This is a genomic window from Draconibacterium sp. IB214405, assembly GCF_033963885.1.
Lineage (GTDB): Bacteria > Bacteroidota > Bacteroidia > Bacteroidales > Prolixibacteraceae > Draconibacterium.
The window spans coordinates 1-46426 of the sequence record NZ_JAXBMA010000008.1; the positions used below are offsets into that span (position 1 = coordinate 1).

Genomic DNA, 46426 nt, shown 5'->3' on the forward strand with positions numbered 1-46426 from the left:
AAATGTAAAAAGTATCTCTTAAGTTTATAGAAAAATTTGTCCAATAGGTTCTGACGTTAAACACTTATTTGTAAATACCCGATTGTATTAATCGATGAAAGTCAGGATACTAAAAAAGAACTTATTGATGCATTTTTTCAGTTGCAATCAAAAAATCGCGATTCATTTTCATTAGGACTTTTTGGAGATACAATGCAAAGAATATATACCGATGGAAAAGAGAATCTTGGGCTTAATCTACCTGCTGATATGATTCAGCCTGCAAAAAGGATGAACCACCGTTCAAACAAACGCATTATAACCTTAATAAATAACATAAGAAAAAATGTAGATGGACAGGAACAAATACCACGAGTCGAAAAGGATGAGGGTTTTGTCAGGTTTTTTATTTGTGAAAGAGGACTGGATAAAACGGAAGTTGAGAAATTAGTTGCCAATAAAATGTCTGATATAACTAAAGATATAAAGTGGTCTACACAATCAGATGATTATGAAATAAAAACCCTTATTCTTGAACACCATATGGCTGCAAGGCGGATGGGATTTTTAAACTTCTTTGAGCCATTGTATAAAGTCGGACGATTAAAAACCGGATTACTTGATGGGTCATTAGGAAGTGTTAATTTTTTCACTCAAATAATTTTGCCTTTAATAGAAGCTCATAATAGCAGTGAAAAATTCGAGATTGCGAGGATTGTAAAGAAACATAGTCGATTTCTAAAAAAAGAAGAATTATTAAAGAATCCAGATCAAGTAAAGAATATCAAAGAAACCAATGAGGCTTTATCGTCCCTTTTTTCATTGTTTGCCAAAAATGAACCAACTCTTTTGGATGTTTTAAAAAACGTCTATCAAACAGGGTTATTCCCGATTCCTGAGAGCCTATTACCGATTGCTTCAAGTTCGGCCGAGAAAGATGACTCAATTGATCATGAAGATGAAAATCCGGATGACCTGTTAATGGCATGGGGTGAAGCTTTATTGACTCCATTTTCTCAGGTGAAAAATTACTATGAGTATTTATCTGAAAGCTCCAAGTTTGGTACTCATCAGGGAGTTAAAGGACTAGAATATGAGAGAGTATTGGTCATTATTGATGATGAAGAAGCAGGTGGTTTTTTATTTAGCTATGACAAGCTATTTGGGGCTAAAGGATTAAGTTCTACAGATAGAAAAAACATCGATGACGGAAAGGAAACAGGAATTGATAGGACAAATCGCCTCTTTTATGTTGCTTGTAGCAGGGCAAAGGATAGCTTGGCTATAGTTGCATACACTGATGATATAAAGGCTGTGAAGGATACGGTTCTGGAGAACGGGTGGTTTACTGAAGACGAAATCGAAATTGTAAATTAGAATGCGTTGAAGAATCAATGACATAAATGGAAGGATTTGACTTATATAGAGAAGCAAAAGATTATTACGATCGCTTGATACCTCAAAAGAACGAGGGGCTGATCTTGCTATCTTTATACGACAAATACGAAGAGGGTGATTTTAGGGAAGACGATATAATTCGTGTCATAAATAAAACATTAAAGGATCTGGGACAAGGTTCATTACGAGTAGAGATTGAGCGTAACAACAACATTATTTTAAGATTGCAGGATTATTTTCTGTGGCGTGACGGAATTAAGAAAGTTTACCGGTTTAAACCTTATGGAGTTGAGTTTTGCAAAAGAATCAACAAACGCCTTGAAGCCAGTTACAGTCCGGCCAAAATCAAACGGTGGTTTGATGAGATGTACATTAGATTGCAGGAAGCTGTAACAACTGATGGAGGTTTCAGACAATGGATTGAAGATCATTTTGATCTCCGTCATACAAAACTTGGAGAACAAGTTGAAATTCTTGATCAGCAAGTAAATGAATCTGTAAAGGAATTTAAAAGAGAAATAAAGCATAACCGCAACAGCAAAGGTATTGTCCAAACTATCATTGAAATAGACATTAGTCTTGAAACGATTAAACAACAGGCTATTGAATTAAAAAGAGCCTTCCAGACGACTTACGACATCGATGATTTGTTAACGGAAATTCTGGAAAGACAACAAGACGGAGATAATTTGACTGATATTCAGAGAGTCATGACTTTCAATGATCAGGTTCGCTCTCACCTAGAACAAGTAAGTAATCGTATCGAGAAGATTAAGCCACGGATAAGAGAATTCATTTATGATTTTAATCAACGTGACTTTGATAGGAAAACAGAGCAATTTTTAGACCTGTTGCTTACCTACTCTAAATATTCAAAAAATGATAACAAAAAACTGCTGCAATTGCCCAAAGGAGTGCCTAAAAAGCAAATATCAAATAATCAATTTGTGCCTCATTTCACTATTGTTCCTTTAAGAGAAATTGGGACTAAACCACCAGTTGAAGTATCTCCAAGAAAAATTGATGTAGAAAGACGTCAAAAGCTCATTGAAAAAACAAAGGCATGGAAACATGAAAAGGACCGGGTGGCTTATTGGACAAAAGTTGCCTTTAGTGAAATTAAAGATAAGGGTGTTTTAGAGTTCTCCCCTTTCTTTTTCCACATATTAAAAGAAGAGAACAGGAACCTTGCTATTGCAGTTAAAACTGCGCATCGGTTAGTGAGACAAAGTTTGAAAGAACCAACATTGGAAGTCGATATATTATCAGAAGAGTCCATAGATGAAAGTATACCAAACGTTAGCATATGGAAAATGAAAATAAAAAGGAAGTAACCCGGCTTGATTTTTTAACAGATAAGAAAGCCGATCAGGTTTTTGCAAAAATAGATTATATGCTTCGAAGCGGCGTACACATTCAGAGTGACTATCCACTTCCCGGTGAGTTATTTCGTTTTATTGGACGAAACTATGACAGCCTCAAACTTTACTATGACGAAATTTACAAGGTTGTTCTTAATAAATCGGGAAGTGAATTTAATACATACTATTTTATAGATTTTGAAGAAGGAAGCCGTGGAAATATCCTTGGTGATCACAGAGAATATCTCAAAACAGAGCACATTATTATAGGTATGTTGTTTTTTAAGCTATTTAAACTTGACGGCAATATTGAACTTGACAGAGTGTCTGATTTTACAAATCTGCTTTTTTCAGAATATGAAGAAGAGAGAGAGGCTTTGCAAAAACTGATAGCAGATGCAATGAATGATAAAAGCTCTGATTTAAATGAAGATAAAATAGGTGGAGTTATAAAAAAAGCATTTGAGAAGTTTAATGAACTGGGGTGGATTGCTTGGGATGACGAACAGGATAAGGATCGATTTCGTTATATGCCATCATTTGAGCGGCTGAGACTGTTGTACCAACCTCAAATTTTGGGTATTGATGAATTACTAAAGAACTTGAAAAATGACAGATAATTTCCCATTAATATACAGCCTTTCTACAATCGGAATTAAGCAACATTATAACTGCGATTACTTATTTCACCCATATCGTACCGATTTTAGCGGAGAAAGCGGCAGTGGCAAAAGTATGGTGGCAGATATCATACAGTTGATTCTGGTTGGTTCACGTGTTTACAAATCTTCAACGGACAGCAATAAGTCTCGCGAGCCCAAAGGTATGGTACTTGAACCCAAAGGTCGGCAACATGGGATTGGATATATATTTCTGAATGTAAAAGTGCACCACGATAAATACCTTGTTCTGGGCTCTTATATCGAAAGTTCTCATAATAAGGTGCAGGCATTTATAATACAGGACGGATTTAGTTGGGATGACAAACTTATTCCTCTTTCCCAACCAGTTTCTTATCGTGACTTATTGATTGATGATAAAATATTGCCAATTGAAATACTTGAAGACAAGCTGACAGATTTTAAATTGAAGCAATTGTCATGGAAAAAATACCATCAGCTATTATTTGATAACGAGCTATTATCACTAGATCTGAATAAAGATAAAACCTTGGAAAGTTATGCAAGTATCCTTCGCTCTTTTTCAAGAGGCAAAGGATTTAAAACCGATTCAGCTTCATTAAAAAGGTTTTTGTTTGGAGATGACGATCAAAACAAGTTGATGCAAAAATATCAGGAAGAAGTTAGTGCCATCAATAACGATTATCACGAGCATCAGCGCTATATGGCTGAGATTGAACTAATCAATAAGAAGCAGTCGGACATAGATGATATTCTGGAACTGGATACTACATATAAAACTCTTGAGCAAGACTATTTTACGCAAAAGGGTTGGTATTGGAAAAATCAATGTGATAATCTAGAGAAGAAACTTACCGGTGCACAAGCTCAATATAATGTAAGCACATGTAAAAACTTATTGATTGATCAAAAAGAAGCGCGTCTTAAAATAGATGCTTTTCATAATATTAATGACCTGAACAAGCAGCTTCAAGACATTGAAAAAGAAAATGCAGAGTATAAGGATAACGGAGATGTTCTGGAACAAAAATTTGAAAAAGCTAAAGAAGAGAAACAGGTTATCGGTGAGGTGGAAAAATGGCTGGTCATTAATGATAATGATTCTAGTAAGATAAAAAGTTGGTATAAAAGTGAACGAGAAAAAGTTAATCAAAAGGAGATACTTGCTCGTTTTATTGAACATCTGGAACAACAGGGGCAAGTAGATACTTTTGAAGCTTCAAAATGGTATTCTGACTTTGAAAATCAACAGATGCGATTTACGGCAGAAATGAAAGAACTGGAGGATAAAATTTATTCATTAAAATCGCTTTCAGTTTTTTCTGACTTAAGGAATGTAAATTCACTTGCTGTCTGGGCTAAAGATAATCTTACGTTTCCTTTATCTCATGAAGTTGAAAGTGTGTTGGTTCATTTTCAGCAATTTCCTCGTGAAGAGCCTGATGCCAATCAACAAAACAGGTTTCTCCCTTTCCCTAAAGAGTTGTTTGATAATCTGGATATTAAACATCAAACAAAGAACGGATTTTGGATTGATTTGGATGGTGTGTATGAATACGTTGAATATACACCCGAAAGATTACTTGACACCCCGGATATTGATGAATTATTTTCCCAATTAACAAGTATTAATACAGGCATTAAAGAGCATCTTGATTCACTTATCGAACAAAAAAACACCTTTAGTCAACTCAAAGAAGTCTTGCATAGTTTCGGAGGCCTAAAGCAGGCTGTTAACTTATATAAGAAAAGGGATGAGGTGTTAGGCTTTACTCCATCACATGTAGCTTCTCTGTCGCAAGAAGAGTTTGACCAGCATATTACGTTGTTCAGTGTAAAAGAAAAAATATATGAGACGTATGAAAATGTTAAGCAAGAATACAAGAACCATTTATCAGAGCAAGAGCTAAAACAGAACAGAGTTAATGCTATAGAAAAAGAGATAGAACAGTTGTTGAATCAACTCAAAATCAAGAATCTAAACGGCCTTAATATTGTGCAGGAAATAGTAAGCAAAGAAAAATCCATTAGAGATTTTAGGTCAGAATTAGAGGGTATTGCCTTAAAAGAAATTAATGTTGAACTAATCAGGAATGATCTTTTCACTGAAAATGTTGACTTTATTGAAATATATAGCTTAAAAGCCAGTCGAGCAAAAGAGCATATAGAAATAGGGAACCTGAGAAATGAATTAACAAAGAAGTTAACTCATGCCAAAGACATGTTAAAAGATGTCAAGCAGGAGTATTTGTCAATTTTCAAAAAAGACTTTGATTTCTCTGAAAACCAATCTGAAAACCAAAATCCTGACAAAGGAGATGAAAGTCTCAAAAGCAGATATGACCATGCTAAGTTAACATTCCAAACTAGTTATGATCACATTAAGAAATCAACCAATGAACCAGATCAATTATGTGATTATTCAGTGGGAATGTTAGCTCATAAGCTACTCCCTACTGTATTTGATAGTCCAAAAATTGATCCTTCACTTATCAAAGAGCGTATAGCCGAACGTTTGACGAAACTAACCCGTGACATTCAGGAAATTGGTTCTAGAAAGGTCGAAATTTTAAAACGGGTTTTCTCTGAAGTCTACAAAACCTATAATCAGTACCTGGCAAAGATAAATGGTATTGATACCTATTTAAGAAATAAAAATCATGCTATCACGGGAGGCAATAAAGCTTCAATAAAACATAGAAAGTCGACGGATTACCCGGACAAATGGATGTCTCCTTTCCGAAAGCAGTTGGATGAAGCATTGATTAATGTAGGGCTTTTTGAAGGATTAAAGCAAGAAGTAGATATTTCAAAAATGATGATAAAAGCATTTCAAGCTGCAGGAGGAAGTAGTAAGGTTACTCCTGAAGACCTGCTGAATCCAAAATCTTATTTTGACCTTGATTTTGATTTGAAACTGGATAGCGGGGAGTCTAATGCAGGAAGTAATGGACAAACTTATACCGCAAATGCACTACTTGGACTGGCAAGATTATCTCTTATCGAAACAGAAGAGAGAAAGGGACTACGTATTATGCCAATTGATGAAGCTGAAGGGTTAGGTGGAAATTATGACATGTTGCACAAATTAGCCAGAAAAGAACAATACCAGATTATCTCTATGTCGATAGAAACAGCCGGTGATATTCTTGAAGGTGAACAGTACATCTACATCATGAATGAAAATAATCTGGCTGATGAATCAAGCTATGTTCCTCCATTGGGTATTTTCTCAGATGGTGCTCCTGTTGAGGACATTGAATCATTCATCAATCAAAATATAGCAGAAAAATGAACGAGAACCTATCTTGGAGGGAACTAAAAGCCCTAAATGACATTTACACTAAGCGCCAAAGTTCAGCCAAAGTTCAATTGCATCCTTACATCAAACATCTGTTTGACGGCAAAGGCTTCCTGGATCATAAATATGCAAATACAAAGGTGTTAATTCCGGCTCCTGGATTCGATCAATACTACAAGAACCGTCACAAAAAAGACTTTTCGGAGTATCAAGATTTTTTTGCCCAACATTCGTTTCTAAAACCACAATCTAATTATAAAGAACGAGATATTAGAGTACTTATGCTTATTGCTGAACAAAAAGAGCAGATACTCACAAATCAATACAGTAGGAAAAAGTTTTCTACTGATTTCTTTGATGATTCAAAATACCTTGTTCCCGATTCTTCTTTAGAAAAAGCGATACTTAATATTCTGGGACTTGAAAATTTTCAAGGTTCAGATCCTAAAGATCAACAATACAGAATAGTGCTTGATTGCAAATTGCCAAAACTCATTGTGTTATGCGAAAATATTGATTTCTTGTTATACCCGGACATTGCCAGAGAAAACAATATTTGGCTTTGGTATGTAGGAGGAAACAATATTAAAAAGCTCGATCATTTACCAGCAATAAATTTGCCAATCTATTATTCTTGTGATTGGGATTATCATGGCTTATATATTTATCAAGGCATTAAGGAGAAGATACCTCAGATTAAGCTTTTGTTCCCGTCAGCAGTTAATGCTGCCAAAACAGTCTATTCTAAAAATCATAAAAGCGATTGGTTATATCACTTGCCATTTTCCGGTTTGATGGAAAATTCGGATTATTACAGTGATGAGGCTAAAATATTGATTAGAGAATTAATTGCAAAAAAACATTGGATCGAGGAAGAATCAAATGATCTCGTATCAATGGTTAATGGATTTGAAAGATCTTTATAGGTTATGATCCAAAAATGTTTTTTAAAAATGATTCACCTAGAAATAGATAAATAACAACATCAATTAACAGTCAATAAGATAACCTAATAGAACTCTAAATTTATTCTTCAAAAATACTCATAAAGATTTAGAATATTTGCACCACAGGGAATTACCAATGATTTCAGATTAACGAATAAGCAACTGGGAATGGTAAAAATGAATAATTGATGATGCAATAATGAATCCTGCTATCTTGGTAAACAATCCTGAAATTGTTACATTTAAAATATGTTTATAGGCGACCCGCCTGTTAGGGTAAAACTAACCGCTATGATTACAGCAATAAAGCCTGGGCCAAAACCCAAAAAGAAAGATGGTACGTTAGATAGAAGAAGAAGAGATAATAAGGATACACCTTCAAATCATCCATCTTTGAAGCCAAGTAAAAAGAAATAGTTAGCCTGGCGAATTTAAGGATCATCTCAAATAGTGCGGAGTAGAAGAATATCGAGTGCTCATAGATTCGGTATTTTTATTTAAGTCATAGTTTAATGATATTATGATTCTATGTTTGTATTGAAAAGAATTGAACATTAATTGGCAATATAAGTGTTGATTAGAATTTGAGTACTAATTTTTAATCAAATGCCCCAATCCCGGATCGTTTTTAATCCTTGTCAATTCATCCACTACAATCTGCGCCGTTTCGCTTTTGATGCGTAAATAATTGAAATTAATTTCCTGTTGAAGCTGGTTATTGCCGTCTTTATCTGTAAAGTTTGTAATAACCGGTATAGGCTTATAATTTTTTGTTTCTCTGGCCACTTTCTCGTTGTCAACGACAATTTCTGCATGGAAAATCTTTTGCTCAATTCGCTCGTCAAAGTTATCCGAAACGGCACCCACAAAAGTTCCCTGTGTAAGGTTACTGATTTTTGACGCAGGAATTAAGGTATCCATTTGCGTATTTATGGAAGTGGATTTGTCCTGCCGGTTAATGGTCATCGACTGGCGTTTTTGCAAGACTTTCCCAAATCGTTCCGACAAGGTTTTGGCAGTCTCACCAACCACCTGCCCACTAAAAATATTTCCTACCGTATTCATAACAACCTTTGCTTCCTTATCTCCATAATCCCGGTTTAGCTGCGAGAAATCCTGAAATCCCAAACAGACAGCAACTTTATTACTTCGTGCGGTTGCAATCAAATTATCCAAGCCACGAAAGTAGATGGTGGGTAACTCATCAATGATAACTGAGCTTTTTAACTGTCCCTTTTTGTTGATGAGTTTTACGATGCGAGAATTATATAATCCCAGTGCTGCAGAGTAAATGTTCTGACGGTCGGGATTATTTCCAACACAAAGAATCTTCGGTTCATTTGGATTATTAATATCTAAAGTAAAATCGTTACCGGACATCACCCAGTAAAGTTGGGGCGATATCATCCTCGATAAAGGGATTTTGGCACTGGCAATCTGCCCCTGCAATTGGTCTTGCGCACCACCTTCCCAGGCATCCATAAAAGGCGATAGGTAGTTTTCCAATTCAGGATAAGAAGTTAGAATAGTAAAAATGTCGGCATACTTTTTATTCAGGAATTCCACTGCATGCGGAAAAGTGCAATACTTCCCGTTTTTATAAATCTTCAGGTACCAGATAATAGCAGCCAAGAGAATAATTGGCGATTCAACAAAGAAGTCACCCTGTTTCTGAATCCAGGTTTTGTTCAGGTTCAGCATTATGGTATAAGCCGATTCATATGCATCCGCAATATCAGTCATAAATTCCGGGGCAATGGGATTACAGCGGTGACTGCGTTCCGGATCATCAAAATTTATTACATAAAATTTCGGAGGAATGTCGTATCTGTTGATGTTTTTCAATAGCGTATTGTAAGCAATTACGCTCAGGTCGTCAAACTTAAAATCGTAGATGTACATGCTAAATCCCTTCTGAATTTGCTGTCTGATGTAGTTGTTTACAATGGCATAAGATTTTCCGCTTCCCGGAGTTCCCAGAACAATACTTGCCCGGAATGGATTCACCACATTTATCCAGCCATCGTAATCCTTTCCTTTATGGCTGAATCGTGTAGGCAGGTTTACTGAGTATTCATTCTCCATTAATTGCATTTCCTGCATAAACGACTCGTTTTCGTCGTTAAAAACATCTTCCATCAGGTTGTTTTTCAGTAACCGGCTCATCCACAAGCCTGCTTTTAAAAGAAAAATATAACCGGTTGCGAGGGTAAGAACATAAACCACGCTCTTTACTAGTAGCGTATTTTCAAGTTTTAACAGAAAACCATTCAGAAAAAACAAAGCCACGCCCGGAATCAGAAATACAAAGATTTTGGTCCAGGTCACCTTCTCAGTTTTTACACCTCGTATTCCCAGGCAGGAAATAGCCAGCAAAACAAAACTTGCCAGCTTCGACCAGAATGGCATTGAAAAGATTCCGGTGTATTTTTGAAAATTCAGCAAAATTTTATCGATGATGCCAACTGTTGCATGAAACTCAACAAGGATCTCGTAACAAAACCAGTAAATATGAAATATTAAAATTAGGATACTCACTGCCCTGATTAACTCAATTATTTTGGCAAGGGCTCTCACGTCGTCTTCGTTTTGCATAGCTTAGCTTTTTCGTTTTTTTCTTTTCTTTCGTTTCATTCTTCTAATGAAAGCTTCCTCCTGGTAGTCTTCGCCGAGAGCCTCAATGCCGAGCAATCCGGCCAGATTTTCAATGCCTGAGGCTCTTTTGTCAGGATATTCTGAATGGTCATGATCAGGTGAATTGATTTGTTCATCCGTTTTGTTTTCTATGCCAAATCGTTCATTAAAAACATTGGCAGAAAATTCTTTACCCAGACGAGAACCGTTGAACACAAACTTTTGCTTGTGATCGATAAAGGTTGCACCGTAAATCCTCCCGGAATCATTCTCCCGAAACAGCACCGAAATACCGAGCTTGAGTAATTGCTCCTCGAAGTCTTTTCTATTCTCACTCTTATGAAATACTTTGGAAATAGAGTCCTTAGGCCACTCTTTTAGCTTTTTATTTCTGATCTGTTCTTTTGACCTTTCAAATTGAGCAAGTAAAGCTTCATGACCCGTTGATTTTCCAACCTTTGATGACTTGATTGGATTGCCAACTCCCTCTCCCTTATTGTCTAATGCCGCATAAACAATCCCATGAAAAGGTTTCCCGTTCTTTTCTCCTCTTACTTCAGTAGCTTGAACCTTATAGAATGAAAGCAGGGCCTTGTATTCATTAAACGATTGAAAGTTCCACGTTCTCGATACAGGACGAACTACATTGGCAATTTGCTGTTTTAGATTTCCCTTTTCGAATTCAACTGGCTTTAAGTTGTAAACTCCTTTCTTTTCTTTTTCATCGGCAGGTGTTAATCCAAAATTCTGCTCCATTTCCCGACAAATACGCATGGATAGTCGGTGTTGAAAATTGTCCCGAATCATTTTCCCTGTCTCATCAATTTTTACTGAAACAATATGCAAATGATGGCGGTCAATGTCTTCATGCTTGTAAACAATGTAGGGTTGATTTTCATAGCCCAGTTTTTCCATGTATTGTTCAGCCAACTGTGAGAATTGTTCATCGTTTAGCTTATCCTTTGGATCAGGATTTAACGAAATATGAATAACCGGATTTTCAGTTCGTTTATTGGCACTCAAATACGGTTCAAAAGAACTTGTGCATAATCCAATGGAATACTTTCCATCGTGAGGTTCAATCATTTTGTTGACCATTAAAACAGAAGCAGCATCCTTTTTTAGCTTATCGTGATTGTACGACAATGCACTATAAATTGAACTTCCTGAGCTTATTTTTGCAACCATCTTTTTTCAAATTCTTTGGTTAATTCCAGTATCTTCTGGTTTATCGCTACTAATTGAAAAGTAGCTTTCTGTAGTTGGGAAAGAAAAGCCAGTGCTTTTTTCTCCGAAAAGTTGTTTTTTATTGCTTTGGTAACCTGGTTGTAATTCACGCCGATCGCCCTGAATTGAGAATAGAAGGAGGTCAAGCGCATATAATAATCCATCGATCCTTTATCGATTTTTACCACTTTAACAGGCTTATCAAAAATGCAGGCAGTAATAAAATGCGCTTTAACTTCCATTCCCGATGCATCGAAAAGAGCAAGAAATCGTGCATTGTCAACATCATTTAAGCTAATGGCATAACGATGTATACACGGATCTTTTTTCGGTTTACGCCCCCCTTTGTGTCTATTTCTTCGTTTTTCTGTTCCCATCTTATTGTATTAAAGCATTAATCATTACCGGAATTCTTATCAAAAATCACACGACTTCGGAGTGATGATTTTCCCCAACGGGGCAAGTGGTTTCGGGTAACCCGAAACGTTTTGAGTTACTCAAAACACAACTTGCCGTGTGCCGGTGCACACCTTGTAGCGTTACCATAAAAGTTATTGGGCTTAGCCGTTTTACCGATCATGTTTGTACTCTTGAAAATTGTTGAAAACAAAGGTAGAATGGGTGTTATGAATTCTAATTATACCGAAATAAGCCAAATACTGACAGAGAATGCCAAGTACTTCCAGCCCTTTAAAACACACGGTTTTAACAGCTTTTTATTTGTTCATTTGATCGGGAAAATAATGGATTATTTAATAGTTGGTATAAGCAGAGATATGTTAGTCGGAATAAATAAAATGGGAATAAAACAAGTTGCAAACGAAATATTTAAAAACTGATTCTGGCAAAGAATTGAACAGTTAAATAATGCAACAACGAAGAGCTTAAGTGTTTCAATATTTCAATGTTGAAACGCTGCAACACTTCATTAATTATACATTGCAATACAAAATGATTTACACAACTTATTAATCAATTAATGATTCAGACATTATCCTATTCGATTGAATAACTATAGAAATAATTTACTCATCAAAAAAACAAAGGTCATGGAAAAAGAAACATTATTTATTGCGTTCAGCACACAAAAGGGAGGTGTTGGGAAAACAGCTTTTACCGTTTTAATGTCGAGTTACCTGCACTATGTAAAAGGCCTTGAAATTGCAGTGGTGGATTGTGATTATCCGCAGCACAGTATTGCTGAAATGCGGCAGCGCGATATGGAACAGGTGATGAAGGATAACTATTACAAACAATTGGCCTACAAACAATTTACCGCGCTGAAACGAAAGGCTTACCAGGTTGAAAAAAGTATGCCTGAAGATGCTATTGATGTCGCTGAAAATCTGATCGACGGTGCTACGGTTCAGCCCGATATAATATTTTTCGATCTCCCGGGAACTTTAAACAGCAGAGGTGTGGTAAAAACACTAGGCGGAATGGATTATATCTTTTCGCCGGTAAGTGCCGATCGTGTGGTGATGGAAAGCACATTGAAATTTGCCACTATGCTGAACGAAAATCTGATTAGCGTTGGGAAGAGTGATATCAAAGGTTTGTACCTGATTTGGAATATGGTTGATGGGAGGGAGAAAAACGAACTGTATGATGTCTATGAAAATGTAATCGGCGAGTTGGGCTTAAATATTCTGAAAACTTTTGTTCCCGATTCAAAACGTTTTCGCAGGGAACTGACTTCCGGCCACAAGCCTGTATTCCGCTCAACTCTTTTTCCGGCTCATAACAGCCTGTTAAAAGGAAGTAACCTGATTGCGCTCGCGGACGAAATTCTAAAAACCATTAAACAATAAAAATCATGGCACGAAAAAAATATAATCCGGACGAAATAGATGAAGAATTTATCATCTCAACGATTCAGAATGATAAACCGGAGGCCGGAAAGAGACAGGAGAAAAAGCCGGCAACCATTGCAAAAAAGAAACAGCCAAATCAAGCTTATGATGAACTTTTCCTATCAGATTCCAAAACGAAGGCACGTTTCGGAAAGAATGTTCCTATCCGCCAGGAATACCACAAACGGATTCAGCAAATTATCCGTGTAATTGGTAAGGATGAGATTTCGATTTATAATTATATCGATAATGTGCTCACACATCATTTTGACGAATTTCAGGAAGAAATTGTCAAACGGTACAACGAAAACAATGAAGGCATTTTTTAACTCAAACCAGAAATTATGATTGAATTTGTTGTAATAGTTGGGATAATCATCCTGCTCCGTATTTTCTTTAAGGATTGGAGGCGTTCTTCGGCAACTGTTGCCAATGAAAAAAGAAAAGTCAATTTATCAGATGAAAGGGGAATTATCGGAAAAAGCACCTTTGTTTTGAATCAGGAAAGAGAGCGTCAATCCGCTTCAAATTCCACAGGTAAGCTGGATATTGAAGTCGCTCTGGATTATGATGATGTTGAGCTCGATGAAGAATTGAAAGAGCTTGGTATTGCCAACGCAACTACGGTGGATATAACTTTTGAAGAAATGATGGAGGTAGTTACCGAGGTTGAAAATGAGCAGGTGGAAAAGCCATCCCAAACCGGGAAGTTACTTTACGAAAATGAAAATACCGATTGGGTAGAGCAACTGACTTCAACTTCCGAAAGCTATCAAAAACGTATTTCAGGATTAATTGATTTGCATTTGGGTCGGTTGGGGCATAGTGATGATCCTGTTTCTGGTAATGAGGTTGGTGGGTTTGATATTGGGGAGTATTTGGTCTAGACTAAAACTCAAAGCCAAATAGTGTGCCAGTAGAATCTTTATCATGCAGCTTCAGAACAATATCCTCTTCTGCAAATTTTATTGGCATATCATTATTTCCTACAGGTAAATCTGATTTTATTGCTGATAATATATATTGAAGATTCAGTTGCTTTGTCAGTTCGTCAACTAATAACAATAAACGAGTTTTAATACCATTATCCTGTTGTGAAAGTACATCGTCATGGTACACAAAACGATAATAAGATTCTGGATTGTAGGTTGATAGGATTGATAAATCAAAAGCAACACACAATAGTTTCATATACGTATTGCCCTCGTCTTTAGCCGTATCCAGCTTATCATTAATTTTCGATTTTACTTTAGGAGAAAGGAATTCTACATTGTCATTAGTATTTATCTTCCACGACAGAACAGCATTTTCATCCATTATTGCTTTATAGTATTTTGTAAAACTACTCCTAATGGAATTATACTTTTCATTTTTGTCTGTGGTTTGATTAATTCTCTTAAGCTCTTCAATAGTCGATTTTATCTCTTTTCGTAAAACTTCAATATCTTTTTCTTTATCAAAAATTTTATCAATAATTTTAAGTTTTTCCTCAAACTTTAAAAGATTTCCTTCAACTTTCACCAGTTCTTTTTGACAACGCTTAAACTTCGAAAAGGTATCACTATCTACAAGATGCTGCATCAACTTTTCCCTTTCCTGATTAGAAAGTATCAGTTGTTCGTTTGTTTCTTTTAGCTGCTTATCTTTATTTTTTAAAGTTTCCTTTAAAAGTTTGTTCCTTTCCAAAGTCAGTTTCTTGTTAAACGAAATAAGTCCTTTGTAATCAGACTCCAGATGTTCAGGGAAATAAATTGCAGTTTCTTCAAATATCTTTTTAACTTTCTCAATATCAAACGAGAAGTTATTTCTTATTGAAGTCTTAAGTTTGTCAATTTCATAATTTAATCGATATGATTTGCTATTTAGCAACCCAATTTTATTCTCAATGTCATTAATCCCTTTCTCAATTAAAGTTTTATCCTGTTGATAGAAATTGAATCTATCAATTTGGTCTTCTATTTCCTTAAATTCTGTCTCTACAATTGATTTTTCTGCAACTATTTCATCCCTGTCCTCAACCCGAACAGAAAAATCGCGTTTCCAACTGTCAATAACCGAATTAATATTTTCAATTTTTGTGTCGTTGGCGTATTTAAGCGTTAATAGTTCACCATTAAAGCCTAATAAATCAAACATAAATGGTTTCCAGTCAATGTCCTTACCTGCTGCAAACTTGTTTAGTTTATAAACATCTTTAAAATCATCCTGCTTCCGTAATGAATAGCTAATTGATTTTCTATAATCATAAATCTTGTTTTGGAAAAAATCCATAGCAAGGTATTCCGATAAAACACTGCGTGCTTTTTTTAGGGCGTAGTTTTCAACATCCCAATTCTTAGGAGGTGTAAACTCATCAGATGTTTGACTGTTTATTGCAAAAGAAATTTTAGTATTGGCTTCGATATTTCTTCTTATGGTGAGATATTCTCCTGAATTCAAATACAGTTCCAGATAAAATACATATTCATGAAAAATTGAATAATCATCTTTCTTAATTTTTAAAAGAAAGTGGTTTTTATCAATTTGTTTAAGCAGCATGAAATCTATCATCTCCGCAAATTTAGTTTTACCTAAATCATGAGAGTTGTTTTTTTCATCCGCTGAAGATTTTACCTCAGCATAAATTACATTAAGTCCATTAAGGTTGAACTTAATATTTTTAAAATTTGCCTTATTACAGTATAATTTACTTAGCTGCATTGTATTTAAAAGAGTCTGTTTCTTCTATATATTCGAGTTTTCCCAATAGGTATAAAAAATTAAGAGCGTACGGGTAATTTTCTTTAGCGTTAACTCCTAAGTCATCGGTAACTTTTTTTAATAATTTATCATAGCTAATATCGTAAAATGAATTTAATTGCTTTAAAATATAGGCACTAATATTTATGACAGAATTGTCAGGGTTTGTATGTCTATCAGGTTTAATCATTTTTTACCAATTAAGCATTCAATGTACATATAATGAAGAAAAGTTGTTACATGTCTTTTTGAGCCTTTTAAAACAGCCGAACCATCACAAACTAACTTGTATATGTGGATGAATAATTCTTCAAACGCATTAAAATTATCTCTTTTAATTGATATAATTTGATTTAACTCATGAGCAGTATCAAAATAACTATCCTTTAAAGCCTCATTTACTGGATTATTTAGAAACTGTTCAATTTTATCAAACTCTACCAAAGACCTACCCAGTATTTCATTCTGATAATATTCTTTACTTAATTCATTTTTCTCGTTTTTCTTGTCTTTGTCGATATGCGTATAATCATATTTCAAACTGTCCACTTCCCTTTTAATATCTTTAGAAATTATAGGTAGCTGAGTTTTAAACGCAACAATAACTTCTTTTATTTCTTCATCAGAGAATTCAAATGGAATATGCTGATTGTTTAAATTAAAACGTACAACCAAGTCTTTATTGCTGTCTAAACTCAATAACTGGTTAATCGTTTCAATGCCAATTATTTCAATACTATCAATGTCAACCTTTGCTTTGGAGCTTATATCTTTTCTTATGGCCGAATCGGCATTGCCAGTATATTTCCTATTTGTAAACAGAATGTAATATTCTAACTCATCTTTAGCCTTTAGTTGCTTTATCTTTTCAATCTCTCCAGAAATAATACTTGTTCTATTTCCATGAAATTTGTTATCTGAACAAGATGCGATTGGATTCTCCGTATGTTTTGCTTGTATGATGAACTTACTTCCTGCTGTTTTCCACTTTTTAATATCCTTGGAAAAGCCAATTCTTCGACCGTCTTTCCCTCCATCAGTACCTTTGGCAAAAGATATAATTTCATTCCCGTTTAATCGCGAAGCTAGAAGATTGGATAAATCTTCAAATTCATCGTCGGAAATATTATAAGCTATGTTTGTGGTAAAGTCCATTATTCAAAAGTAATTATTTTTAGTTTGTAAAAATTGGTAAAAGTACATAAAGTATTGAAGCTAATTAATTCTCCTTAATTCAAGGAATGCATCTGCTAAGTCGAACTCTCCATTATCCTTCAAGCTTTTAATGAACTTTTTATTATGAGTAGCATCAACAATGTTATTATATTTTTCTTTCATCCATTGATACTTAACTTTTATATCTGCCTTAAATGTATTGTTGTACTTTTCTAGTCCTTCTCTTACTGTTTTCCCAATAATATACAGGTATTCAGGGAAATCATAATGACTATCTAGTTCTGACTCTGCTGAAGCAAAATAATCAATGAAATACATTCCATCAGAATCTTTCTCAAGTATCTTTTTTATAAATTCTTTTTCTAACTCAGAATCTTTATGAAATCGATTTGTGTTGCCTGCAAACTCAATTAAATCTTCGTGTAATATTATTCTAGGATATAATGCTGCTTTAGATTCTAAAATATATGCTTCTGCAAGAGCTGGTCCAAATAAGAACTCATCTGTATGTATTAATTTTCCATAAGTAATGGCACCACGGCACAAAATCCCCCTGGTAATTAATCTCATTAACATCCATTGAATTTCTACCAACGTATGAAATATCTCGCTTTCTTCATCAGTTTTGAAAGATATGACCAGACAATCGGAAAAGGTGGTTATTTTTTTACTTTTACTTGGTATTTTATTTCGTAAACTGGTATCATCTAAATCCCAAACATCTCTAATGGCGGTATATGCTGAAATAATCTTATCAATGTTCTCAGAAATATCTTTACCATCTTTGTCTACAGTAGTTGACAGAATATCCTTAAATCCTAATATGTCAATGTATACTGTTACTCTGTTTTCGTAATTCATTCAGATATTTTATAAGATTGAAAAATTAAAGCAATTTTCTTAGTTAAAGGTTTCTTTACGCTAATAAAACTCTTGTTTAGTCTGTTTTAGTGGTGCTTCAAAAAGGAATTTAGTTTACATATTTTTGAATTAAATGAAAATCATCTTCTAAATCAAAGCTTAATTTCAAATGTTTTAGGTATACCGGAGGCTTCTTGCCAATATCTGTTTTTCTGTTAAAGTTCGCCAACCAACAATCAAATCCATCAGCATATTTTATATCTGTGACAAAATGAGTAAAAACCAAGTATTTATTTGCTTCTATATTTTTATGGTACAGAGGAGCATGCTTACAAATATTACTCCCCGCATCTTTGATTTTAATAAACCCCCATTCAATCAGTTGATTTTTAAGGATTTCTATTTTATTGTTATGCTTGTAATATGCATCAGTAATTAAACGTAATTTATGTGCCTCTTGGGAATTTATATCAGTCATCAGATATTTAAACAATCTGGTTTCTTTAATTGGGTTTTTCCCATAATACCATTCCATTATGTCAAAATGATGAATGTCGTCAGGTAAGTGCAGATATTCCTGATTTTTGAGGAAGTCATGAAACCTATCCTTTATTTTCAAAAATGAAACTGAGACTAGTTCGTTCTCTTTTTTTAAGAAATAACAGCGACGATTATCCAGAGTACACGACCTATAACCGAATTCTTTCAGTAGCGCGTAAATATTATTCTCATTGTTGGAATTATGCCTAATACGATTCCTACCATTTTTATACCGGACTACTTCGACGAAACGGGCAATATTTTTGTTCATAACCATCAGTTAAATAGATATTTTGTCAATTCTAATGTATTCTGATTTGCTCCAATAGGAGCGCAGTTCGCGATTACTTCAACGGCCTCTTGCTTTCTCACATATTCACCATATAATTCAGGAAATGTAGTTAACCACTTTTTTGTCCCTTTTGTAAAGTTTTCATTTAGTAGGTTCACTTCTGAGCTCATTTCCCATTGTATTGTTTCATTACCAATCCTAAAGCCAATTTTATATACATCTCTTGCGTCAGTACGTGAGAGGCCTACCCATTCAGCTTTTTTTATTTTCTCAATTTTTTCAAAGATATCCGAATATCTGTTCTTAGATTTTCTGTAGCCAGTTTTAGGCAAAATGGTATGGCATTGATCAATAAGGTTAACCTCTTGCAGCTGTAGCTGACTCAATCGTGTAAATCCAATTGTAGAAAGCTCATTGTTGAATACGATTTTATCATCGAATAGGTGGAGGTATTCATTTATGCAACTTGTGATTTGATTTTTATGTTTTTTTGAATAATAATTATCCCAATTCAAATTAATTTTATTAATCGTTTCTTTTATTGTTTTAACAAAAGTTATCGGAGTGTTTTCTTCTTCTAAATATTGGGATTGTCGGGCGAATAAAAGTTTTAAAATAAATTCCTTTTCAACAGAACTAAAGGTGATTGTCTTCATGCAATAAAGTCTTAAATTAAATTGTATTAAATTCGTCTAAATTTCGCAAAATATTATCTAACGACTTTGGCTCCGTAACTGAAATTATTAACAAAATACCTCACTGCTTTATTTTTTTTCATCCCAACCTGCGCCAAACACCGCCACAAACAACCACTTACATCCAGCTTTATTTTCCCCAGCTTTTAAGCCCATACATTTGGTTCAAAAGCAGCAAAACCGCTGTCTGAAAACGAACTAAATGGTATGCTCATGAAAGAAAAAGACTACGGGTAAAATTTGGTCTTTCCCAAAGTGGTATTCACCACACATCAATCAAAAAATCAAAGTAAAACAGTCTCTGGTCTGGGGGACCGGGGAGCAAAATCAAAATGCTATGAAACAAATCAATTCATATAAAATATCCATCACCTTATTCTTCACCTTTCTGGCAACTGCCATTTATGCCCAGGGCGATGGCTCAGCCGGAATCACCGAAGCCACCAATATGGTCACCTCGTATTTCGATCCGGCAACAAAGCTGATTTATGCCATCGGTGCCATCGTGGGATTGATCGGTGGTGTAAAAGTGTACAGTAAATTTTCAAGTGGCGATCCCGACACCGGAAAAACTGCAGCCGCCTGGTTTGGTGCCTGTATTTTCCTGATTGTTGCTGCCACCATTTTACGTTCTTTCTTCCTGTAAGCTATGGCAGTGTATTCCATCAACAAAGGGGTAAATAAGCCCGCCGAGTTTAAAGGTCTGCAAAGCCAGTACCTGTTTATTTTTGCAGGTGGCCTGTTGGGCACATTTGTGGTTTTCATCGTAATGTACCTGGCCGGTATCAACCAATGGTCCTGTATTTTTACCGGGCTTATTTTGGCATTTGTGGTTGTCTGGCTCACCTTCTCATTAAACAGAAAATTCGGGCGTTATGGGCTAATGAAATTACAGGCGACGCATAATTTTCCGCGCCGAATTATCAACCGTAGGAGTATTCACCGTTTGTTCAAAACCAACAGAAAGGAGGCAGTATGCGAAACACATTAAAAGCTGCCACTTTGGAAAGCCGGTTTCCTTTGCTTGCAGTGGAGCAGGGGTGTATTATCAGCAAAGATGCCGATATAACCATTGCTTTTGAGGTAAAGCTCCCGGAGCTATTTACGGTTACAACGGAAGAATACGAAGCCATGCACTCGGTATGGAATAAGGCAATAAAGGTGTTGCCCGACTATTCCATCGTGCATAAACAGGACTGGTACATCAAAGAGAACTACAAAACCGAAGAGCCACAACAGGATTTAAGTTTTTTAAGTTCTTCGTTCGAACGGCACTTTAACGAGCGTCCGTATTTAAACCATACCTGTTATTTGTTCCTAACCAAAACAACCAAGGAGCGCAGCAAACAACAAAGCACTTTCAGTAAACTGGGCAGGGGATTTATCGTGCCCAAAGAGATAAAAAATAAGGAAACAGTCCTTCGTTTTGTGGAAGCTGTAACCCAGTTTGAGCAAATCGTTAACGACAGCGATTTCATAAAGCTCAGGCGTTTAACAGCCGACCAGATTACCGGGACTGATGCCCATGAGGGAATAGTGGAAAAGTATTTTTCACTTTCCCACGGGCATGACAATGTTTTGAAAGATCTTACATTAAATCCGGGAGAACTGAAAATCGGCGACAACTTACTGATTCTTCATACGCTCTCTGATTTAGATGATCTGCCTGCTAAAGTATCTACAGAAAGTCGCTACGAAAAACTTTCAACTGACAGGAGTTCCTGTTTACTTTCGTATGCAGCTCCTATAGGGTTGCTGTTACCATGTAACCATATCTATAACCAATACATTTTTATCGATGACCATACTGCCAATCTCGCCCGTTTCGAGAAAATGGCGCGTAATATGCTTTCACTCTCCAGGTACAGCCGGGCCAACCAGATTAACAAACAATGGCTGGACGAATACCTGAATGAAGCACACAGCAAAGGATTGGTTTCGGTTCGCATGCATTGCAATGTACTGGCATGGAGTGACAGATCCGAAGAGCTACGCCAAATTAAAAACGATGTGGGCTCGCAAGTTGCCCTGATGGAATGCAAACCACGTTATAACACTGTTGATGTTCCTACCCTGTATTGGGCAGGCATCCCCGGTAATGCAGCTGATTTTCCTGCTGAAGAATCGTTTTACACGTTTACAGAACAGGCTTTGTGCTTTTTTACCGGCGAAACCAATTATCGAAGTTCACTATCACCGGTGGGCATAAAAATGGTGGATCGTTTAACCGGTAAACCTTTGCATCTGGATATTTCCGATCTGCCGATGAAAAAAGGAATAATCACCAACCGGAACAAGTTTATTCTTGGCCCCTCGGGCAGTGGAAAATCCTTTTTTACCAACCATATGGTACGGCAATATTACGAGCAGGGAACACATGTTCTTCTTGTCGATACCGGAAACAGCTACAAAGGTTTATGCGATTTAATACATTATAAAGCCAGGGGCGAAGACGGGGTTTACTTTACGTATACCGAGGATAACCCGATTGCATTTAATCCGTTTTACACCGACGATGGTGTGTTTGACATTGAAAAAAGGGAAAGCATAAAAACGCTGATCCTTACCCTCTGGAAAAGCGAGGATGAGGCACCCACACGTTCCGAAGAGGTGGCATTGTCAAATGCGGTTAGCCTGTATATCGAGAAGTTAAAATCGGACGGTAAGGTGGCTCCGTCTTTTAATACCTTTTTTGAGTTTGTGCGCGATGAGTACACGGAATTGCTCCGATCGAAAAAGGTGCGCGAAAAAGACTTCGATGTAGCCAATTTCCTGAATGTACTTGAACCTTATTACCGGGGCGGAGAATACGATTACCTGCTGAATTCAGACAAACAAATGGACTTGCTGAACAAACGTTTTATCGTTTTCGAGCTGGATAATATAAAGGATCATAAAGTGCTTTTCCCCATCGTAACGATCATTATCATGGAAGCTTTTATCAACAAAATGAGGCGATTAAAAGGCATCCGCAAGATGATATTGGTGGAGGAGGCATGGAAGGCCATTGCCAAAGAAGGAATGGCCGAGTACATCAAATATTTATTTAAAACCGTACGCAAATTCTTTGGCGAGGCAATAGTTGTGACACAGGAAGTAGATGATATTATTGCTTCGGAAATTGTAAAGGAAAGTATCATCAATAATTCCGATTGTAAGATCCTGCTCGACCAACGCAAGTACATGAATAAGTTTGCCTCCATTCAGGAGCTGCTTGGTCTTAGTGAAAAAGAAAAATCACAGATTCTATCCATCAATCTGGCCAATCACCCGCAACGTCACTATAAGGAAGTCTGGATTGGCTTGGGAGGTGTACAATCTGCGGTTTATGCCACCGAAGTCTCTTTGGAGGAATACTACACTTACACCACCGAAGAAACCGAGAAACTGGAACTTACCCGTTTAACCGAACAATTGGACGGGAATATTGAGCTTGCCATTAAACAACTGGCGGCAAGCAAACGCAATTCTTAAATCTTCAAAACAACAAGAACATGAAAACAAAATTAATTATAGCCGGGCTGCTGATCATGCTTGGTTCGTTAAACCTGAAAGCGCAGTGGGTGGTAAACGATCCGATTAATACAGCAACAAGTATCGCCAATACGGCCAAGGAGATTATCCAAACTTCCAATACCGTTTCCAATGTGATCAAAAACTTCAAAGAAGTGAAAAAGGTGTATGAACAGGGCAAAGCCTATTACGATGCGCTAAAGGCCGTAAACAACCTGGTTAAAGATGCCCGAAAAGTACAGCAAACCATTTTAATGGTTGGCGAGATTACTGACATCTATATAAACGCTTACCAGCGGATGTTGCAGGATGAAAACTATTCGCTGGAAGAGCTGGGGGCAATTGCCTTTGGCTATACCAAACTACTGGAAGAAAGCGCCTACCTGCTGAATGATCTGAAAGGCATTGTAAATGCCAGTACACTATCGCTGACCGATAAAGAGCGAATGGATGTGATAGACAGTGTTTATGATTCGGTGAAACACTACCGGAATTTAGTAAGCTATTACACCAATAAAAACATTGCCGTTTCGTACCTACGGGCGCAAAAGAAAGGTGATACCGAAAGGATGCTGGCACTGTATGGTGATTCAAGCGAAAGGTACTGGTAATGGATTTTGACAACCTACATCAGATATTACGCAGCCTCTACCTTGAGATGACACCCCTGTGCAGCAGCATGGCAGGTGTGGCAAAAGGTATTGCCGGTTTGGGGGCATTGTTTTATGTGGCTTCGCGTGTGTGGCAGTCGCTGTCACGCACCGAGCCCATTGATGTTTACCCGCTCTTACGTCCCTTTGCCATCGGTCTCTGTATCATGTTTTTCCCCGGTTTTGTGTTGGGGACGATCAACGTGGTGCTTAGCCCCATTGTCGTTGGCACCAACCAGATGCTGGAAGCACAGACTTTTGATATGGAAAAGTACCGCGATTTAAAAGAGGAACTGGAGGTAGAAGCCATGAAACGAAATCCGGAAACCGCTTACCTGGTCAGTAACGAGGAATTTGACAAGCAGCTGGAAGAACTGGGGTGGAGTCCGTCGGATCTGGCAACCATGTCAGGAATGTACATCGAGCGCAGTTTGTACAACATGAAAAAGAATATCCGCGATTTCTTCCGGGAAATTCTGGAATTGCTGTTTCAGGCAGCGGCTTTGGTAATTGATACCATCCGCACCTTTTTTCTGATTGTACTTTCGATACTTGGTCCGATAGCCTTTGCCATCAGTATTTACGATGGCTTTCAGTCCACTATGACACAATGGTTCTCGCGGTACATTTCGGTGTACCTCTGGTTACCGGTTTCCGATTTGTTTAGTTCCATCCTTGCCCGTATCCAGGTGCTGATGCTACAGGCCGATATTGATAAACTACAGGCCGATGCTACGTATTCAGTCGAAGCTTCCAACGGCGTTTACATTGTATTTATGATTATCGGTATCATCGGGTATTTTACTATTCCAACCGTTGCCGGATGGATAATCATGGCCGGTGGTATGGGGAATTATGGTAAGAATGTAACATCGTCGGCAGGAAAAACTGCGTCAATGGCTGCAGGTGTTGCCGGTGCATCGGCCGGAAATATGACAGGAAAACTAATGAAAAATTAATCACAAAAAATTATGGAATTTAAATCATTAAAAAATATCGAAACAAGCTTCAGGCAAATCCGTTTTTTCGGGCTGGTGTTTATTCTGCTCTGTGCAGGCATTACCGGATATTCGGTATTTAGCGCCTATAGCTTTGCAGAACAACAACGGCAAAAGATCTATGTTCTTGACAAGGGAAAATCCCTTATTCTTGCCCTTTCACAGGATCTGGCACAAAACAGACCGGTAGAGGCACGGGAGCATATCCGGCGTTTTCACGAGTTGTTTTTTACGCTTTCACCCGATAAGAATGCCATTGAGTCAAACATCAACCGGGCCATGTTTCTGGCAGATAAAAGCGTGTATACCTATTACAAAGATCTGCTTGAAAAAGGCTATTTCAACCGGATTATTTCAGGGAATATCAACCAAACGCTACAAGTAGATAGTGTGGTTGTTGATTTTATGAACTATCCGTACACGGCATCAACCTATGCCCGGCAAGTAATTATTCGTGAAAGTAATATCACAGAGCGAAACCTGGTAACACGATGCAGTCTTATCAATTCGGTTCGCAGCGATAATAACCCACATGGTTTTACAGTGGAGAACTTCGAGGTAATACAGAACAACGATATTCAAACGATAACAAGGTAGTACCATGAAGAACAGATTTTCGGAGTTGAAACGGCTTAGCCGTGAAAAACTCAAAGGGAGTTGTGACAGAATTCCTGAGAAAAAACGACGAAGGGTGGTATTGGGGATGTGTGTTTTATTTACGCTTCTGTTCGCTTTTGCTCTTTGGGATTCGTTCCGGGATGCGAAAGTAAAAGACCTGTTTCAGATTGAACACATCACCCCACTTGACTTACCACAAGACAGTATCATTAATCACTTAAAAGATTTAACAGATGGACAAAAAGAATAAAACACTCCTGAAGCCGGGACAAAAGCAAATGCTAAAGAAGTACGCGGTATTTGCTTTGATGTTCCTTGTTTTTGGGGCAAGTCTGTGGCTGATATTTAAGCCATCGGACAAAGAGGAAAACAAAACAGTAGTTGGTTTGAATACAGAGATCCCACTACCGCAGGAAGAGGATCTGCTGAAGAATAAAATCAACGCCTTCGAGCAGGCAGCACTCATTCAGCAAAAGCCGGTGCGCTCGCTGGATGATTTCTCGTCGATGATTAAAAAGGATGAACCTGCCAAATTTGACTTGCTTTCCTCTGCAAAAGCTGAAAATAGCTTGTCCGAAAAATATTCGGGAAGTGAGCACCCAAAACGGGCAATTCAGCATTCAGCTTCTGCTTACAACAATATAAACAAAACCTTGGGCAACTTTTACGAAAAACCAAAGGCGAATCCTGAAAATGAAAAGCTAAAGGCAGAGCTTGAAGCTTTGAAGCAACAACTGGCAGAAAAGCAGGAAGACAACAGTATCGATGAACAACTGCTGTTGATGGAAAAATCGTACCAGATGGCGGCTAAATATATGCCTAACAATGCGCCAATACAACCAAATGTAGCGGTTTCCGAAACTGGTCTCCTAGTGAGACAGCAAGAAGAAGAGAAGATCGTCAAGACAGTTCTGGTTTCAACAAAAAGTACAGCAACGGCATTACAACAAACGGTTTCTGATTCGGTATTTCTAAAGCAGGTCTCACAGCCCCGAAACTATTCATTTATATCGGCAGGAGACAAGCAGGAAACTACAGAACGTAATACCATTAATGCCTGTGTAAACAGCACACAAAAACTGGTTAACGGGCAAAATGTTCAGCTACGATTACTGGAAGCGATTGAAACCGGTGGACTCCATTTTCAAAAGAATGCCTTGATTACAGGTATCGCCCGAATACAGGGAGAACGTTTGCATATTTTTATCAATTCGCTGGAACAAAACGGAAATATCATCCCGGTGCAACTCACAGCTTACGACACCGACGGACAGCCTGGACTGTTTATTCCCGGTTCGGTTGAGGTCAGTGCTTTAAAGGAAATTACTGCCACCATGGGACGCGATGCAGGGACAAGCATTAGCATCAATCAGGGTACAACTGCAGGCGAACAACTGGCAGCCGATGTGGGGCGAAGTTTTATACAAGGGACATCACAGTATGTTTCCAAAAAACTCCGAACCACAAAAGTCACTCTAAAAGCCGGGCACCGAATATTGCTGATGCCTGCCAAATAAAATACAATTCATTCATTTTAAATCATTCGTCATGAAACAAATATTATTCGCGATAATACTACTTAGCAATTTTTCACTTTTTGCTCAGAACCAATTTAGCAAAGTCATCTCTGAAGACAGGGTCATTTCATCCTACAACATTGAAGTAACCTATAATAAAACTGTCCATATTCTATTCCCGGCAGCCATAACCTATATCGATCTTGGTTCTTCAAATATCATAGCGGGGAAAGCCGATGGTGCAGAAAATGTGGTCCGGGTAAAAGCTTCGGTAAAGGATTTTAAAGAAGAAACCAACTTTTCGGTAATAACCGACGAGGGCAGTTTTTATTCGTTTATTGTCAACTACGCTGAAAATCCTGCAAAGTTGAATATCGAAATGAAGGACTTCCTGCATGAATACAAACTGGGAAACAAGCCGGACAATTCAGTGGAGATACAACTTGCTGAGCTTGGAAACAAAACACCACAGAACATACAATTGGCTATGGAGAAAATTTACGGGACCAGGAAGAAACAATTCAAAAATATCTCTAGCAAACAATTTGGAATTGAGTTTGCGTTAACCGGCCTGTACAGCCAGGACGGTTTGATCTATTTTCGCACCGAACTGGAAAATACTTCCGATATTCCATTTAAAATTGATTTTTTAACCTTTAAAATAGTAGACAAGAAAGTGGCCAAAAGAACAGCCATTCAGGAGACGGTTATAAAACCAGTTCGTGCTTTTAATAACCTGACTTCTATTGAAGGCAATTCTGCAGAAGCAACGGTTTTTGTTTTCGAATCATTTACGATCCCGGACAAAAAGGAATTGGTAGTTGAGCTGTTTGAAAAGAATGGGGGAAGGCACCAGCGTTTTATTATAAAAAACAAGGATTTGATAACAGCGAGGCCGGTCAATCGGTTTTGATGTATTTATAGGGTTTGTAAATTGGAAGGTAACTTCGGTTGCCTTCCTATATTTTCTCATAAGCCATCAATAATCTTTGCGTATCAATTCCATCAATAATGCAATACCTCCTAATATTATCAAATCTTGATGCAAACGCATCCATGGTCTTATAAATCTCCGCTTTAATATAGTGGCAGTGTTGTAGAACTAATATTTCCGCTGGTTCATCAAACAGTCGAACAATTTGATTTCCATTAACACCTAAATCTTTAACTGTCATTTGATGGAACTTTGATGGTCCTTTTAGCAAGAACGCAGCATTGTATCTTTTTCCATCAATATGAATATGATTGGTAAATAAATCCGAAGATTCTCCTCCCCAGTCTTTAGGAATATTATTTTCATATAATATTTCTGCAATTGAGTGTTTAATTCTTTCTTCTGAAATATCCTTGTTCTTTTGAATATCAAGTTCTTCGTAATCATGAGGAACACATTCTACTTGATTAAATTCGTCAATTTCACTAATATCAAGTTTTAATGAAGGTGAATCATATTCATATAAAATTTCATCTTTCAAGAATCGATCACTAATAAACATTGGCCTTAATACAATTTCATTTTTTTGTATTCCATCAATATATGCCACTATGAATTTACTTTTATGTCCAGATAACCTATCTGTTGCACTACACCAATGCACGTGTTCATAGTTGTATTTCCCCTTTATGGTTTTATTATATCTTTTGAGATGGATGTGAAATTCCGCGTAAGCTGGTAATTTCCCTTTTTCAAAATCTTTACTTGCCTTTACAATCCCTTTGAAATAAAAATTATTATAAAACCAGATTACTTGCCCCTTTTTTAGTTTAGAGTTGGTTATCAATAATTCTTCCAGAGATTTAATTTTCTTTGCTGCAAAATATTTCGTTATAACTTCAGTAAATGAATCGTTAATAAAGGTTTGTTTCAGGTGATCATCATAATGTTTAGTATTTTGAAGCAATGTCGATAGAATCGTTTTATGATAGGAGTCCAGGAGCTGAAGAATTAATCTTTGATGAATAAAGAATTCATTAAAACGGAATACGTCTTTCATTATAAGTGTATTAAAGTATATGTATATGGCCCTTAAAAGATAGAAAATATTTTTAATCCAAATTTTCATTTTTTATGATTCGTGTACTATCCTCGTTCATTAATCATTTGATACAAGAATTGTTTTTGAAAATCACAGGGTAGAATCCTGACTGTATTGTAAAGAACAATGAGCTGGGAAACAAAGGTTGTCGAGAAACTTAAAGCACAAAAAACAAGGGCTACTCAATGCGAGTAGCCCTTGTTTTCTATGAAGTGGATTTATAACAATCCATCATCAGCAAAACTCAGATAGCTTTCATCTGTAACAATCAGATGGTCCAGAAGACTTAAATCAATCAACTTACATGCGTTTTTAAGTTTTTCGGTAATTTTTACATCAGCCGCACTTGCGGTAAGGTTACCACTCGGATGATTATGAGAAACAATCAATGAAGATGCATTTGCTTTTAATGCCAGTTGCAAAATTATTTTTACATCGACAACGGTCCCGGAAATTCCACCTTTTGAAATACAGGATACACCAAGAACTTTGTTGCCACGATTTAACAGCATTACATAAAACTCTTCATGGTGCTGAATACAATCTTTAAAAATGTGTTTGAAAATATGAGCTGCATCTTTTGATGCGCCAATTTGAGGTCTTTCTGATGCTTTTACTTTGTCAGTATAAGACACTTTAATTTCGGAAACTTTGAAATAATCAATTTTCATAACAGTAAGCTTTAAATTGTTAAACAATAATTTTATTGCTCACCATTCACAGGATAGCAGGGACTTCAGGCAAGGTTTTGATTCGGAATACGCTTTTCGTTTTTAGGAACTAAAAGGAAGATTATGAATCAAATCCAGCGGATTTAACCTTGTTGTTTGTCCATGTTACTCCTGTATTTTTGCGATTAAAATTAAGGGATCAATCATTACCAACAGGATCCTTTAAGAAGGTTTTTTGCTTCTTTTTACCGCACAGGCTCATGAAAAAAGAAGCAGGGCGATAAGGCCCTGCATTATAAGGTGTAAAAACTATTCTTCTGAACAATTAAAGCGCTATCAATCCAAAAAACATGGCAAGAGTTACCGCAACAACTATGGCAATACCAAGGATAACAACTATCATATTTTTGGCAAATTCAATCAGGAATAAAATTGCGATATAAGCCAGTAAACAATACCAGAAACTTAATCCGGTAATATAAGAAGCCAGTACGATAACAATGATTCTGAAAATCCATCGAAATGGTAATTTGTTAACTTTTTCTCTCATTTGGGCAGTTTTAAAAGGTTGATAATTGTGATGTTATAAGCAATACAAAAACAATTCCAAACTCACCTATGCGGATTCCGGAGGAGAGTGAGTTTTGTTTTTCGTTACTTACATTTTCAAAATATTTATTTCTATTCTTCTTTTCCATATTTCATTCGTTTAAGATTATGCGTCTTTCCATTGGGTCGGTCGTTGTTGTTTTGTGGCCCGGTTAAAAAAGCAGTGTTGGATCTGCAAGTTTTTTGCAGGAAATACTATTCGACGACAGGAGGTTGGAGATTTTCTGCAAAACTGCAGCCCTGAACTTGCAGGCTCCAAAAACACAGTCTTTATTTTGCCAACAGAACAACAATGGCCGGACGGAAAGCACATTCTTAAATTGGAATGCGGGAAAGAAGAATCTATAAATTGAGTAAAATGATAAAAGTACTTTATCAAAAGTCAGTAAGCTACAATTCTAAATCGAGTGGAGGCAAAAACAAGTGTAAGGTTTGAATGTACTGAAATGAGGTCTGTGAGAACAGGGTGAATGAGGGAAATGAAAGCCTTTCTCTTGTGTGCGGTGCCGGAGGTTACTGAATGCAGGGAGTGTTCCGGGTGTACTCGGAGAAACTTCCCAGAATGAAGTTTCCATAGGCACAGGAACAGTAATCTGAATTTTAACGGGTGGGCAGAAGGCAAATGTATCCCTGGAATAAATGTAGGGGATTCTTTTGCCGCGCGATGCCAAAGGCTTTTCGATTGAGCAGTTTCAATCCACCGGAATACTGCGAATCATGAGCAGCGGTGTGGTTGAAAATGCGATTTGAGAAATGCCGGGGCATGGGAAATTGCTATCAGAAGCATTCCAGCGGCGACGAACCCTAATATGAGTTTAACCCACCACAAAAATACGGACTGTACGTCATATAGTTTGTTTGCTGGCTGCAGTTGTGTTACACTGGTTGCACAAGAATTTTACCCCTGCTGCAAAACTGCGTAGGGGGTCTAAGAAAAATTTTTTGCCATTTGCAGCGCTGCGGCAAGCCATCCACAAAGTTTGCTGGCCAATTACACGGCTGCAGGAAGCCTGTAATCAAGGAGTTATAGCAATGAGGAAATTGCATTGCACTTGGGAAACCGCATGTGATAAGGTCTTGGGGCTAAAGTCCGCAATTAATAGATAACGGTAACCATAATAAGTAATGTTTCCTCCCGATTAAGAGGAATAACATTATCTTTAGGATTGAGATAATTAAATAACATTACTTGTTGATGATGCTCACTAGTTATGGCGATATTAAAATAATAACAACCATGAGAAATTTTATAATTCTTATTTGTATCTCATTCCACTTTTTGTCTTTTAGCCAAACTCCAAAGACATATAGCGAATGGGAAAATCTTTTTACGGAAAGAATTTCTGAGATTGATGAAATTGAAGGAATTTATAAAACAACTTGGTACGTTAGCAAATATTTGGACGGAAATTTATTGGTGAAAGAGGAAAGCGAGGACTGGAATGATAGTAAACCTTATACCGTCATTTTAAAAGTTGATAATGGTTATAAACGATTTTCAGTACACGAGAAATATAGTCTAGAAGATGATGTAATAATAAAAACATTCAATGGCAGTCGGTTTATCAAAAAAAGTGCACCAATTGACGATAATACATATCGTTAAAATCCTGAAATTCATTATGCTAATGGACAATTCTATACTAAATACACTTTGACTTATTCTGAAACTTTAAATGATTATGAAGGCATTTATTATGACAAAAATGTAAATAAAAAAGAATTAGAAATTTTGGCTCGTAGAACCAAAATTCATTTTGAGAAAGAAAGCATAAAATTATTTCCTACAAAAGATATGATTATTGAATCCAGACAAAGAAAATTGAAAACTTCCGCTTCTGGATTTGCAATAACAACAAACGGAATTATTGTTACAAATTATCATGTGGTAGAAAATGCCGAAAGTATAAAGGTTAAAGGAATAAATTCCAATTTTGATAAATCGTATAATGCAAAAGTCGTTGTATTTGATAAAAACAATGATATTGCATTGTTAAAATTAACTGAATCAGAAACAATGAAATTATCAATTCCATTTACTCTGAGAACAGAACTCGCAAAGGTTGGTGAATCAATTTATGCTTTAGGTTATCCGTTAAGAGCATCCATGGGAGATGAAATTAAGTTAACCAATGGAATAATTAGTTCTAAGACTGGATTTCAGGGAGATGCAACAACATATCAAGTTTCTGCACCCGTTCAGCCTGGAAATAGTGGCGGACCTTTATTTGACAATAAAGGTTGCTTAGTTGGAATTGTTAGCTCAAAGCACGCTGAAGCAGAGAATGTTACATATGCAATTAAAACTAATTATTTGGTGAGCTTATTAGAATTACTACCCAATAAACCAAATCTTCAAAAAACCAATTTGTTGGAAGGGAAAGAACTATCCGATAAAATCGAACAAATTAGCAAGTTTGTATACATAATTGAAATAAACTAATTCTTATGGTAGACTATTTTAGGTTGGTCAGTGACGAATTATTAATCAAATTATCACAAACCAAACAATTCATAAAAAAGCATAATCCCACAATTGGAGTCTTGACAGAAGAAATACTTAGGTCTTTTCTTAAGACTTATTTGCCCAATAGTGTAAGCGTAGAGCAAGGATTTATTTTATCAGAAAATGGGGAAATGTCTAAACAATGCGATATTCTAATTTATGATTCCTTATACTATGCTCCTTTTTACCGAATTAATGATATTGTAGTAGTTCCCTCAGAATCTGTGCTTGCAGTAATTGAAGTAAAAACAACATTAACGAAAAAGATTTTTCATAAGGTAATCGAGTATTTTGAATCATTTACTTTTAACCAAGACATTAAGAAATATCTTTTTGTTTATTATTCGACTGGGATTACAAAACTTAGTGAATACTTTCATAGCTACAAGCACGTTGGAGATTATCAACAGTTTGACCATGATTCTTTCCAATTCTTACCAGACGAAATTACAGGTATCAACGATTCTTTTCACTTAAAAAAAGATTACGTTGTAATATCTCGTGACATGATGGGTTATAGTTCATACTTTTTTGAGAATGAAGAGGGAACAGAAATTAGTGCTTTACAGAACTTTTTTATTTCCATTTATTCCTTGGTTGAGGAATATAATGAGAGAAATAATAAATCAATGAATTCAAAAAAAGATAGAGATTCATACTATAAAAAAGGAGAATTAAAGAAATATGCTGCTATTGAACTATTTGATATGTAGCCACAACACAATGCCATATTGCAGGGCTGCCTTCGGCAGTACACCAACTGCGAAATGAGAATCCGCCCCGACAACATTGGCCAACCGATAGCAGCAAGCTTAAAAGACCTAAAAATATATGGAAATTAGAAAAGTAAATATTCAAGATATTGATGAATTAGAAGAAATCGGAAAATTGACTTTTGCCGAGACTTTTTCTTCCGAAAACAGTGAAGACAATATGAAAGAATATTTGGAAAACGGATTTTCGACTGAAAAACTAACAGCAGAACTGACTGACCCAAACGCTGAATTTTATTTTGCCCAACTTGACAGAAAAACAATCGGATATTTAAAAGTAAACGTTGGACAATCACAAATCGAAATAAAGGACAAAAACGCACTCGAAATAGAACGTATTTACGTTCTAAAAGAATTTCACGGGAAAAAAGTCGGACAAATCCTTTACGAAAAAGCGATTGAATTAGCTAAAGCAAAAAATGTGGAATATGTTTGGCTGGGAGTTTGGGAACAAAATCCAAGAGCAATCCGATTCTATGAAAAGAATGGATTTGTAGCATTTGACAAACACATCTTCAAACTCGGAGATGATGAACAGACCGACATAATGATGAAACTAAAATTGAAATAAAGAAGCAGCAGTAAACAAAGTACATATTGCGGGGCGGTGTTCGGTGCTACGTCGATTGCGGATTCTAACAACGTCATTTTTATCAGAGAACAACATATTCTTGCGGACATTATATAGATGATTTTCAAGAAATATTATAGCTAATACAGGAATACAAAAAATAGCATCATGTATCAACCCAAAAACAAAATTCCACAACTACGCCGTGAAGTAGTTTTAAAAAACATCAAGCCTTTTACCAAGGCGCATATAGCCAGTCGCTTTTCCGAAGCTCAAAACATGTTGGTATTTGATTTACTGGAAAAGCTGTTAGATCGTGAGCCAACTGCTAGGGATTACGATAATATAGAACGTGTTCAAAGTTTTAAACACGATGGCGATGATGTCTATTATTGCGGGGTTAAAATTGGCAAACTTGTAATAGGAGGCGATAAAAATATGTTTTTGTCGCTTCTAAAACGAAAGGATATTTACGCTTATTTTATTCCGGATGATGGAGTGGAGGATAGTTTCTAAATACCAACAAAAAGAATCAAGAGTACAAATTACACACGTATCTGCAATTTGAATATGTTGGGGTATGGAAATTGGGGACAAATTACTATTATGAGTTCGCCTGAAATGTAATTTCTGATACTTTTACCATATTGAAATTTTCTTAACACATTGTTTAATTAAACCATGAAAATATTTATCAGCCATTCCTCAAAAGATAAGAAGATAATAGATTGTTTTGTCACAAATATTTTAATTCTTGGATGCGGAATTAACGAGAGTGACATTTTTTGTACTTCAGTTGATGGTTTGGGAATAAGGACAGGGGATGACTTTAGAATCCATATAAGGCAAAATCTGCTAAAAGCGGACTATAGCTTTCTATTTATCTCAAATAGTTATAAAGCAAGTGATATCTGTTTAAACGAAATGGGTGCAGCGTGGGCACTGGATAATGTGGATGTTAAGCCGTTTTTGCTTCCTGGTATAGGATTTCATTCTATAGGTACTTTATACAGTGTTAAGCAGGCTGCAAAGTTAGATGATTCGTATGCTTTAGATGAATTATTCTCAGAATTAACAGAGCGATACAAAATCGAAAAGAAAATATCCAGATGGAATAAATCAAAAGAGGATTTTCTTGCTGTATTGAATCAAGTGAGAAAATCATACATCGATCCAATTCATCCAACGCCTCATGAATTCTTTTCGGAGTTTGTTCAAAGAAATGCTAATATCAATGAGCTGTTATTAGCTTGTCATCCAACCTTGCTAGACTGTAGAAAGATATTTAGTCAGGATTATTACGTAAAGAGTTTTGAGATTTATTGCAAAATATTTGTTGGTATTCTTGAAGAACCTATAGCTCCGCTGTATCCTGAGAAAAAGTTTTTCAAAATTACACGATTAAGTACGTCCGGAATATTATCAGGCGAAGATGATGCTCCAGGAGGAATGGTTGAGGCCGTGAAGTATGGAGTATTTAATTATAATGTCAAATTTTATAGTGTCGAATTCCTGGAGAGTGAGGAAACTAATTATGGAATTGGGTACAAATATTTTTGTTATGTGAACGAAAGATGGGTATTTATTCCTAAACCATATTTTAAGGATATTCTGAAATTAGATTGAGTTGACATCCAGGCTAACTACGCCACTTTAACCCACCCAAAGCCAAATACTTCCAGCCTAACAGTTTTAAGGCCAATCAACGATACATTCGCTTTTAAATCATTAAAAGAAATGTATCATGGAACAAAAAAACAATGACCAGGAAGTATTACTGGTTAAAGAGAAAAACGAAAACAAACTAAAAGCCGTAAGTGGTTTTGATGAAAAAGGCAAACTAAAAACAGAGGCTCCCAAACAGGCCAATGCAGGTAGTTTCTTAAAAATCGATAGGCACAGTAATCCGCTGGAGAATTTCTTCACCAATTTTAACCGCCAGTATAAAAATCCCACCGATTTTCAGTTTTTCAAAGCACCTTCCAACCTGGTGGAAAAAACTGCAATCGTTCTGGAAAAGATGTTAAAGAAACCGGATACACCTTCCAACAAGGAGATGTTGGAAAAGCATGAGGTAAAAACAAGCGACTTTTCGAAAGAACAAACTCAGGAGAAACGGCCCAATCTGATTGAAGAGAACAAAGTTGACTGGTCACAATTGGAAATGCTGGGTGTCTCAAAAGATTTTCTGAAAAACACAAAAAATCTGGAGCCCATGTTAAACTACCAGAAGTCACCAGGTTTGATTCCGATCACCATTAAAACCGATAACCTGAACATCCGCACCGATGCACGGTTGGCCTTTCGTCAGGACGAAAATGGTGATTTTAAACTGGCTGTTCATGCCATTCGCAACAATCCCGAACTCGACCGTCCGTATTTTGGCGTCACCTTAACTGACGAGGACAAACAAAACCTGCTGAAAACCGGAAATGCCGGAAGAATTGTGCATCCACAGTACAAAGAGGGAGAGAGCACACCGGTATTTTTATCCATTGATAAACTCACCAACGAATTGGTTGCCGCACGGGCAGATAAAATAAAAATTCCCGATGAAATTAAAGGCGTTAAGCTCGATGAAAACCAAAAGAAAGAGTTGGCCGAAGGACGCTCAATTTACGTGGAAGGTATGACCGCCCGTAGTGGTAAAGAGTTTAATGCTCACCTGCAAATTGATGCCGATAAACGAGGTATAGGTTTCCGATTTGATAATCAGCAGCAGCAAGGTCAAACACAAAACGAACAAAAACAGGTGCGTATTCCCAATTCTCTTCTTGGAAAGGAACTGACCGAGGACCAGCAACAGAAACTGGAAAAGCGGGAAACCATCTATGTTGCCGGAATGAAAGACAAAAAAGGCGAAGAGTTTAACGCTTACATAAAGGTTAACGACGAAAAAGGTAAGCTGGATTTTTACAAATGGAATCCTGATAAAGCCCAAACCAAAGGTGCAGAAGTAATACCGGATAACAAGAGCAAAACCCAGGTAGCGGTTAATTCTGAAGGTAAAACTAATGAGGCGACCAAAGACGTAAAAGAGGCACTGAAAAAGGATCAGGTGAATCCGACGGAGCGTCAGCAAACCACTAAACGAAACAGGGCCAAATCGCACTCCATGTAAAATCCAATTCAATAGAATTTCCTTTTTATCAAAGCGTTCGGATTAACTCCGGGCGCTTGTTTTTCCCTCCTCACATCATAACATTTTAAAATTCTAATTTAAATGTCATGAAAACAACACCTAAAGAACTCTCATGGTTTAAGTTGTCATTGCTTCACTTTTTATACGAAAGTCATCCTGAGTTAACAGACGATAACGATCTGCTGAATACCCGTAGTGATCTCGCGGCAGAATGTTATTCGCAGGCCGTTAAAAACGGGCACAATCATCAGGAAGCAGAAGAACTGGCACATAAAGAGTTGTACAAAGGGCTTCACTTTTCAAAACACGATACCCTTGTAACTATTATCTGGAATGAGTTTCCGGGAATAATCCCTTTGGAAGAAGCTAAAGAATTTGCCGTTCGGTTTCTGCCGGAAGCAGTTCCGGTTTTTGAGAAATACAGGCTAAATGATGAGTTTGCTTTTAGCTCAGAGTTCAACGACTTGTACACCGAACTTACAGGAGCTATCGAAATCTGGCTGGAAGAACATGAGCTTTAATAAAGAACAGCACCTGCGTGCAAATATTGAAGCCATTAAGCTTTGCTTTCGATTGGAGAAAGAAAATCGGAAGCCGACGACAGAAGAAACAAAAGCCCTGAAACAATATTCCGGTTTCGGAGCTTTAAGATGTATTCTTAATCCGTTAGAAAATCTGTCGGATATTGCCCGGTGGCCCGATTCTGAAGTAGGGTTGTTTCCAGCGGTTATGGAGTTGCATGATGTTTTGAAGAGTCTAGTTCGAGAAGTGGTAGCTTTGGTTTGATTAAGATTTATTTGATTTTAGTGTAAGTTTTGCTATTACTAATCTAGTCGCTATAGCTCTTTAATAATCATCCAATAGAATTAGAAAGTTGAAACATAGGTAAATACATTGCAATTAACATCGCCCCAACCGTCAAACCCAAGAAGATAATTATTAACGGTTCTAAGAAGGTATTTAGTGCATTAGCTCTCATGTCAACCTCGTCAGAGTAGTATGAGTGTAGTTTTTTAAAGAACTCATCTAGTTTATTAACTTCTTCACCAACTTTCAATAAGGAAATCATTTTTGCATCAAAAATTTTGTGCTGAGCTAAACTCTTATGAAAATCATTGCCATCAATAAGTTCTACCTCAATTTGATCTAATGCAATCTGTATAGGGTAGAACGAAATCATCTTTTTTACTAAGTTGATTGATGTAACCAAGGGGATTTTTGCCGAAATCAAAAGAGACATGGCGGAACAGAATCGTGCCATATATATACTTGTGGTCATATTACCCAAATAGGGAATTTTTATAGTTATCAATTGTCTGGTCTTTTTTATTTTATCGTGATTCCAAAAAACTATAAGAAGGAGAGATATCGAAGTGATTACTAGTGCAATAATTAGGAGATTATTTTTTAAGGTACCTGAAATATTAATAAATATTTTTGTAAGAAGAGGCAGATCACTTCCAAATCTTTGAAATATATTTGAAAACATTGGAACAATAAATGTTATCATGAAACCTGTTGCAATTAATGATGCTAGGAGTATAACAATAGGATAGGAGACACTTTTTACAATTTGTCTGATCATTTTAACGCGCTCAGAAAAGAAATCTGCTAATTGTTTTAATACATCCATTAATCGTCCGCTTTCTTCACCTATTTGTATACAATAGAATTCATATGCAGTAAATTGTTTGGAGTTTTGCATACTTTGGGAAAGAGAACTCCCTTCAACCAGATCATTTACTAAGTTTTTGAAAATCTTTTTTTCTTCTGATTTATTTTGTTGTTCAATAAAAACTTCCATGGAATCTTTTATATCCATGCCCGCATGTAGCATTGAATAGAGTTCAAGATAAAATACTTCCTTTTTTTTATTATTCAGCTTATTGCCAAAAATGTCTTTAGTTACAAGATGATAGAAAGAATCTGGATTGATCTTCTTTCTGTTTTTGTGCCGTTTTAGAACTAATCCCTGAGAATTCATCTATTTAATGAGTTATATCTAAATTTTGAATCATATTCTTTCCGAAATACAAGTTTGAGTTCTTCTTCCTCAGGTAGCTGCAACACCATATTGATTGAACTAACAGTGAAACTTTTTTCTTCACTTAATTCAAGATAACGATAGCTTATATTTGTAATGTTTAAATCAAAGTTATCTCTTCTTCCATTTGTATTTCTTATAATGGAATTATGATTAATCTCATATGTTATTTCAATTGAGTCTCCTCTATGGATATTAATTGTATTTCCTTTTCCCACAACCATGTATGCATTTTTAATATCTGATCTCAGTTGTCGGTCTAATAATACAATATCGCGCAACCACTGGTTTTTGTAATTCCATTCGTTGTATTTTTCTGTAATAAAATTGTAGCCTGTCCAAATAAAAATTATTAGTAAGGAGCCTACTACCAGAGATACAGTTAGCTCAATTAAAGTATAAGCATTAATCCTTTTCATGCCTTATATAATTTTTTAATACTAATATTTCCTTTCCTGTTCGATCTGTAACCTTAATTTCAAATTGAAGCAGACCTGGTTCATTTTCTACCGATATAACTTTTTTCTGTAGATTGAGATTATTTAGCTCAATGGCCTTATCTTCGAAATTTCTCTCAAGCATTTCTTGGGTTAGGAAACTATATGCCTTTAGGTGAGCTTTATACTCTCTAATCATGAAGTTTCCACTCATTGAGTTCAGAATAATTGTAAAAGCAAAAAAGAATACAATGTTCGCAAGAAGTAATGAAACAATTGTCTCTAAAAGCGTAGAACAAGATATTCTACCATTAAAACTATTGATATTAAATGTGTGAGTACTTCTTTTCATTACCAGTGTTTATATCAATATTGTATCTACTGTAATCGAGTAATAATTTCAGGATATTGTATATCGGAAGCTAAGATTCCAGGAAAAAGATATGTTTCTGGCAGAGAGAATCGATCAACAACCGCGTTAAAAAGGTAATTAATATGCAGGCCTGAGTTATCGTTTATTTCAAAAGAATTACATAAAATTTGTCCATAAACAATCCCATGGTGCTCAATGGAACCATGGGTTATCACCTGACCTTCTATTCGAGAACCGGAACTGATAAATATACTTGGATTAAGTTTTGTATCTCCACTTTGATAAATTACACCTTGGAAGACTACATTCTCTGAGATGTTTATTTGCGAATCTTTTGTTGAATTTGTTATTAATGCACTTGGGTAAAGAAGTTTTACACCAGAAGCCAGATTTATAAATTTGTCAGCAAAAGCCTGTACGCATCCTTTAAATCCTGGTTTGAATTTTATTGCGGGAGCAACTAAAATAATATTGTCAAGATTTGATGATGGGTCTATTTCAATTTCTGACGCTGAAACTACTGCAATATTTCCTTTTAACTGAGATTGTAGCAAAATTGACTCTTGACTATAAAGAATTTTCATTTGGTTGTGAAATGAGTTTTCCATTGCTTTGGGAACTTCTTTTACCTGTTCTATTTTGGTACCAAGTAAATCATAAACTTGTTGGAGTTTAGGATTAATATTGTCATCAAGTGTTGGGAGTTTAGACTCACTTCTATAGGTTTCTCCTGCTACAAGGCTACTTCCTGAATACCCGATTCGGTTATATGTGCCTGCCTTGATTCCTTTTGATGGAAGCCATGCATTACCGTTTATCTCTGTAGCTCCTGCTAAAGTCAGAGCTGTAGGACTACTATTGCACACGTAGAGTGCTAAATTATTTTGCACTCCAGCATAGCCGATTAATTGGTTGGTGTTGTGTCTGATTTTATTAGAATAAGCTTCTATCGATAATAGATTATATATTCCCCAAGCTCGTTTGGAAATTGTAACAGAATCCCTACCTTGATGAAATAAATCGGTAGAAAAAGAGGAGTTCAATGGTATAGAAGAGATTTTATTGTTCAAGACATACTCAAGTGCAGATTGAGCATTTAATTCCACGCGGTAAGAGTTTTTAGCTTGTATCCATAACAGGTTGCTGTAATATGCAAGTAATATTGCTGCCATACAGAACAATGCTAAAATTAAACTGATTGATAATGTAAGCGGCAATATTCCCGCAGAAATTTTTTTGTCAATTATTTTACTCATTGTCCCGTTTTATATCAATAACCTTTTCGTTCCATTTTATTCGTATTGAATCATTCCAGAGATTAATCACTTCCAAATTGTTAACGTGGTCGCCAACTTCAACCAAATACTGTTTTCTGCCGGTTCGAATGAAACCTACTTTTTTTTCAGTAGTTGGATTGAAAATCATTCCTGAATAGGTAATTGTTGGTATATGGTCTGTAGTAACAGGTAATTTAGTCCTTTTTACTTTCTTGGATGCGATGTCATTGTTATTCTTTACATCTTTTTGAGACTGGTTCCTGTTTTTTTCGACAAAAAATGGATCGGTATAGTTCAGTAAGAGCTGGAAGTCTGTTTTTTCGGATGATTCCTGTTTCCTATTGACTATCTCCGGTTGATTGGCAATGTCCTTATTATTTGGATTTCGTAATGACAGAAAACGAACTATAATCAACGACCAAATTAATATTACTGCCAGCAATAACATATACATCGTCCTTTTATTCTTCATTTCCGTTCTCACTGCAATTTCAATTGTTATTATCTTCCGGAATTGTGTCAGTGACTAATTCAATTCTAAAGGTTAAGTATTTATATTCAGTGTTATAGTAACTATTGCTTCCAGAAATTCGCCATTCATAATTTCCTTGGGGTATTTCGGTTACATAACTGTTGTTATTTGTTATGGTATCAATCACGAACTTTTCCGCCAAATTAAAAGTTGGGGATACTATTTGAATATGATAGCGTGTTGCACCTACTACCGGATCCCAAAGAAAACGTACCTCAGTTTCTTTAAGAATGCTGTTGTGATGGGGAGCGATGATATTCAAATCTTCATCAGATATATCAAGAGATAGAATATCCTCGCATCCAGCCATAAAGATCAGTAGAACGAAGAATAATCCCAAGAGTTTTATATTTGTATAAGTTTTCATTTACAGCTATTTGTGATAATATATTATTTTAGAACTTACTTCAAGTTCTATTTTTTATTAACTACTTAGTAGTTTTGAATCATACTTTGTACTATTAATTTTAACCTTAATTCATCAATCCTTTTTTTTCTGTTTTTAACTATTTCAAATGATGACGATAAAATATACCCATATCTCATTTTTCGTTCAAGATGATTAAGGGTCTCTACAAGGGTTTTGAATTCGCCGGTAAAATCAATTTCATAAGTACTAATTGTAATTCCGTTTTCCTTTTTTTCATCAATGCGTTTGATCCCCTTAATCGTTACTGTATTTATGTTATCTGTTCGAGCTACCTCATCGAAGATTCGCTGTTGAATTTCACTGAGACTCACTTCTGATAATAGGTTTTTATTCCATATGTCAATCTTTGTTTGTAAACTATCAATTTGAATGGGAGCAGTTTGCGCCATTAAAATTCTTTTATCAAGATTTCTTATAGATTTAGTAACTTCAATGGTTTTATTTATTGACAAAACATAGGTAAACAACAATAGTAAGATTGTACCTGCTAAAAGAAACAAACTCTTTTGATGATATGAAAATCGATCTAACTTCATGGTTGAATTACTTTTAGGGTAAAACTGAAATGCCCTTTTTCATCGTAATCATTCAGTTCGAAAACCTGATTAGTGATTTCCTGGATAAATGGTTGTTTTTCAAGAGCTATAAGCCAATGATTAAGTTCGGATGATGAATTACATATGCCTGAGATATTAATAATGTTTTCCCGAAAATGAATCACATTTTTTCGTTGATCATTTGCAATTGGATTAATCACCAAAGAAGATAGTTTTATGTCTTTAATAATAGTTGCGGCTATTCTGTCTGCGTAGTAAGAATAGTATTTATAATCATTAAGATTTAACTCTCCTAAAAACTTTTGCTTATCCTCAAAGTCTTGTTCTAATTTATCAAGTTTAGTTAGTTGGCTTTGGTGATGAAGTAATATCTGTGAACGTTTATTAAATTCATCCGTTTTAACTTGGAGGATTATAAAATTTAGAAGCAGGATAAAAAGAATACTGCCTAGACTTAAAGGTAATCCTTTCTTTACAAATATTTTGTGTTTATAATTTATTGCTAACTGTTTCCAATCACTTTTTATTAGATTTAGATTTGCCTCATTTAAACTGATGGATGCAATAACGTTTGAATAGGGAAGAATAAGATCGGATTTAATCTCAGTTGTGCCGATTTTAAGAGTAGCCGTGTCCTTTATATCTATGGGCAAAATTTCTGAAATTCCTTCATTATCAAGTTTAATCCTATAGTTATTGATTAGAAACTCCTTTTTCTGATTATAATCGATATATTCAAGCATGTGAGAAAAGCAGTAAGCCTCCAATGATATTAAGACGATACTAATTTGTCTATCATAAAAGGATGAAATAAATTTCTCAAAATTTTCTTTTCTAATTACGGATAGAAATTTAAAATTACCTGACTGAAATAGCTGAACATGAAACTGTTCTATATCCGGGACATGAATTATTTCATCAATAGGGACTTTAGAATTAAGTTCTATTCTTTTCGATAAAATATTATCACTGGAATAACTTAAGCTTACCGGGATTTCACCAATTTCAATTTCATCGAGTTTTTCAAGTGAATTCATCCGGTGTTCCTGTAAAATATTCAGAACTCCTTTTTTATATTCCAACAAAATTGCACTTAACCTCACGATTCCATTTGTTTCATCAACATGGATTCCCCAAACCTTTTTAAACCTGATTATATGTGAAACAATGTTATCAATCATTCTTAAAAGACAATTTCAGGACTAATTAGAATTAAAAGCTTACTTTCAGAATTCTTAGTGGTGCTTCTACTAAACAACCATTTTATTATTGGGATCTTAGAAAGAAATGGTGTCCCGGAATGAAGCTTTTCTTTCGATACTTCTTCTAATCCTCCCAAAAGAATAGTTTCCTGGTTTAAAATCCTGATCTGAGAAACAAATTTGCGTGTAGCATTACCTGGTGGGGCATCTTCAATTTCTGGGGGAATAAAGTCAGAAAATTCGGCTTCTATATCAAGTGTGATATTATCATTTCCTGAAACAATAGGGATAATCTTTATTGAAAGATTTGCGTCAACTTTATTAAAACGTGGGCTGGTAGTAATAATCGGATTTACTCCTCCTGTTACATTTTGAGTACTTTCTTTGTAATAAACAGAACGGCCAATTGTCATTGTTGCTTCATGCCCATTTAGTGTAGATAATTTTGGTGTTGAATTTACTTTAATGTTACCATTTTCCTCAAGAGCCTTTATTGTAAGGTAAAAATTTGGATTTACTTTACCGAGATTAATGAAGTTATTCATATGTATCTTTTCGAGGAATGAGTTTATTGTGTTTGCTCCAACAGTTACATCAACATCAGGGAAAACATTTCCCCGGGTTGTTTTGGTTGAGTCTCCGAAAGCAGCAGATATTCCAAAATCAGTTGTTTTACTTTTATTAACCTCAATCACCATGACGCTAATCATTATATTTGGTACAGGTTGATCTAGTTCTAGTAATAATTTTTCAACCTCTTTTATTCTACTAGAACTCCCACTTAGAATTAGCGCGTTTAATTCTTCAAAGGGCAATACTTGAATGTCTTCTATTAGTTGAGGAGGAATTGAGGCCTGAATTTCCCACATAGTACGGTATTGAAACTTAACAAGTTTCGTAGTTCGAAAGCCTTCGTCGAGGCGATTCCCAATAATGAATACATCTTTTTGGTTAATATAGGTGTGATTGGTTCCTCTTAGTAAAAATTCTAATAAGTCAGAAAAATTTATATTGTTAACTTTAAGAAAAGTCGATCCTTCAGGAACAGAGAAGAATATGTAATTTTTATTTGATGTGTAGGCTGCTTCATTTATGATATCTGCGACTGGAATGTTTATTGCTTCTACATTAAGTAATGAGTCGTTAGTTAATTCAATGAATAGGTTATCGGGAAAGTCATTTTTTCTTGCTTGAGCATTTTTATTGGTTTGCCCACGAATTCCTGCTCCTCTTATAGTAGTTGGCGCTTCTTCGGCAGATTCCGTTTTGTTCAAAATATAAAAATCATCTTCTTCACTCTTCTCTAATTTAAGGTTATTTGCAAAAGCTATTTTCTCTAAACCAATATCAAAGGATACAGATTTTATCAGCCCATTCATTGGTTGTTCTTTAACACTTGGTGCAAGTATTATATTTTTCCCGGAGATTGTTGTTAGTTCACGAACAAACGAGGTTATACTATCATTTTTTAAATCGACAGTTAATAGATCCTTTTCATTGTCATAAATTATCTTAGGCGTAGGGTTTGTAATCGGAATCTCTTCTTTTTGAGGAGCTTTATAAGGATAAAAAGACATGATGCTCCCAATAAAATCGATGTCTAGCTCATATTTTTCACATAGAAAAAGGATTAAATCCTTTACTGAGACATTTGTAAAATTATTGGTAACTTTTGCTTTAATGTCTGGAGATACGCTAACATTTAACTCATATGCTTCAGCTGCACCACGAAGTAATTCCTGAATCGTTGCACTAACAACCGAGAATTCAGCCATTTCATTAAGACCCGGGACTTCTGATTGTGATAATCTGGTAAGCGTAGAATCGATCTCAGTAAGATGTTCTTTAAACTCTTCCTGAGAAACAACAATAAATGGTGCCAGAAAGAAAAGTATAACTATAAATATTGGTTTCTTCTTCATATTTCTTAATCAGCAAAAAGTAAACTATATACTTCGGTTACAGATGTCTTTCCTGTCATGACGAGGTTAAATGCCTGTTCCTGAATTAATTCTATGCGGTTTTCCTTAAGGTATTTACCAACAGCCAGATTCGTTGTTTTTATACTTTCACGCAATTCTTCATCGATACTGATAACCTCAAAAATTGCACAACGCCCTTTATAACCTGTATGATAACAATCCTCACATCCGTTTGCGATAAAATGGTGTTCAGGAATACTCTCAGTTTTAAATGATTGAGGTAGGATGTCGGGGCTGAATGTTTTTTTGATCTTACAGTTATTGCATAAAACACGAACCAGTGTAAATCTTCAGCCTAATTTGGACACGTTGGTATAAAAATTAAGAGATGGTTTTCTTAATTT

The 46426-nt window shown here is 35.9% G+C and carries 50 protein-coding genes; 27 read left to right on the forward strand and 23 right to left on the reverse strand.

The window, feature by feature from the left end:
- Nucleotides 1-141 precede the first annotated feature (141 nt).
- The 6 genes from SLH46_RS20790 to SLH46_RS20815 all read left to right on the forward strand — a co-directional run bounded on the left by SLH46_RS20790 (nt 142) and on the right by SLH46_RS20815 (nt 8044).
- Nucleotides 142-1356 carry a hypothetical protein gene (locus tag SLH46_RS20790; protein WP_320283152.1) on the forward strand — a complete coding sequence of 405 codons (1215 nt, stop codon included), beginning with the start codon at nt 142-144 and terminating at the stop codon, nt 1354-1356.
- 26 nt (nt 1357-1382) lie between these two features.
- Nucleotides 1383-2711, forward strand: coding sequence for a hypothetical protein (locus SLH46_RS20795; protein WP_320283153.1), 1329 nt, complete (start codon nt 1383-1385; stop codon nt 2709-2711).
- Nucleotides 2684-3358, forward strand: coding sequence for a condensin complex protein MksE (locus SLH46_RS20800; protein ID WP_320283154.1), 675 nt, complete (start codon nt 2684-2686; stop codon nt 3356-3358). The genes SLH46_RS20795 and SLH46_RS20800 overlap by 28 nt, the downstream gene beginning before the upstream one ends.
- Entirely contained in the window at nt 3348-6674 is a 3327-nt protein-coding gene (locus tag SLH46_RS20805; RefSeq protein WP_320283155.1) for a hypothetical protein, read from the forward strand. Before SLH46_RS20800 ends, SLH46_RS20805 begins: the two co-directional genes overlap by 11 nt.
- The gene (locus SLH46_RS20810; protein WP_320283156.1) at nt 6671-7606 is read left to right on the forward strand and encodes a hypothetical protein; all 936 of its coding nucleotides are present in this window, start codon (nt 6671-6673) and stop codon (nt 7604-7606) included. The genes SLH46_RS20805 and SLH46_RS20810 overlap by 4 nt, the downstream gene beginning before the upstream one ends.
- Nucleotides 7607-7918: 312 nt before the next feature.
- The gene (locus SLH46_RS20815; RefSeq protein WP_320283157.1) at nt 7919-8044 is read left to right on the forward strand and encodes a hypothetical protein; all 126 of its coding nucleotides are present in this window, start codon (nt 7919-7921) and stop codon (nt 8042-8044) included.
- A 174-nt stretch (nt 8045-8218) separates the two neighbouring features.
- Here SLH46_RS20815 and mobC read toward each other — a convergent pair whose 3' ends face one another.
- The 3 genes from mobC to mobA are packed head-to-tail and all read right to left on the reverse strand — an operon-like array spanning nt 8219 to nt 11865.
- Nucleotides 8219-10222: a conjugal transfer protein MobC gene (gene mobC, locus SLH46_RS20820; protein ID WP_320283158.1), complete on the reverse strand. Its 2004-nt coding sequence runs from the start codon at nt 10220-10222 to the stop codon at nt 8219-8221.
- Nucleotides 10223-10225: 3 nt separating this feature from the next.
- Complete coding sequence (mobB, locus tag SLH46_RS20825; RefSeq protein ID WP_320283159.1) at nt 10226-11449, reverse strand: conjugal transfer protein MobB; 1224 nt, start codon at nt 11447-11449, stop codon at nt 10226-10228.
- Complete coding sequence (gene mobA / locus SLH46_RS20830; RefSeq protein ID WP_320283160.1) at nt 11434-11865, reverse strand: conjugal transfer protein MobA; 432 nt, start codon at nt 11863-11865, stop codon at nt 11434-11436. Before mobA ends, mobB begins: the two co-directional genes overlap by 16 nt.
- A 672-nt stretch (nt 11866-12537) precedes the next feature.
- Here mobA and SLH46_RS20835 point away from each other — a divergent pair.
- From SLH46_RS20835 to SLH46_RS20845, 3 genes are read left to right on the forward strand one after another with little or no spacing between them, the layout of a single operon-like run.
- Nucleotides 12538-13299: a ParA family protein gene (locus SLH46_RS20835; protein ID WP_320283161.1), complete on the forward strand. Its 762-nt coding sequence runs from the start codon at nt 12538-12540 to the stop codon at nt 13297-13299.
- A gap of 5 nt (nt 13300-13304) precedes the next feature.
- Nucleotides 13305-13670, forward strand: coding sequence for a DUF3408 domain-containing protein (locus SLH46_RS20840; protein WP_320283162.1), 366 nt, complete (start codon nt 13305-13307; stop codon nt 13668-13670).
- Nucleotides 13671-13685: 15 nt separating this feature from the next.
- Nucleotides 13686-14228, forward strand: coding sequence for a hypothetical protein (locus SLH46_RS20845; RefSeq protein WP_320283163.1), 543 nt, complete (start codon nt 13686-13688; stop codon nt 14226-14228).
- A 1-nt stretch (nt 14229) separates the two neighbouring features.
- On the opposite strand, the gene SLH46_RS20850 is transcribed toward SLH46_RS20845, so the two are convergent.
- From SLH46_RS20850 to SLH46_RS20875, 6 genes are all read right to left on the reverse strand, one after another.
- Nucleotides 14230-16041, reverse strand: coding sequence for a DUF2326 domain-containing protein (locus SLH46_RS20850; protein WP_320283164.1), 1812 nt, complete (start codon nt 16039-16041; stop codon nt 14230-14232).
- Nucleotides 16028-16270, reverse strand: coding sequence for an ABC-three component system middle component 8 (locus tag SLH46_RS20855; RefSeq protein WP_320283165.1), 243 nt, complete (start codon nt 16268-16270; stop codon nt 16028-16030). The genes SLH46_RS20850 and SLH46_RS20855 overlap by 14 nt, the downstream gene beginning before the upstream one ends.
- Nucleotides 16267-17235 (reverse strand): ABC-three component system protein, encoded by a 969-nt coding sequence (locus SLH46_RS20860; RefSeq protein WP_320283166.1) that lies wholly within the window; start codon nt 17233-17235, stop codon nt 16267-16269. Before SLH46_RS20860 ends, SLH46_RS20855 begins: the two co-directional genes overlap by 4 nt.
- A 60-nt stretch (nt 17236-17295) precedes the next feature.
- The gene (locus SLH46_RS20865) at nt 17296-18117 is read right to left on the reverse strand and encodes a hypothetical protein (protein WP_320283167.1); all 822 of its coding nucleotides are present in this window, start codon (nt 18115-18117) and stop codon (nt 17296-17298) included.
- Nucleotides 18118-18226: 109 nt separating this feature from the next.
- On the reverse strand, nt 18227-18928 hold the full coding sequence (locus SLH46_RS20870) for a hypothetical protein (protein ID WP_320283168.1): 702 nt from the start codon (nt 18926-18928) through the stop codon (nt 18227-18229).
- 5 nt (nt 18929-18933) lie between these two features.
- Complete coding sequence (locus tag SLH46_RS20875; RefSeq protein WP_320283169.1) at nt 18934-19605, reverse strand: hypothetical protein; 672 nt, start codon at nt 19603-19605, stop codon at nt 18934-18936.
- Nucleotides 19606-19981: 376 nt separating this feature from the next.
- On the opposite strand from SLH46_RS20875, the gene SLH46_RS20880 reads away from it, so the two are divergent.
- From SLH46_RS20880 to traN, 9 genes are read left to right on the forward strand one after another with little or no spacing between them, the layout of a single operon-like run.
- On the forward strand, nt 19982-20290 hold the full coding sequence (locus SLH46_RS20880; RefSeq protein ID WP_320283170.1) for a DUF4134 domain-containing protein: 309 nt from the start codon (nt 19982-19984) through the stop codon (nt 20288-20290).
- Between the two features lie 3 nt (nt 20291-20293).
- On the forward strand, nt 20294-20635 hold the full coding sequence (locus SLH46_RS20885; RefSeq protein ID WP_320283171.1) for a DUF4133 domain-containing protein: 342 nt from the start codon (nt 20294-20296) through the stop codon (nt 20633-20635).
- Nucleotides 20620-23118 carry a TraG family conjugative transposon ATPase gene (locus SLH46_RS20890; protein ID WP_320283172.1) on the forward strand — a complete coding sequence of 833 codons (2499 nt, stop codon included), beginning with the start codon at nt 20620-20622 and terminating at the stop codon, nt 23116-23118. The genes SLH46_RS20885 and SLH46_RS20890 overlap by 16 nt, the downstream gene beginning before the upstream one ends.
- A gap of 20 nt (nt 23119-23138) precedes the next feature.
- Entirely contained in the window at nt 23139-23768 is a 630-nt protein-coding gene (locus SLH46_RS20895) for a DUF4141 domain-containing protein (RefSeq protein WP_320283173.1), read from the forward strand.
- The gene (gene traJ / locus SLH46_RS20900; protein WP_045029408.1) at nt 23768-24766 is read left to right on the forward strand and encodes a conjugative transposon protein TraJ; all 999 of its coding nucleotides are present in this window, start codon (nt 23768-23770) and stop codon (nt 24764-24766) included. The genes SLH46_RS20895 and traJ overlap by 1 nt, the downstream gene beginning before the upstream one ends.
- Before the next feature lie 12 nt (nt 24767-24778).
- The gene (gene traK, locus SLH46_RS20905) at nt 24779-25402 is read left to right on the forward strand and encodes a conjugative transposon protein TraK (RefSeq protein ID WP_320283174.1); all 624 of its coding nucleotides are present in this window, start codon (nt 24779-24781) and stop codon (nt 25400-25402) included.
- A gap of 4 nt (nt 25403-25406) precedes the next feature.
- Entirely contained in the window at nt 25407-25673 is a 267-nt protein-coding gene (locus SLH46_RS20910; protein ID WP_320283175.1) for a TraL conjugative transposon family protein, read from the forward strand.
- Nucleotides 25657-26940, forward strand: a complete 1284-nt coding sequence (traM, locus tag SLH46_RS20915; RefSeq protein WP_320283176.1) for a conjugative transposon protein TraM — start codon at nt 25657-25659, stop codon at nt 26938-26940. Before SLH46_RS20910 ends, traM begins: the two co-directional genes overlap by 17 nt.
- 31 nt (nt 26941-26971) lie before the next feature.
- A complete protein-coding gene (gene traN, locus SLH46_RS20920) occupies nt 26972-27853 on the forward strand; it encodes a conjugative transposon protein TraN (RefSeq protein WP_320283177.1) in 882 nt (293 codons plus the stop codon).
- Between the two features lie 46 nt (nt 27854-27899).
- Here traN and SLH46_RS20925 read toward each other — a convergent pair whose 3' ends face one another.
- The 4 genes from SLH46_RS20925 to SLH46_RS20940 form a co-directional block, all read right to left on the reverse strand.
- Nucleotides 27900-28934, reverse strand: coding sequence for a hypothetical protein (locus SLH46_RS20925; RefSeq protein ID WP_320283178.1), 1035 nt, complete (start codon nt 28932-28934; stop codon nt 27900-27902).
- A 260-nt stretch (nt 28935-29194) separates the two neighbouring features.
- Entirely contained in the window at nt 29195-29647 is a 453-nt protein-coding gene (locus SLH46_RS20930) for a JAB domain-containing protein (RefSeq protein WP_320283179.1), read from the reverse strand.
- Nucleotides 29648-29972: 325 nt separating this feature from the next.
- Nucleotides 29973-30197 (reverse strand): hypothetical protein, encoded by a 225-nt coding sequence (locus SLH46_RS20935; protein WP_045029394.1) that lies wholly within the window; start codon nt 30195-30197, stop codon nt 29973-29975.
- Nucleotides 30198-30207: 10 nt separating this feature from the next.
- Nucleotides 30208-30345: a hypothetical protein gene (locus SLH46_RS20940; protein ID WP_303924947.1), complete on the reverse strand. Its 138-nt coding sequence runs from the start codon at nt 30343-30345 to the stop codon at nt 30208-30210.
- A gap of 1148 nt (nt 30346-31493) precedes the next feature.
- On the opposite strand from SLH46_RS20940, the gene SLH46_RS20945 reads away from it, so the two are divergent.
- From SLH46_RS20945 to SLH46_RS20985, 9 genes are all read left to right on the forward strand, one after another.
- Nucleotides 31494-31862 (forward strand): hypothetical protein, encoded by a 369-nt coding sequence (locus SLH46_RS20945; protein WP_320283180.1) that lies wholly within the window; start codon nt 31494-31496, stop codon nt 31860-31862.
- A 48-nt stretch (nt 31863-31910) separates the two neighbouring features.
- Nucleotides 31911-32699 (forward strand): S1C family serine protease, encoded by a 789-nt coding sequence (locus SLH46_RS20950; RefSeq protein ID WP_320283181.1) that lies wholly within the window; start codon nt 31911-31913, stop codon nt 32697-32699.
- Nucleotides 32700-32704: 5 nt separating this feature from the next.
- Nucleotides 32705-33475: a DUF6602 domain-containing protein gene (locus tag SLH46_RS20955; protein WP_320283182.1), complete on the forward strand. Its 771-nt coding sequence runs from the start codon at nt 32705-32707 to the stop codon at nt 33473-33475.
- A 118-nt stretch (nt 33476-33593) separates the two neighbouring features.
- Nucleotides 33594-34106, forward strand: a complete 513-nt coding sequence (locus SLH46_RS20960; RefSeq protein WP_320283183.1) for a GNAT family N-acetyltransferase — start codon at nt 33594-33596, stop codon at nt 34104-34106.
- A gap of 168 nt (nt 34107-34274) precedes the next feature.
- The gene (locus SLH46_RS20965; RefSeq protein WP_320283184.1) at nt 34275-34622 is read left to right on the forward strand and encodes a hypothetical protein; all 348 of its coding nucleotides are present in this window, start codon (nt 34275-34277) and stop codon (nt 34620-34622) included.
- A 165-nt stretch (nt 34623-34787) separates the two neighbouring features.
- Complete coding sequence (locus tag SLH46_RS20970) at nt 34788-35732, forward strand: toll/interleukin-1 receptor domain-containing protein (protein ID WP_320283185.1); 945 nt, start codon at nt 34788-34790, stop codon at nt 35730-35732.
- A gap of 118 nt (nt 35733-35850) precedes the next feature.
- The gene (locus SLH46_RS20975; RefSeq protein ID WP_320283186.1) at nt 35851-37227 is read left to right on the forward strand and encodes a DUF4099 domain-containing protein; all 1377 of its coding nucleotides are present in this window, start codon (nt 35851-35853) and stop codon (nt 37225-37227) included.
- Nucleotides 37228-37334: 107 nt separating this feature from the next.
- A complete protein-coding gene (locus SLH46_RS20980) occupies nt 37335-37769 on the forward strand; it encodes a DUF1896 family protein (protein ID WP_320283187.1) in 435 nt (144 codons plus the stop codon).
- Nucleotides 37759-38034 carry a hypothetical protein gene (locus SLH46_RS20985; protein WP_320283188.1) on the forward strand — a complete coding sequence of 92 codons (276 nt, stop codon included), beginning with the start codon at nt 37759-37761 and terminating at the stop codon, nt 38032-38034. Before SLH46_RS20980 ends, SLH46_RS20985 begins: the two co-directional genes overlap by 11 nt.
- A 67-nt stretch (nt 38035-38101) precedes the next feature.
- Here the strand turns inward: SLH46_RS20985 and SLH46_RS20990 are convergent, their stop codons facing one another.
- The 10 genes from SLH46_RS20990 to SLH46_RS21740 form a co-directional block, all read right to left on the reverse strand.
- Complete coding sequence (locus tag SLH46_RS20990; protein ID WP_320283189.1) at nt 38102-39232, reverse strand: type II secretion system F family protein; 1131 nt, start codon at nt 39230-39232, stop codon at nt 38102-38104.
- On the reverse strand, nt 39229-39711 hold the full coding sequence (locus SLH46_RS20995) for a PulJ/GspJ family protein (RefSeq protein ID WP_320283190.1): 483 nt from the start codon (nt 39709-39711) through the stop codon (nt 39229-39231). Before SLH46_RS20995 ends, SLH46_RS20990 begins: the two co-directional genes overlap by 4 nt.
- A complete protein-coding gene (locus SLH46_RS21000) occupies nt 39698-40081 on the reverse strand; it encodes a hypothetical protein (RefSeq protein WP_320283191.1) in 384 nt (127 codons plus the stop codon). Before SLH46_RS21000 ends, SLH46_RS20995 begins: the two co-directional genes overlap by 14 nt.
- A 26-nt stretch (nt 40082-40107) precedes the next feature.
- A complete protein-coding gene (locus tag SLH46_RS21005) occupies nt 40108-41358 on the reverse strand; it encodes a hypothetical protein (protein ID WP_320283192.1) in 1251 nt (416 codons plus the stop codon).
- Nucleotides 41351-41851: a hypothetical protein gene (locus SLH46_RS21010; RefSeq protein ID WP_320283193.1), complete on the reverse strand. Its 501-nt coding sequence runs from the start codon at nt 41849-41851 to the stop codon at nt 41351-41353. The genes SLH46_RS21005 and SLH46_RS21010 overlap by 8 nt, the downstream gene beginning before the upstream one ends.
- A 19-nt stretch (nt 41852-41870) precedes the next feature.
- A complete protein-coding gene (locus tag SLH46_RS21015; protein ID WP_320283194.1) occupies nt 41871-42278 on the reverse strand; it encodes a hypothetical protein in 408 nt (135 codons plus the stop codon).
- A 65-nt stretch (nt 42279-42343) separates the two neighbouring features.
- A complete protein-coding gene (locus SLH46_RS21020; RefSeq protein WP_320283195.1) occupies nt 42344-42877 on the reverse strand; it encodes a hypothetical protein in 534 nt (177 codons plus the stop codon).
- Nucleotides 42874-44079, reverse strand: a complete 1206-nt coding sequence (locus SLH46_RS21025) for a hypothetical protein (protein WP_320283196.1) — start codon at nt 44077-44079, stop codon at nt 42874-42876. The genes SLH46_RS21020 and SLH46_RS21025 overlap by 4 nt, the downstream gene beginning before the upstream one ends.
- Before the next feature lie 2 nt (nt 44080-44081).
- On the reverse strand, nt 44082-46022 hold the full coding sequence (locus SLH46_RS21030) for a type II secretion system protein GspD (protein ID WP_320283197.1): 1941 nt from the start codon (nt 46020-46022) through the stop codon (nt 44082-44084).
- A 5-nt stretch (nt 46023-46027) separates the two neighbouring features.
- The gene (locus tag SLH46_RS21740) at nt 46028-46363 is read right to left on the reverse strand and encodes an ATPase, T2SS/T4P/T4SS family (protein WP_442873575.1); all 336 of its coding nucleotides are present in this window, start codon (nt 46361-46363) and stop codon (nt 46028-46030) included.
- Nucleotides 46364-46426: the final 63 nt, after the last annotated feature.

What these genes read in the sequence shown, in the direction of transcription:
- SLH46_RS20795 (WP_320283153.1), top strand. Translation starts at nt 1,383, where the DNA reads ATGGAAGGATTTGACTTATATAGAGAAGCAAAAGATTATTACGATCGC.
- SLH46_RS20800 (WP_320283154.1), top strand. Translation starts at nt 2,684, where the DNA reads ATGGAAAATGAAAATAAAAAGGAAGTAACCCGGCTTGATTTTTTAACA.
- SLH46_RS20805 (WP_320283155.1), top strand. Translation starts at nt 3,348, where the DNA reads ATGACAGATAATTTCCCATTAATATACAGCCTTTCTACAATCGGAATT.
- SLH46_RS20810 (WP_320283156.1), top strand. Translation starts at nt 6,671, where the DNA reads ATGAACGAGAACCTATCTTGGAGGGAACTAAAAGCCCTAAATGACATT.
- SLH46_RS20815 (WP_320283157.1), top strand. Translation starts at nt 7,919, where the DNA reads ATGATTACAGCAATAAAGCCTGGGCCAAAACCCAAAAAGAAAGATGGT.
- mobC (WP_320283158.1), bottom strand. Translation starts at nt 10,222, where the DNA reads ATGCAAAACGAAGACGACGTGAGAGCCCTTGCCAAAATAATTGAGTTA.
- mobB (WP_320283159.1), bottom strand. Translation starts at nt 11,449, where the DNA reads ATGGTTGCAAAAATAAGCTCAGGAAGTTCAATTTATAGTGCATTGTCG.
- mobA (WP_320283160.1), bottom strand. Translation starts at nt 11,865, where the DNA reads ATGGGAACAGAAAAACGAAGAAATAGACACAAAGGGGGGCGTAAACCG.
- SLH46_RS20835 (WP_320283161.1), top strand. Translation starts at nt 12,538, where the DNA reads ATGGAAAAAGAAACATTATTTATTGCGTTCAGCACACAAAAGGGAGGT.
- SLH46_RS20840 (WP_320283162.1), top strand. Translation starts at nt 13,305, where the DNA reads ATGGCACGAAAAAAATATAATCCGGACGAAATAGATGAAGAATTTATC.
- SLH46_RS20845 (WP_320283163.1), top strand. Translation starts at nt 13,686, where the DNA reads ATGATTGAATTTGTTGTAATAGTTGGGATAATCATCCTGCTCCGTATT.
- SLH46_RS20850 (WP_320283164.1), bottom strand. Translation starts at nt 16,041, where the DNA reads ATGCAGCTAAGTAAATTATACTGTAATAAGGCAAATTTTAAAAATATT.
- SLH46_RS20855 (WP_320283165.1), bottom strand. Translation starts at nt 16,270, where the DNA reads ATGATTAAACCTGATAGACATACAAACCCTGACAATTCTGTCATAAAT.
- SLH46_RS20860 (WP_320283166.1), bottom strand. Translation starts at nt 17,235, where the DNA reads ATGGACTTTACCACAAACATAGCTTATAATATTTCCGACGATGAATTT.
- SLH46_RS20865 (WP_320283167.1), bottom strand. Translation starts at nt 18,117, where the DNA reads ATGAATTACGAAAACAGAGTAACAGTATACATTGACATATTAGGATTT.
- SLH46_RS20870 (WP_320283168.1), bottom strand. Translation starts at nt 18,928, where the DNA reads ATGAACAAAAATATTGCCCGTTTCGTCGAAGTAGTCCGGTATAAAAAT.
- SLH46_RS20875 (WP_320283169.1), bottom strand. Translation starts at nt 19,605, where the DNA reads ATGAAGACAATCACCTTTAGTTCTGTTGAAAAGGAATTTATTTTAAAA.
- SLH46_RS20880 (WP_320283170.1), top strand. Translation starts at nt 19,982, where the DNA reads ATGAAACAAATCAATTCATATAAAATATCCATCACCTTATTCTTCACC.
- SLH46_RS20885 (WP_320283171.1), top strand. Translation starts at nt 20,294, where the DNA reads ATGGCAGTGTATTCCATCAACAAAGGGGTAAATAAGCCCGCCGAGTTT.
- SLH46_RS20890 (WP_320283172.1), top strand. Translation starts at nt 20,620, where the DNA reads ATGCGAAACACATTAAAAGCTGCCACTTTGGAAAGCCGGTTTCCTTTG.
- SLH46_RS20895 (WP_320283173.1), top strand. Translation starts at nt 23,139, where the DNA reads ATGAAAACAAAATTAATTATAGCCGGGCTGCTGATCATGCTTGGTTCG.
- traJ (WP_045029408.1), top strand. Translation starts at nt 23,768, where the DNA reads ATGGATTTTGACAACCTACATCAGATATTACGCAGCCTCTACCTTGAG.
- traK (WP_320283174.1), top strand. Translation starts at nt 24,779, where the DNA reads ATGGAATTTAAATCATTAAAAAATATCGAAACAAGCTTCAGGCAAATC.
- SLH46_RS20910 (WP_320283175.1), top strand. Translation starts at nt 25,407, where the DNA reads ATGAAGAACAGATTTTCGGAGTTGAAACGGCTTAGCCGTGAAAAACTC.
- traM (WP_320283176.1), top strand. Translation starts at nt 25,657, where the DNA reads ATGGACAAAAAGAATAAAACACTCCTGAAGCCGGGACAAAAGCAAATG.
- traN (WP_320283177.1), top strand. Translation starts at nt 26,972, where the DNA reads ATGAAACAAATATTATTCGCGATAATACTACTTAGCAATTTTTCACTT.
- SLH46_RS20925 (WP_320283178.1), bottom strand. Translation starts at nt 28,934, where the DNA reads ATGAAAGACGTATTCCGTTTTAATGAATTCTTTATTCATCAAAGATTA.
- SLH46_RS20930 (WP_320283179.1), bottom strand. Translation starts at nt 29,647, where the DNA reads ATGAAAATTGATTATTTCAAAGTTTCCGAAATTAAAGTGTCTTATACT.
- SLH46_RS20935 (WP_045029394.1), bottom strand. Translation starts at nt 30,197, where the DNA reads ATGAGAGAAAAAGTTAACAAATTACCATTTCGATGGATTTTCAGAATC.
- SLH46_RS20940 (WP_303924947.1), bottom strand. Translation starts at nt 30,345, where the DNA reads ATGGAAAAGAAGAATAGAAATAAATATTTTGAAAATGTAAGTAACGAA.
- SLH46_RS20945 (WP_320283180.1), top strand. Translation starts at nt 31,494, where the DNA reads ATGAGAAATTTTATAATTCTTATTTGTATCTCATTCCACTTTTTGTCT.
- SLH46_RS20955 (WP_320283182.1), top strand. Translation starts at nt 32,705, where the DNA reads ATGGTAGACTATTTTAGGTTGGTCAGTGACGAATTATTAATCAAATTA.
- SLH46_RS20960 (WP_320283183.1), top strand. Translation starts at nt 33,594, where the DNA reads ATGGAAATTAGAAAAGTAAATATTCAAGATATTGATGAATTAGAAGAA.
- SLH46_RS20965 (WP_320283184.1), top strand. Translation starts at nt 34,275, where the DNA reads ATGTATCAACCCAAAAACAAAATTCCACAACTACGCCGTGAAGTAGTT.
- SLH46_RS20970 (WP_320283185.1), top strand. Translation starts at nt 34,788, where the DNA reads ATGAAAATATTTATCAGCCATTCCTCAAAAGATAAGAAGATAATAGAT.
- SLH46_RS20975 (WP_320283186.1), top strand. Translation starts at nt 35,851, where the DNA reads ATGGAACAAAAAAACAATGACCAGGAAGTATTACTGGTTAAAGAGAAA.
- SLH46_RS20980 (WP_320283187.1), top strand. Translation starts at nt 37,335, where the DNA reads ATGAAAACAACACCTAAAGAACTCTCATGGTTTAAGTTGTCATTGCTT.
- SLH46_RS20985 (WP_320283188.1), top strand. Translation starts at nt 37,759, where the DNA reads ATGAGCTTTAATAAAGAACAGCACCTGCGTGCAAATATTGAAGCCATT.
- SLH46_RS20990 (WP_320283189.1), bottom strand. Translation starts at nt 39,232, where the DNA reads ATGAATTCTCAGGGATTAGTTCTAAAACGGCACAAAAACAGAAAGAAG.
- SLH46_RS20995 (WP_320283190.1), bottom strand. Translation starts at nt 39,711, where the DNA reads ATGAAAAGGATTAATGCTTATACTTTAATTGAGCTAACTGTATCTCTG.
- SLH46_RS21000 (WP_320283191.1), bottom strand. Translation starts at nt 40,081, where the DNA reads ATGAAAAGAAGTACTCACACATTTAATATCAATAGTTTTAATGGTAGA.
- SLH46_RS21005 (WP_320283192.1), bottom strand. Translation starts at nt 41,358, where the DNA reads ATGAGTAAAATAATTGACAAAAAAATTTCTGCGGGAATATTGCCGCTT.
- SLH46_RS21010 (WP_320283193.1), bottom strand. Translation starts at nt 41,851, where the DNA reads ATGAAGAATAAAAGGACGATGTATATGTTATTGCTGGCAGTAATATTA.
- SLH46_RS21015 (WP_320283194.1), bottom strand. Translation starts at nt 42,278, where the DNA reads ATGAAAACTTATACAAATATAAAACTCTTGGGATTATTCTTCGTTCTA.
- SLH46_RS21020 (WP_320283195.1), bottom strand. Translation starts at nt 42,877, where the DNA reads ATGAAGTTAGATCGATTTTCATATCATCAAAAGAGTTTGTTTCTTTTA.
- SLH46_RS21025 (WP_320283196.1), bottom strand. Translation starts at nt 44,079, where the DNA reads ATGATTGATAACATTGTTTCACATATAATCAGGTTTAAAAAGGTTTGG.
- SLH46_RS21030 (WP_320283197.1), bottom strand. Translation starts at nt 46,022, where the DNA reads ATGAAGAAGAAACCAATATTTATAGTTATACTTTTCTTTCTGGCACCA.